At 60.5% G+C, this 57,671-nt stretch carries 47 protein-coding genes and 2 pseudogenes (1 of these 49 running past the window's edge); 10 read left to right on the top strand and 39 right to left on the bottom strand.

The genetic code is table 11. The features are described from left to right. Both EAH74_RS19165 and EAH74_RS19160 read left to right on the top strand, forming a co-directional pair. Nucleotides 1-500: the 3' end of an S-type pyocin domain-containing protein gene (locus tag EAH74_RS19165; RefSeq protein WP_240050533.1), read on the top strand. The gene continues 781 nt to the left of window position 1, outside the view; the window shows 500 of its 1,281 coding nt (coding positions 782-1,281); the start codon falls outside the window, past its left edge; its stop codon occupies nucleotides 498-500. Between the two features lie 15 nt (nucleotides 501-515). Next, nucleotides 516-755, top strand: a complete 240-nt coding sequence (locus tag EAH74_RS19160) for a pyocin S6 family toxin immunity protein (protein WP_140680362.1) — start codon at nucleotides 516-518, stop codon at nucleotides 753-755. A gap of 247 nt (nucleotides 756-1,002) precedes the next feature. Here the strand turns inward: EAH74_RS19160 and EAH74_RS19155 are convergent, their stop codons facing one another. From EAH74_RS19155 to EAH74_RS19135, 5 genes are all read right to left on the bottom strand, one after another. Continuing rightward, nucleotides 1,003-1,272, bottom strand: a complete 270-nt coding sequence (locus EAH74_RS19155; protein ID WP_240050532.1) for a hypothetical protein — start codon at nucleotides 1,270-1,272, stop codon at nucleotides 1,003-1,005. A 20-nt stretch (nucleotides 1,273-1,292) separates the two neighbouring features. Then, nucleotides 1,293-1,916, bottom strand: a complete 624-nt coding sequence (locus EAH74_RS19150; RefSeq protein ID WP_140680360.1) for a hypothetical protein — start codon at nucleotides 1,914-1,916, stop codon at nucleotides 1,293-1,295. After that, nucleotides 1,913-2,479, bottom strand: a complete 567-nt coding sequence (locus tag EAH74_RS19145; RefSeq protein ID WP_140680358.1) for an RNA polymerase sigma factor — start codon at nucleotides 2,477-2,479, stop codon at nucleotides 1,913-1,915. The genes EAH74_RS19150 and EAH74_RS19145 overlap by 4 nt, the downstream gene beginning before the upstream one ends. A 1-nt stretch (nucleotide 2,480) precedes the next feature. After that, nucleotides 2,481-4,190: a vWA domain-containing protein gene (locus EAH74_RS19140; protein WP_140680357.1), complete on the bottom strand. Its 1,710-nt coding sequence runs from the start codon at nucleotides 4,188-4,190 to the stop codon at nucleotides 2,481-2,483. A gap of 87 nt (nucleotides 4,191-4,277) precedes the next feature. After that, complete coding sequence (locus EAH74_RS19135; RefSeq protein ID WP_140680356.1) at nucleotides 4,278-4,838, bottom strand: YbhB/YbcL family Raf kinase inhibitor-like protein; 561 nt, start codon at nucleotides 4,836-4,838, stop codon at nucleotides 4,278-4,280. Nucleotides 4,839-4,977: 139 nt separating this feature from the next. On the opposite strand from EAH74_RS19135, the gene EAH74_RS19130 reads away from it, so the two are divergent. Further along, entirely contained in the window at nucleotides 4,978-6,507 is a 1,530-nt protein-coding gene (locus EAH74_RS19130; protein WP_140680355.1) for an apoptosis inducing factor family protein, read from the top strand. A 90-nt stretch (nucleotides 6,508-6,597) separates the two neighbouring features. Here the strand turns inward: EAH74_RS19130 and EAH74_RS19125 are convergent, their stop codons facing one another. The 12 genes and pseudogenes from EAH74_RS19125 to EAH74_RS19070 form a co-directional block, all read right to left on the bottom strand. Further along, on the bottom strand, nucleotides 6,598-8,103 hold the full coding sequence (locus tag EAH74_RS19125; protein WP_140680354.1) for a YdgA family protein: 1,506 nt from the start codon (nucleotides 8,101-8,103) through the stop codon (nucleotides 6,598-6,600). 307 nt (nucleotides 8,104-8,410) lie between these two features. Next, nucleotides 8,411-9,049 carry an NADH:ubiquinone oxidoreductase subunit N gene (locus EAH74_RS19120; protein WP_140680352.1) on the bottom strand — a complete coding sequence of 213 codons (639 nt, stop codon included), beginning with the start codon at nucleotides 9,047-9,049 and terminating at the stop codon, nucleotides 8,411-8,413. 82 nt (nucleotides 9,050-9,131) lie between these two features. Then, nucleotides 9,132-10,580 (bottom strand): efflux transporter outer membrane subunit, encoded by a 1,449-nt coding sequence (locus EAH74_RS19115; RefSeq protein WP_140680351.1) that lies wholly within the window; start codon nucleotides 10,578-10,580, stop codon nucleotides 9,132-9,134. Next, nucleotides 10,577-11,464 (bottom strand): efflux RND transporter periplasmic adaptor subunit, encoded by an 888-nt coding sequence (locus EAH74_RS19110; protein WP_033058627.1) that lies wholly within the window; start codon nucleotides 11,462-11,464, stop codon nucleotides 10,577-10,579. Before EAH74_RS19110 ends, EAH74_RS19115 begins: the two co-directional genes overlap by 4 nt. Continuing rightward, on the bottom strand, nucleotides 11,461-11,670 hold the full coding sequence (locus EAH74_RS19105) for a DUF1656 domain-containing protein (protein WP_033058629.1): 210 nt from the start codon (nucleotides 11,668-11,670) through the stop codon (nucleotides 11,461-11,463). The genes EAH74_RS19110 and EAH74_RS19105 overlap by 4 nt, the downstream gene beginning before the upstream one ends. Then, complete coding sequence (locus EAH74_RS19100) at nucleotides 11,667-13,739, bottom strand: FUSC family protein (RefSeq protein WP_140680350.1); 2,073 nt, start codon at nucleotides 13,737-13,739, stop codon at nucleotides 11,667-11,669. The genes EAH74_RS19105 and EAH74_RS19100 overlap by 4 nt, the downstream gene beginning before the upstream one ends. Beyond that, nucleotides 13,736-14,164 carry a MarR family winged helix-turn-helix transcriptional regulator gene (locus EAH74_RS19095; RefSeq protein WP_140680349.1) on the bottom strand — a complete coding sequence of 143 codons (429 nt, stop codon included), beginning with the start codon at nucleotides 14,162-14,164 and terminating at the stop codon, nucleotides 13,736-13,738. The genes EAH74_RS19100 and EAH74_RS19095 overlap by 4 nt, the downstream gene beginning before the upstream one ends. Before the next feature lie 132 nt (nucleotides 14,165-14,296). After that, nucleotides 14,297-14,722: pseudogene (locus EAH74_RS19090) on the bottom strand (Fic family protein); the annotation flags it as partial. Nucleotides 14,723-14,970: 248 nt separating this feature from the next. Further along, a complete protein-coding gene (locus tag EAH74_RS19085) occupies nucleotides 14,971-15,252 on the bottom strand; it encodes a type II toxin-antitoxin system RelE family toxin (protein WP_140680348.1) in 282 nt (93 codons plus the stop codon). Then, entirely contained in the window at nucleotides 15,242-15,487 is a 246-nt protein-coding gene (locus EAH74_RS19080; protein ID WP_008148141.1) for a type II toxin-antitoxin system Phd/YefM family antitoxin, read from the bottom strand. The genes EAH74_RS19085 and EAH74_RS19080 overlap by 11 nt, the downstream gene beginning before the upstream one ends. Before the next feature lie 145 nt (nucleotides 15,488-15,632). After that, the gene (locus EAH74_RS19075; RefSeq protein ID WP_140680347.1) at nucleotides 15,633-15,878 is read right to left on the bottom strand and encodes a DUF2789 domain-containing protein; all 246 of its coding nucleotides are present in this window, start codon (nucleotides 15,876-15,878) and stop codon (nucleotides 15,633-15,635) included. Between the two features lie 138 nt (nucleotides 15,879-16,016). Further along, nucleotides 16,017-16,478: an aminoacyl-tRNA deacylase gene (locus EAH74_RS19070; RefSeq protein ID WP_140680346.1), complete on the bottom strand. Its 462-nt coding sequence runs from the start codon at nucleotides 16,476-16,478 to the stop codon at nucleotides 16,017-16,019. Between the two features lie 199 nt (nucleotides 16,479-16,677). On the opposite strand from EAH74_RS19070, the gene EAH74_RS19065 reads away from it, so the two are divergent. The 3 genes from EAH74_RS19065 (at nucleotide 16,678) to EAH74_RS19055 (ending at nucleotide 18,759) form a co-directional block, all read left to right on the top strand. Then, entirely contained in the window at nucleotides 16,678-17,211 is a 534-nt protein-coding gene (locus EAH74_RS19065) for an NfeD family protein (RefSeq protein WP_140680344.1), read from the top strand. 2 nt (nucleotides 17,212-17,213) lie between these two features. After that, on the top strand, nucleotides 17,214-17,972 hold the full coding sequence (locus EAH74_RS19060) for a slipin family protein (RefSeq protein WP_129439535.1): 759 nt from the start codon (nucleotides 17,214-17,216) through the stop codon (nucleotides 17,970-17,972). A 403-nt stretch (nucleotides 17,973-18,375) separates the two neighbouring features. Next, nucleotides 18,376-18,759, top strand: a complete 384-nt coding sequence (locus tag EAH74_RS19055) for a DUF6124 family protein (protein WP_140680343.1) — start codon at nucleotides 18,376-18,378, stop codon at nucleotides 18,757-18,759. A 129-nt stretch (nucleotides 18,760-18,888) separates the two neighbouring features. Here EAH74_RS19055 and EAH74_RS19050 read toward each other — a convergent pair whose 3' ends face one another. The 7 genes from EAH74_RS19050 to EAH74_RS19020 form a co-directional block, all read right to left on the bottom strand. Then, on the bottom strand, nucleotides 18,889-19,857 hold the full coding sequence (locus EAH74_RS19050) for a sulfotransferase (RefSeq protein WP_140680342.1): 969 nt from the start codon (nucleotides 19,855-19,857) through the stop codon (nucleotides 18,889-18,891). Then, complete coding sequence (locus tag EAH74_RS19045) at nucleotides 19,845-20,630, bottom strand: aspartyl/asparaginyl beta-hydroxylase domain-containing protein (protein WP_140680748.1); 786 nt, start codon at nucleotides 20,628-20,630, stop codon at nucleotides 19,845-19,847. Before EAH74_RS19045 ends, EAH74_RS19050 begins: the two co-directional genes overlap by 13 nt. Continuing rightward, nucleotides 20,627-21,232: an adenylyl-sulfate kinase gene (gene cysC, locus EAH74_RS19040; RefSeq protein WP_140680341.1), complete on the bottom strand. Its 606-nt coding sequence runs from the start codon at nucleotides 21,230-21,232 to the stop codon at nucleotides 20,627-20,629. Before cysC ends, EAH74_RS19045 begins: the two co-directional genes overlap by 4 nt. After that, nucleotides 21,216-22,730 carry a TolC family protein gene (locus tag EAH74_RS19035; protein ID WP_140680340.1) on the bottom strand — a complete coding sequence of 505 codons (1,515 nt, stop codon included), beginning with the start codon at nucleotides 22,728-22,730 and terminating at the stop codon, nucleotides 21,216-21,218. Before EAH74_RS19035 ends, cysC begins: the two co-directional genes overlap by 17 nt. Before the next feature lie 41 nt (nucleotides 22,731-22,771). After that, entirely contained in the window at nucleotides 22,772-30,664 is a 7,893-nt protein-coding gene (locus EAH74_RS19030; protein ID WP_240050531.1) for an Ig-like domain-containing protein, read from the bottom strand. Between the two features lie 51 nt (nucleotides 30,665-30,715). Beyond that, nucleotides 30,716-31,561 carry a sulfotransferase family protein gene (locus EAH74_RS19025; protein WP_140680744.1) on the bottom strand — a complete coding sequence of 282 codons (846 nt, stop codon included), beginning with the start codon at nucleotides 31,559-31,561 and terminating at the stop codon, nucleotides 30,716-30,718. Between the two features lie 119 nt (nucleotides 31,562-31,680). After that, the gene (locus tag EAH74_RS19020; protein WP_140680339.1) at nucleotides 31,681-33,252 is read right to left on the bottom strand and encodes a glycosyltransferase family 39 protein; all 1,572 of its coding nucleotides are present in this window, start codon (nucleotides 33,250-33,252) and stop codon (nucleotides 31,681-31,683) included. Between the two features lie 244 nt (nucleotides 33,253-33,496). Between EAH74_RS19020 and EAH74_RS19015 the strand changes: the two genes are divergently transcribed. Then, nucleotides 33,497-34,084, top strand: coding sequence for a phage tail protein (locus EAH74_RS19015; protein ID WP_140680337.1), 588 nt, complete (start codon nucleotides 33,497-33,499; stop codon nucleotides 34,082-34,084). Nucleotides 34,085-34,139: 55 nt separating this feature from the next. Continuing rightward, nucleotides 34,140-34,451: a DUF6916 family protein gene (locus EAH74_RS19010; protein ID WP_140680336.1), complete on the top strand. Its 312-nt coding sequence runs from the start codon at nucleotides 34,140-34,142 to the stop codon at nucleotides 34,449-34,451. Nucleotides 34,452-34,549: 98 nt separating this feature from the next. Here EAH74_RS19010 and EAH74_RS19005 read toward each other — a convergent pair whose 3' ends face one another. Genes EAH74_RS19005 through EAH74_RS18990 form a run of 4 tightly spaced genes read right to left on the bottom strand, consistent with a single transcriptional unit; the run spans nucleotide 34,550 to nucleotide 39,242 of the window. Beyond that, on the bottom strand, nucleotides 34,550-35,044 hold the full coding sequence (locus EAH74_RS19005; protein ID WP_140680335.1) for a GNAT family N-acetyltransferase: 495 nt from the start codon (nucleotides 35,042-35,044) through the stop codon (nucleotides 34,550-34,552). Nucleotides 35,045-35,055: 11 nt separating this feature from the next. Next, entirely contained in the window at nucleotides 35,056-37,152 is a 2,097-nt protein-coding gene (locus tag EAH74_RS19000; protein WP_140680334.1) for an efflux RND transporter periplasmic adaptor subunit, read from the bottom strand. After that, complete coding sequence (locus EAH74_RS18995; protein WP_140680333.1) at nucleotides 37,153-38,472, bottom strand: efflux RND transporter periplasmic adaptor subunit; 1,320 nt, start codon at nucleotides 38,470-38,472, stop codon at nucleotides 37,153-37,155. It abuts the gene before it with no gap. Then, nucleotides 38,469-39,242, bottom strand: coding sequence for an efflux RND transporter periplasmic adaptor subunit (locus EAH74_RS18990; RefSeq protein WP_140680332.1), 774 nt, complete (start codon nucleotides 39,240-39,242; stop codon nucleotides 38,469-38,471). Before EAH74_RS18990 ends, EAH74_RS18995 begins: the two co-directional genes overlap by 4 nt. Nucleotides 39,243-39,708: 466 nt before the next feature. On the opposite strand from EAH74_RS18990, the pseudogene EAH74_RS18985 reads away from it, so the two are divergent. Next, nucleotides 39,709-40,399, top strand: a pseudogene (locus tag EAH74_RS18985) (NYN domain-containing protein). Here the strand turns inward: EAH74_RS18985 and EAH74_RS18980 are convergent. The 11 genes from EAH74_RS18980 to EAH74_RS18925 all read right to left on the bottom strand — a co-directional run bounded on the left by EAH74_RS18980 (nucleotide 40,380) and on the right by EAH74_RS18925 (nucleotide 54,844). Then, a complete protein-coding gene (locus EAH74_RS18980; RefSeq protein ID WP_140680330.1) occupies nucleotides 40,380-41,966 on the bottom strand; it encodes an efflux transporter outer membrane subunit in 1,587 nt (528 codons plus the stop codon). The pseudogene EAH74_RS18985 and the gene EAH74_RS18980 overlap by 20 nt on opposite strands. Beyond that, nucleotides 41,963-43,033 (bottom strand): HlyD family secretion protein, encoded by a 1,071-nt coding sequence (locus EAH74_RS18975; RefSeq protein ID WP_140680329.1) that lies wholly within the window; start codon nucleotides 43,031-43,033, stop codon nucleotides 41,963-41,965. Before EAH74_RS18975 ends, EAH74_RS18980 begins: the two co-directional genes overlap by 4 nt. Before the next feature lie 26 nt (nucleotides 43,034-43,059). After that, nucleotides 43,060-44,595 carry an MFS transporter gene (locus EAH74_RS18970; RefSeq protein WP_140680328.1) on the bottom strand — a complete coding sequence of 512 codons (1,536 nt, stop codon included), beginning with the start codon at nucleotides 44,593-44,595 and terminating at the stop codon, nucleotides 43,060-43,062. A 220-nt stretch (nucleotides 44,596-44,815) separates the two neighbouring features. Further along, nucleotides 44,816-45,736, bottom strand: a complete 921-nt coding sequence (locus EAH74_RS18960; protein ID WP_123369079.1) for a LysR family transcriptional regulator — start codon at nucleotides 45,734-45,736, stop codon at nucleotides 44,816-44,818. A gap of 202 nt (nucleotides 45,737-45,938) precedes the next feature. Continuing rightward, nucleotides 45,939-46,805, bottom strand: coding sequence for an ABC transporter permease (locus EAH74_RS18955; RefSeq protein WP_140680327.1), 867 nt, complete (start codon nucleotides 46,803-46,805; stop codon nucleotides 45,939-45,941). Nucleotides 46,806-46,825: 20 nt separating this feature from the next. Further along, on the bottom strand, nucleotides 46,826-47,686 hold the full coding sequence (locus EAH74_RS18950; RefSeq protein ID WP_140680326.1) for an ABC transporter ATP-binding protein: 861 nt from the start codon (nucleotides 47,684-47,686) through the stop codon (nucleotides 46,826-46,828). Between the two features lie 5 nt (nucleotides 47,687-47,691). Beyond that, entirely contained in the window at nucleotides 47,692-48,717 is a 1,026-nt protein-coding gene (locus EAH74_RS18945; RefSeq protein ID WP_140680325.1) for an ABC transporter substrate-binding protein, read from the bottom strand. 18 nt (nucleotides 48,718-48,735) lie between these two features. Further along, complete coding sequence (locus EAH74_RS18940) at nucleotides 48,736-49,632, bottom strand: TauD/TfdA dioxygenase family protein (protein ID WP_140680323.1); 897 nt, start codon at nucleotides 49,630-49,632, stop codon at nucleotides 48,736-48,738. Nucleotides 49,633-49,935: 303 nt separating this feature from the next. Beyond that, complete coding sequence (locus tag EAH74_RS18935; RefSeq protein WP_140680322.1) at nucleotides 49,936-51,303, bottom strand: HlyD family type I secretion periplasmic adaptor subunit; 1,368 nt, start codon at nucleotides 51,301-51,303, stop codon at nucleotides 49,936-49,938. Next, complete coding sequence (locus EAH74_RS18930; RefSeq protein WP_140680321.1) at nucleotides 51,293-53,449, bottom strand: type I secretion system permease/ATPase; 2,157 nt, start codon at nucleotides 53,447-53,449, stop codon at nucleotides 51,293-51,295. The genes EAH74_RS18935 and EAH74_RS18930 overlap by 11 nt, the downstream gene beginning before the upstream one ends. A gap of 42 nt (nucleotides 53,450-53,491) precedes the next feature. Next, the gene (locus EAH74_RS18925) at nucleotides 53,492-54,844 is read right to left on the bottom strand and encodes a TolC family outer membrane protein (protein ID WP_140680320.1); all 1,353 of its coding nucleotides are present in this window, start codon (nucleotides 54,842-54,844) and stop codon (nucleotides 53,492-53,494) included. 359 nt (nucleotides 54,845-55,203) lie between these two features. Between EAH74_RS18925 and EAH74_RS18920 the strand changes: the two genes are divergently transcribed. Continuing rightward, the coding region (locus EAH74_RS18920; RefSeq protein ID WP_140680319.1) for a retention module-containing protein at nucleotides 55,204-57,671 on the top strand (2,468 nt) is incomplete at its 3' end.

Raw genomic sequence — 57,671 nt, 5'->3', positions numbered from 1 at the left:
GCATCACTATTCTGTGGACGCCCCAGCGCGGGCCACTGGGAGAAATGCCGCCGCTGATCTATCCCGACAGCAGCGGAGAACAACTTGGCACCATCCTGGTCCACCCGATTCCGGACAACACCGACAGTCAGCTCGAAGGCCTCCCCGGTGAAGACATCACCACCGACGACTGTATTCTGGTGTTTCCAGCAGACACCGGGCTGAAGTCGCTGTACGTAGTGTTTGCTCGGCCTATTGGCGGCGACTACAGCTACCATCCCGCCCCCAAAACACTGACAGCCTTCCCAGACGCCACACGCGCAAAACAAATGTCGAGCGTCCAAGGCGGAGGCAAAAAACGAAGTCGTTGGAAAGATCGCAAGGGCAGAATTTATGAATGGGATTATGAGAACGGCAGAATTGAACTCTACGACAAGCAAGGTAAGCATTTGGGAGAGTTCAACCCCGATACAGGAGAACGTACAAAGGCTGCTGAACCAGGGCGAACCACATCAAAGTGATATCGGAGAGCAATAATGTTTTTAGAGATTACGGGCTTTCTTGCAGGCGACAACGAAGACGATTCGATCAAATTTGAGCTCGACGTAAGCCCTGAATTTGAGCAAGCGGTTATGGACGTTTTGGGTTGGGACAGCTTAGCGGCGGAGGCTAATGGCGAGCTTCCATTAACCGGCGGGCAGGTCCAACAATTGGAAATTGCGATCCAACAGTCATTACCGAAAGAATTGGAGCTGTTCATCGGTGTACGGGCATAGCAGGGGTTGATAGCGGAAGTTCGACGAAGTGCGCACCTCACCAGGCCGATGACCGTCAAACCACGTTTAGATCGTCGGTCGCGGGGCGCTTATGATCAACTTCTGGGTAGTTTCTTGGGTAGTCGGCATTTTTTTGGTCAATCTCCCCGGCCCCTCGGGCGATGTTGGTAAGAATTTCAGTTGCTCGGTAATCCCGAACTACTGCCGCTGATAGACGATGCACAAAAAAACCGCCGAAGCGGTTTTTTTATTCAGTCGTCCAGTCGAACTCGTCGTACTCATCATCGTCTTCTTCATCCTCGATCAACTCATCATCAAGAACGTCTTCCTCAAACGCTTCTTCTGCCTGCTTCGCCAGCAGAAACTCCTTACGACTCTCAGTCACCGCGCGCCGTAATTCCTCGCCCTTCTCCGGGCAGTTGAGCATTTGGGCGATGCGGTCGATTTTTTTCGCCATGGCTACCTCCAACGCATCGGCTATGGGCCGATAGTGCGCGCTTTCGGGTGTCGATGCCAAATGACTGACCGCTCTGCCTCTCAGTTTTTCTGCAAATCCTTGAGTCTGGCTGTGAGATTTTCCTTGGGAAAGCGTTTATGCAATGTCGCCATCAGGTCAGCCGCCGCTTGAGCCTGACCAGCCTTTTGCAGGCGGATCACTTCCCTTAATTGATCGTCGATAAACGTTGCCGGAGCTATCGCCGGGCGTTTGCTGACCTTCGCTTCGTCAGCCATTTCGACATTGATCGATTCGCTCTGCGCGGGCGCGGCAAAATCGGCCATTGGCGCCGCAGGCGCGGGGGTGGACATGGCGCCGGCCGGGGCAGCCAGAGAACGCGCAACCGATGACGGTGCTTCTTTTTTGGCGGCCGGTGCAGACGCTTTGGGTGCAGGCGCGAAGTCGTAACTCGGCGGTTGCTCCTCCGTGCGTTGCACCAGTGCAAGCATCAGGGCCACACCGACGAGGCTGGCAAATGCGACCTGCCAACGGGGTTTCTGGCAGGCCTGAACCCAGCGTTTCCACAGACCTGGCTTCTGCACAGGGACTTCGCGCTGTGCGGCAGCCAGGAGGAACGCGTCGAGATGGGCCGGCGGTTCGCTGGTCGCGTGTTCACGATAGTGCTTCAACACTTCGTCTTCTGGCGTAGGACGGGCGTCAGTCATGTCAGTACCTCCTCGGCCAGCAGCCGACGCAGTTTTTGCTGGGCGTAGCGCAAACGACTTTTGACGGTTTCCAGCGGTGTTTCGGTGAGGGTGGCGATCTGCGGCAGGTCGAGATCGCCATGGGTGCGCAGCAGGAATACTTCGCGCTGGTCAGCGGGCAGGTTTTGCAGGGCCGCTTCGAGGCGCTGGCTGTCGCGGCTCAGGCTCAGCAGTTGTTCGGGATCGGCAGCGTCATCGCTCAGCGCGTGGATCTGTTCGTCGTAGCTATCGTGCAAGGGGTTGTGGATTCCGTGTTTGCGCCAGTGATCGATCAGTCGATTGCGGGCAATCTGGTAAAGCCAGGTACGAAAATTCGCCCGGCCTTGTGGCTGACTGGTGCTGCGGATCAGGCTCAGCCAGGTGTCCTGGTAAACCTCTTCGGCCAGCTCGGGCTTGCCGCTCAGGCCGAGCAGGAATCGGTAGAGCCCTTGGCGGTGGCGGGCGTACAGAATCTCGAACGCCGGCCCGTCGCCTGCGCGATAACGGGCCAGCAGCGATTCGTCGCTCGATTCAGGAGCTGACATTTCAGTTGTAGCCTCCTTTAAGCGGCTCACTATTCGATGCGGTCGTGGTTCGCAGACTTTGCGCCAACTCCACCAATTGCACGAACTCTGCCCGCAGACCAAATCGATCCTCGCCCCGCGCACCGCGCGCCAACGCCTCGGTGTCCTTGAGGCTGAAATCGCCGGTATAACGCCCGTCCTTGAGCTGCTGGGAAAACGCTGCCACGGCCGCCGCAAATCGCAGGTCTTCACTGGCTGGCGCAGCATTGTCAGTGATCGGCCGCTCGATCAAGCGACTGTTCCCACCTTCGGGCAACTGATATCGCACGCGCAGAATGGCCATTTCCCCAGATTTCCCGGAAGCAACTGCCCCGGAGTTGCCATAGCGCAACGGCTCCAGCCAGCCCTTCTCGCCCGTGGGCACAATTTCGTACAACGCCGTCACCGTATGTCCTGCGCCGATTTCACCGGCATCGACCTTGTCGTTACTGAAGTCTTCACGCTTCAACGCGCGATTCTCATACCCCAACAGCCGGTATTCGCTGACCTGCGCCGGGTTGAACTCCACTTGCAGCTTCACATTTTTCGCCACGACGGCGAGGGTCGAGCCGAGTTGATCCACCAGCACCTTGCGCGCCTCGCGCAGGTTGTCGATGTAGGCATAGTTGCCGTCGCCGGCATCGGCCAACTGTTCCATCAGGTGTTCATTGTAGTTATCCACACCAAAACCCAATGTGGTCAGGGAAACGCCGGTCTTGCGTTTATCCACAGCCATTTGCTTGAGGCTGTCGAAGTCGCTGATACCGACGTTGAAGTCACCGTCGGTGGCCAGCAGGATGCGGTTGATGCCCTTGGGAATAAACGCCTGCTGCGCCATTTGATAAGCCAGTTCGATACCTGACGCTCCTGCGGTCGATCCGCCGGCGGTTAATTGATCGATGGCCGTACGAATTTTCGCTTTGTCGCGTCCGGAGGTCGGCTCCAGCACCACACGCGAATCACCGGCATAGACGACCAATGAAACCCGGTCCTGCTCGCGCAATTGATCGACCAGCAATTTCAGGGTGCTTTTGACCAGCGGCAAACCCTCGCGCCGGTCCATCGAGCCGGACACGTCCACCAAAAACACCAGGTTCGCCGGGGCCAGTTCCGCGACCGCGCGGTCCGAGGCCTTGATGCCGATGCGCAGCAATCGGGTATGCGGGTTCCACGGCGACGGCGCCAGCTCCGTGGTCACGCCGAAGGGCGAGCCATCGGTGGGCAATGCGTAATCGTAGGGAAAGTAATTGACCATTTCCTCCAGTCGCACCGCACCTTCCGGTGGCAAGCGCCCCTGATTGAGCAAGCGGCGGACGTTGGCGTAAGCGCCGGTGTCGACGTCGGCGCTGAAGGTCGAGACAGGCGCTTCGGCCACGCTGTGAATCGGGTTATCCGCCAGCGCTTGATACTGCTCCCGCTGCTCATCCCGATATCCCTGCGGATACGCCTCGCTCGCGGGCATCGGCGCATAGCTCGCCGTCGGTGCGGGGCGAACGCTGCGCTTGGCCATCGAGGTGTCCGCCATGACAGCCTCGCTGCGCACCAGTACTTCAGCCGGCAGCGCACCTTGAGCCGGTGGCGGAACCGAGGCGGAATCAGGCTTGGATGAAACGCCGCAACCAGTAATCGCCAACAGCAACCCGGCGGCGAAACCCTGGGCGGCCGGGCGGAGGAAATGCAGAGGGAGGGACATGGGGGCTGACCTCAGGAGGAAATTGATCCATTCATCCTCTGAGACGAGCCCCTCTTCAGCTTCGGGTTAAACCGGCCGAAATTAATTTCAGCGGTGATAACGCCGCACCACACTGCTGTTTTTCAGCACATGGCCTTTGATTTTTTCCAGTAACTGCGCGCGCGTCAGGCCCGCAGGCAAAGCGTCCGGCGCCAGATCCAGGGCGTAGAGCTGGATGATGTAGTGATGCGCACTGTCACCGACCGGCGGGCAAGGGCCCATATAACCTGTGGTGCCTTTGCTGTTGGTGCCACTGACACCTTCCAGGGCGGATTTTGCGCCGACGCCGGCGGCAATCTGATGAGTCGTGGCTTTGATGCCGTAATGCACCCAGTGATCGACGCCTTGGCCTTTTTGGCCGTCGGGATCGTGCATGACAATGGCGTAACTGAGGGTGCCCGCCGGGCCGGCGTTCCAGTTCAAGGCCGGCGACTGGTTGTGCCCACCACAATTGGGCGCATCGCTGGCGGAAGCCGAGAGGAACAGTCGATCGTCGGTGACACCTGGGATGTTCAGGGTGAAACGCTCCTGGGCCTGCGCCGGAATTTGCACGCAAAGGGCGACTGCAACGGCCGCCAGCCAAGGATTCAGAGAGGTCAATCGGGTCATACCGGAGCACCTTGTGCGGGTGGGGCCGTCGTCGGCGTGCAAACTATAGCCGGACCGTTCACTCGGTGGCAGCGGGAATTGGCTGAACCTCCAGATAAGCGCCAAACTCTTAAGTGAAACGCTTGCCTGGAGAGTGATCATGGCACTGCACCGCGTCGCCCGTTTCGCCGATGTGTCCGAAAACCGGGGCCTTGAGGTCCAGATCGCGGACACGAAAATTGTCCTGCTGCGGGTGGGCGATCATCTGCGCGCTTTTCAGGGCGAATGCCCCCATGCCGGGGCGCCGCTGGCTGAAGGCGCTCTGTGCCACGGACGTTTGATCTGCCCCTGGCACAAGGCCGCGTATCGGATCGAGGACGGTGCGCTGTGCGAACCGCCGGCCCTGGACAGCCTCAAGCGCTATCCGCTGGAAGTGCGCGATGGCGAGGTCTGGGTCGACGATCAGCCGATGTCCGACGCTCACACCCCACCAGCGGACGACGAGCGAACGTTTGTGATCATCGGTGCCGGTGCGGCAGGCACGGCGTGCGCGGCAGCATTGCGCGAAAAGGGCTTCGGTGGGCGGGTGCTGTTGATTGACCGTGAAACCGACGCCGGTTACGACCGCACGGTCTTGAGTAAATTCGTGATTGCCGGGGAGATGCCGCCGGAAGAAGTCCCGCCGCTGCGTGATGAGCACTTTTACCGCGAACAGCGCATTGAGCGAATAAACGCAGAAGTGGCGAGCCTGGACGCCGCGAACAAGACCTTGCACCTGGCTGATGGTCAATCGCTGAGCTACGACGCTGCCCTGCTCGCCACCGGTGGCACACCCAACCCGCTGACGCTGCCTGGCGCCGACCTGCCACAGGTGTTCGTGCTGCGTTCGAAGGATCAGGCGCAGCGGATTCTGCGCTCGGCACAACCAGGCCAACGAGCGGTGATCATCGGCGACAGTTTTATTGCCATGGAATCCGCGTCCTCCCTGCGTCAATACGGTCTGGACGTCACCGTTCTGGCCCGCCATGCAGTACCTTTTGCCAAACAGTTTGGCGAGGCCGTCGGCAAGGCGATTCGTGCCCTGCACGAGGCCAACGGCGTGGTGTTTCATACGGATGGCAACGCAACGCACGTCGAAGGAACGACCAAGGTTGAAGCGGTACGCCTGGACAACGGTCAACGTTTACCGGCGGATCTGGTGTTGGTCGGCATTGGCGTCAGCCCGGCAACCGGCGCATTTACCGGCCTTCCCCTGGAAAAAGACCAGTCGCTGAAGGTCGACGGCGGGATGCGCGTGACCGATGGGCTTTGGGCCGCCGGCGATATCGCGACCTTCCCGCTCAACGGCCAGCCCCAACGAATCGAACATTGGCGCCTGGCACAACAACAGGCACGGATCGCGGCGATGAACATGCTTGGCGGCGACGAGCATTACCTCGACATCCCCTATTTCTGGACCTGGCACTTCGGTAAAAACTACGACTACCTTGGCCACGCCGCGACCTGGGATGAGGTCGAGTTCAAAGGCGACCCTGACCATCCACCCTTTATCGGCCTGTTCGGCAAGGAGGGATTGGTGGTCGCCGCAGTGGCATGCGATGAAGAACGTGCGATAGCGATGCTCGCCGAACGGATGAAACAGCCGTTGACGGTGGACGAGGCGTGGCGGCTGATTAGGGACCTGAATTGACGGCTGTTCCCCCCATTTCAAACGCCAGACAGCAAAACGCCCGGCGTCTGCGTTGTGCAGAGGCCGGGCGTCGGTGTGTAAGCCCTGGTTTTACTCGACGGTGACATTCCCGCCGAATTTGCTCATGACAAACCCGACAAACTCTTCGACGGTCATCTTCTGGCCGTTGAATTCCACCTGATTATTGGCGTAGTGCAGTTTGGAAACGATGTTGTTGCCATCCAGTTTTGCCAACTGCGTACCGATTGCCATGCTGCCAAACATGTCGGCGGTAGCCGTGGCCTGATCGGCGATGAGCTTGGCGTCGGTCTGACCGTCGATTTGCGACTGCACGCTCAGCAGGTCAACGAGCATTGGTTTGGACACTTTCACGTTGACGACCAGCAGCGCGATCAATTGTTGGGTCAGTTGATCGGGCGGCAGGTCCATGGATTGTGGTTTGGTCAGGTCGAGCACCAGGTTGGCGCGGCTTTCGCCATTGGGGGTGTTGAACGACAGATTCTCCAGGGCGACCTGCGGGCCGGCGGCCAGCAGTTTCTCCAGGCCTGTTTTGACCTGCGCCTCTTCGGCCGGGGTCAGGACCAGCTCTGGCGCCGGTTCACCCGCAGCCACGGCCTCAGCGGCGGCCCTCTCGTACGGTTGCAGTTTGGTCTGGTAAATCTGCATCAACGACAGGGTTGCCGGGATGTCGAGGTTCTTCAGGCTCATGACCATCTGCGCAGAGCCGACCGTCTTGCCGTTCAGGGTCACCTCTCCCACCTTGTAATCGGCACGCCCCGAAGCGCTGGTGCCGGATTCCTCGGTCTGGTTCTTCATTTCAAATTTCTTGAAACCCAGGACCGACTGCTTGGCGCCGAAGGTGGTCTTGCTGTCAGTCAGCTCGACGGTGTTGTCGCCGGTGTAGTAGCCATAGGTACTTTTTGTCAGGTTGCTGGCCAGGGTCAGACCGTTCAGTTCGACCTTCACCGGCGTCTGATCTTCAGCCACCGTGCTCAGTGTCAGGCTATCCATGTAACCGTCGGCCTTGAGCTTCTGCGCTTGTGCGCTGGCGGCGACATCGAGGTTCAGCCCGGAGAATGTCAGGTTGGACTTGTCGTCAAGCGCGACGTCCAGCGGCAGCAATTGCAGGGTGCCGTTGGTGGCATTGTCGTAACCGATGTTGACCACGCCCGTGAGTGGCGATTTGTCCTTGGCAGCGACGAACCATTTCTCGGTGGTCGGGGTTCTTTCCAGTTCGTAGTGACTGGTAGCCAGGACCGGCAGCCACTTCAGCGACACCAGGCGCGAAAACGGCAGCGGACCGTGTTCGATGCGATCGACGAACAGCAACTCCACCGGTGCTTCACCGAACATCTCGCCTTCGCCCTTGAGGCGGTAGTGCGCGGTGCTGCTGAACACATGGCGCTCCAGCGACACCAGCTCCAGCGACGCCGTGCCGTTGGAACCGACCAGCGCGGCTTGCAACTCTTTGTTGGCGTCGGCGATCGAGGTGTTCAGCACACCTTCGAGTTTGGTGCCGGTGTACCAGGCACCGCCGGCGCTGATTGCACCGATGGCAACGACGATTCCAAGAAGCACGCCTGCTGATTTATTCATGAATGACCCGATCAATGTCCGTTGTTTGAAGGTGTGGTCGTCTTCCCTGAACCCGACGGGTTACGGTCACGACTGCGATAAAAGTGCGATGGAGATTAGCATCAGGCGCACCAGGCGACCCAATGTTTAAAGGTTAAAGAGTGTCTATGGAGTGTCACTGCTTGTGGACAACTGGCAGGTGGTGAGAGTTTCGGCGGATATGAAATCGCCATCGCGAGCAGGCTCGCTCCCACAGGGTGTTGTGATCGACACATAACCCATGTGGGAGCGAGCCTGCTCGCGATGGCGTCAGCCCTGCAAACACAGATCAGGAATACTGAACCTCGATCTCATCAAGTTGATGATCAAAGCTCTTGAGCCGTGCGGTCCATGTATAGACCAGCACTTCGAAGTCACGATTGATCACCGCCGTGCCGCTTGGGGATTCCGAGCGTGGGTCGCAAAAATCCAGCTGATAACGTTCGCGGGCCATGGCGGTGGCGACATCGGAGAGTTCACGGGCGTTATTGAGCCAGTGCCAGCCCTCCTCCGACACTTGCTTGTCCAGCGCCTGGCATTGTTTTTTCAGGGTTTCGAGGCTTTTTTCCAGCGGTGTGCCGGTGAGTTCGCCCATGACTTCCTGGAACGTACGCCCCGGTTGCCAGTAACTGCCCCAGAAATACCGATCGAACACCGTTTCGACACGGCGCAGTGCGACCTTGGTGTCCCAGATCAGCACCAGGGTCTTGCCTTGTTCGAGCTGTCTTTTTTTGATCCGCTGACCCTGGACCGACGCCCAGGCCACCACCACGATTGCCATCACGGCAATCAATGCCGCGGCGCTGTCGAGGAATACCAGCGCCTTGTCGATCTGGTTGGCCAGCATGATGCCGTAGAAATAGGTGGCCGACAGCAACACCAATGCCGCTATAGCGCACCAGAAGCCGGGAGCATAAGGGTTTTTCATTATTGGAATCCCCATGACCAACGCGAGCCTTGATTGATGAGTTCGACGCGCGACCTCATCAAATCAAAGCATAGCAACGGCCTCAGGGTTTGCCGGAGTTCGTGCCTTGCGTTCGTCCGCTTTCCCAGCCGCCGCCCAATGCCAGGAACAAATCGATCTGGCTCATGGCAACCTGCGTGCTGGCGGAAGCCAGTTGCGCCCGCACGTCGGTGTAGGTGCGGGTCGCTTGCAAGTCCGCCAGGAACGATGCGCGGCCGGCCTGGAAGAAGCGGTGAGTCTGGTCTGCGGCCAATTGCGCTGATTGCTCGGCGTCGGCCAACGCATCGCGGCGCTGCAGCAACGCGGAGTACTGCGCCAGGCCGGTTTGGGTTTCGCGGATGGCGTTGAGCACCACGCCATCGAAATGTGCCAGCGCGCCTTGGGTGGAGGCTTCGGCCTCGCGGATTCGCGCCCGGGAGCCGTTGGACGGCACGGTCCAGGTCAGCAACGGCCCGAAGCCCCAGCGATTGGTCGCCGGTTTGCCGAGGTTTTCCAGGATGCCGACGGTACCGACGGTCGCGCCGATGCTGATGTCCGGGTACAACTCGCCGGTGGCGATGCCGATGCCGGCGGTCGCGGCAGCCAGTCGTCGCTCGGCCTGCCGCACATCGGGACGGCGCTTGAGCAACGTCGCGCCGTCACCGACCGGTAATAATTGCGCAATCTTTGGCAGCTCCGCACAGCGGTCGGTGCCGGCTGGCAGTTGCTCCAGCGGTTTGGCCAACAGCATCGACAAGCGGAACAACCCGGCCTGACGGGCCGCCTCATAACGCGGCATGTCGGCGCGCAAGGATTTGAATTGGGTTTGCGAGCGGGTCACTTGAGTTTCGTCACCGCGCCCGGCGTCACGCAGACGTTGGATTAGCGTGGTGCTCTGGGCTTGCAGGTCGAGGGAATGCTGGGCGATTTCCTGCTCTTCGTTGGCGGCGCAGACTTGGGTGTAGGCCCGAACCACATCGGCTACCAAGGTGATTCGTGCGGTATCCGCCGCGGCTTGCGTCGCATCGGCATTAGCCTTGGCCGCTTCGATGCCGCGCTGCAACGTGCCAAACAGGTCGAACTGATACGAGGTGGTAATGCCAATGTCGCCGACGTTGGCCACCGGCACTTTCTCCGGCAGCAGGAATGCTTCGCCGGACTCCTGCAAACGTTGGGCGCCCATCTTCACCCCGCCGCTCCAGCCACCGGCCGCTTGAGCTTCATCGACCTGCGCGCGCGCTCGGGAAAGGTTCGCCGCTGCCACGCGTAAATCGGTGTTGGAGGCCATGGCCTGCTCGACCAATTGATCGAGGCGCGGATCTTGATACAAGCGCCACCAATCGCTGGGCACCGGCGCCGAGACGACATTTTTGCCGTTCACCGCCAAGTCGCCCTGCAAGTCTTCACGGTGTACGGCGGCCTCGTCCGGCAAGTGATAATCCGGCCCGACCACCTGGCAGGCCGACAGCAACAGGCCTAACCCGGCGATAGCCAAACCCGAGGCCCTGCTCATTTCGCGGGCTCCTGGGTTTGATCGTCAATGATCGACACTGTGGCGGTACGCCCAGCGATCATGCGGAAATCCGCCGGCACATCGTCGAAGGCGATCCGCACCGGAATCCGCTGGGCCAGCCGTACCCAGCTGAACGCCGGGTTGACGTTGGGCAGCAAGTTGCTGCCGCTGCTGCGGTCACGGTCTTCGATCCCGGCGACGATGCTTTCCACATGCCCGCGCAGGCGAGCCCGATCGCCGATCACCCGAATATCGACGCTCTGGCCGACATGAATGCCGTCCAGTTTGGTTTCTTCAAAATAACCGTCGATGTGGAACGAATTGCTGTCCACCACCGACAACACCGGACGCCCGGCGGTGACGAATTCCTGGTTGCGCGGTGCACGGTCGTTGACGTAGCCATCCACCGGGCTGCGGATGGTCGAGCGGTCAAGGTTGAGCTGGGCGCTGTCCACCGCCACCTGAGCTTCCATCAACGCCACTTCGGCGCGGGCCACCCGGGACTGGCTCTCTTCCAGTTGCTCACCGGGCACCAGATTGCCGAGGCCACGGTTACGCTTGGCTTCGCGTTGCGCCTGCGCCAGGGTTTCCTGCCGGTCGGCGACTGCCGCCTTGGCCTGACGCAGGGCCAGTTTGAAACGGTCCTGGTCAATGCTGAACAGCACTTGACCACGTTTGACTAATTGGTTGTCACGCACGTCGACTCGCTGGATCAGCCCGGACACGTCCGGCGCGATCTGCACGATGTCGGCGCGAATGTGGCCGTCGCGGGTCCAGGGCGCGAACATGTAATACATCACCATGCGCCAGACCACGACAACGGCGAAGGTCACGATCAGCAGAGTCAGCACCACGCGACCGATGGTCAAAAAAGGTTTTTTCATGTCATCAGGTATCGACTGAGTGAGTCCACGGCGCCGAGCAGCACAGCGTAGAGAGCCACGTTAAACAATGCCCGGTGCCAGACCAGACGGTAAAAGTGCAGACGCGTCAGCAACCCGTGCACCAGCAGGAACAACACATACGTAATGCCCATCAGCACGAGCAGCGTGGGCAGAAACACCCCGCTGATATCCAGGTCACCGATCATAAAGGCGCTCCATCGATGCCATGGGGAAGCGGTTCTTCGAGCTCGCCGGCGCCGACGAATTCCACCCCTGGCAGCAGCGACAAACGCAGGCCGCTCAAGGCGTGCAGCAGATGCAGACGCGCACCTTCATCGCACTCCGTGTTGAGAGCACGGCGGGTGCGATCCAGGGTCATCAGCAACGGGCTCGGCGCCGGCAAACGCTCGCCGGCCTTGAGGCAGGCCTTGAAATACTCGCCGACCTCGGCCACCACCTGGTGCAACAGCACTTGCGGTACGCCGAGTACTCGCGGCGTATAGGCGAGCAAATCCAGCAGGTTCAGCGCCACGCGCACTTCCCGCAGGGCGATGCCCGTGTCCTGGCCGGTCATGGCCAGGCGCGGCAAATGCTGCATCAGGCGATCGAGCATCTGCACGCCCAGGTGCCGGTGATCGGCCAGCGAGGCCGGTTCAGTGAGGCTGACAATGTCGCGCCAGCTGAAACGGGTCAGGCGCTTGGCCGCCAGTTCGGCGCCGAACGGCCGGGCGATCAGGGTCCAGACGAAGGCGAACAACAAGCCCACGGGACCGGCCAGGTTGGAGTTTACGAAGCTGAGGAAATCCGCGTCGTAGGCGCCCTGAATACTGATGAACGATGACGTGTTGACGAGGGTCAGCAGCATGCCCAGATAGAACTGCGGTTTTACCGTCAGAGTGCCGATGCAAATGAACGGCACGGCAAACGCCAGCACCAGCATCGGGAAGTCATGCAGGTTGGGCAGGACCAGAAACAGGTAAAGACTGGCGAACAACACCGACATTGCCGTCCAGAAAAAGAATCTGAAAATCTGCGGTGCCGGGTCGTCCATCGAAGCGAAAAAGCTGCACGCCACCGCCGCCAGAATCACCGCGGCGCCACCGTCGGTCCAGCCGAGCAGAATCCACAGCACCGAAGCGACGATGATGGCGGTGACCGTGGACGCCGCCGAATAGAGCATCAGCCCACGGTCGAGAAACGGCGACAGCCGACCGAGCCGCCAGTGCCGATACACCGCGCGCCAGCTGTCCTGGCTTTCGCACTCGATGGCGTACTGCAGGCTGCGGCAGTCCTGCCACACATCGATCCACTCGCCGAGGCGATACAGGGCGTTGGAGAACAGCAGCTGTTTGCGATCATCCAACGCTTCGGCGGACGGTTGCAGCGCTTCGAGTTGATCTTTCAGCGCTTGCCAGCGGGCGAGGTCGGCGTCTTTGTGGTCGAGCCATTCGGTGGTCGCCGCCAGCAGCGGCGCGAACTTATCCACAAGCTCCGGCGTGCGCCGTTCAAGGGCATACAGCGCGTCATCAAGAGCATCAATCACCGGCAGCAAATGAATCATTCGCCCGCGCAGTTCCTTGGTGTTGCGCACCGTTTGCGGCCGCGCGCCTTCGTGGGGCAACTGGCCGATCATCAATTCCAGCGTGTTGAAGGTCGCGACCATCGACGAACGCAGCGCACTCACTTCGTCCGGCTGCACGTTGCGGCAGAGGAAACGCAGGCTGTAAGTCGAGGCATCGGCAAACCATTTGTTCACCGAATCGTTGAACACCGGCGCCAGCCGCCGAGGCCAGAACATGGCGCCGACCACCGCGGCCACGGCGATGCCGAGGAAGATTTCTTCCGTCCGCGCTTCGGCCACGTCCCACACCCCCAACGGGTTATCCACCACCGGCAGGGCGATCAGCGGCAAGGTGTAACCGGCGAGCATCAGCGCGTAACTGTTGGCCGTGCGCAGATGCAGCGACAGAAACAGCAGAATCCCGGTCCACAGCGCGATGACCACCACCAGTACATAGGGGCTCTGGACAAACATCGGCACGAAAAAAACCGCGGCGGCGGCACCGAGAAGGGTGCCGACCGCGCGGTACAGCGCCTTGGAACTGGTAGGGCCGAGAAACGGACTGGAAACGATGTAGACCGTGGCCATCGCCCAGTAAGGCCGGGGCATTTGCATGAGCATGGCGATGTACAACGCGATCATCGATGCCGCGAACGTTCGCACACCGTAGAACCAGTCCCGCGCCGGGGGCATGCCGGTAAAAAATCCGCTCAAGGGTAGATCACCGGCAGGTGATTGGCCGATTCAAAAGCCTTCAGCACCCGCAATGCCGCTTCCAGATCACTCTGATCGATCCCTTCGAGCACTTCATGGCGCAAACGCACCAGCTCGACTTCGACGGCTTGCACCAACTCACGACCGGTCTCGGTCAGGCTCAGGCATTTGGCGCGCCGGTCATGGGCGTCTTCGGTACGGCAGACGTAGCCGGCATGACACAGCTGATCCAGCAAGCGCACCAGGGACGGGCTCTCCATCCCGGCCGCCTGCGCCACCGTCACCTGCCGCACACCCTCGCCCAAACGCCCGATCATCAACAACGGAACGGCGCAGGCTTCGGAGATTCCATAGTTCACCAGCGTGGTCTGGCAGATCTTCCGCCAATGCCTGGCGGCCACCACCATGGAGCTGCTGATGTTCATCTGGAGAGCGTCGAGGTTTTTCGGCACGAGGGGAAACACACACTGTTAGTTTGCTAACTATCAATATGGCATTGGAGGGGAAAGTTGGTCAAGTTTTGAAACAATTCAATTATCAGACGAATGCTTGCCCCCTTAGACATCACTCAACAATCTTCCCGCTTCTCCCTCAATAAAATCTAAAACCTCCTCCGGCACGCTGTACTGAAACTGCTTGCGTCGGTGCTTCGAGACCTTGCCGTCGTTGTCCAGGCACATCATCACCAGCTTCGACAGGTCACTGCCCCGCACATCGAAACGCTGATTTACCGCTTTGACTACACGGTCGTAACGGTCCAGAAACTCAGTTTCCTCACGCAGTTCGATTTCCAGCGCACGTCGCGCCATCTGCAATGTGAATTCGACGCAGGGGGTGGCGTCCCAGAAGCGATAAATGGACGGGTGGCCGATGAACTCGAAAACCATCTGATCAGCGTCCAGCCAAGTGACATTCCAAAAATCACGAGCAGGTTTTGAGAAGTCCTTCAGCGCTTCCAGGTAATTCGCCTCTTCGTGACGTATCCAACCAATGGCATTGGTGCGCGTCCACACAAAAAGTTCACAAACGCGATTAAAGGCCAGATTTCTTCAACACTTCTAAGTTTTTTGCATATTTCAGCCATTTCACCCAGATTTTTACACCCCACCCTTTCCTCATCAGCACATCCAACTGACCCCGTTATTTGAACGGGGAAGGCAGACGGTGGGAGATCGAACTGAATATGCCGCAAGGCAGACGCTGGCGGCAGAATAAGAAAGGTCGAGGGCTATCAGCGTTTCTTGGCTCGATCATAAACAGCGCTTCGCTCACGCTTACCCACTGCCACCACGGAAACGACTACACGCTCATCAATAACCTCGTACACCAACCTGTACCCCGATGACCGCAGCTTGATTTTGTAGCAGTCAGGCATTCCATGTAGTGAATCTGAGGGCACTCGCGGGAGCTCAAGTCGCTCTGCCAGTTTCTTTTTGAATTGCTCGCACAATGTATGACCCAGTTTGTCCCACTCCTTGCGTGCAGACGGCAGGAATTCGAGCTTATAGGTCATCCAGATTTACCGGGATCGGCGTTTCATGCCTGCGTGAGCGAACAATTTCCGCCAACTCAAGGTCATCGAGCCGCTCCATCATGGCCTCGAAAACATCGGCCGGGACCATGTAGCCCATCACTCGATTGTGATTCAGCACCGCGACAGGCCCACCATGGGCGCCACTCAAGACCGCTGATGGGTTTTTCTTCAACTCAGACACACTGACAGCCATGTCGGCCAGAACATTTTGCATAATTAAGACCTCAATTCAGGTCGTAATTCTGGTCTATTTAGACTTTATGAGCAACCTAGAAAAAATCCTGAAATTGGACTTCCATCCAGATTTTTTTACCACTCACCAGTTTTTTTTACATTTCGCCATTTTCACTCAGATTTTTTTACACCCCCCGCCCCTTCCGCAGCAGCACATCCAACTGATCCACCACCTCCGCCCAATCGGCGTCATCCAGAATTTCGTCACGCAGAAGCTCCGCTTGGCTCTCGCTCCAGAAAAACGCATCAGCCAAATGCAATTCAGGCTTGAGCGGTGAATGGGTGGCGATGAATTTGTCGATGCTTTCGGCGTCGTCAGGCAGGCCGAGTTGTTTGAACAGGGAGGGGAGGCTGTGGGTTGGGGATTCCATGTCGGGCTCCTTTTTCATGGCAAATGATTGGGTGACTGCTGCGCAGTCAATCGCGAGCAGGCTCGCTCCCACATGGAATCGCGCTCAACTGTGGGAGCGAGCTTGCTCGCGATGGCGGTGTTACTGGCGCCGCAAATACTACTGACTCAACTCGCACACTTCAGCATGCGGCACCATTTTCAGATATTCCGGCACGCTCATGTGCACCAGGTTGTTGTGGTTACCAGCCTCCAGGTAGATGTCTTTTTGCCGGGTCAGCAGCGGGTCGATGACCATGTCCAGACCATAGGATTCGCCCAACGCAGGCACCGCTCCGCGTTCGCAATCCTGGAACAGATGCGCCAGGGTGCTTTCCCGGGTGATCTGCCATTCGCTACTGCCGCGTACTTTGCTCAGGTCCAGGTGACGGCTCGCTGGCAGCACAGCCATCAGGTAATGGCCGTGGTGGTCGTCGAGGATCACCGATTTGGCCACCCGTTCGGCAGGAATGCCTGCGACCCGTGCCGTTTCAAGGCTGCTGGCCGAGTGCGGATGGGTGACGACGTCAAATTCGCAGTGAGCCTTATTCAGGCTGTCCTGCACTGTTCTTGCCATACGCATGATGCACCTCGGTGTCCGCAACAACTGTTCGCGGACGATGGTTAAACTTTTTCTCTCCACTAAAAAGTCTAGGCCCGCTGGCGCAATCGCGCGGGAAATCTGCCCGCCGGAACACGGTCAACAACTGATCAAAATTCGTACAATCAAGAGCTCAGCTAGACTGTATAAAGAACCATCAATGACTCTCCCGGAGGGTCACGTGAACATTCGTTGTTGTGCGGTTGCGCTGCTGTTGGCCTTGAGCGGATCTGTATTCGCGGCGGACACCGTCGTCCTGCTGGTGCCCAACCCCGTCGGGATCTGGCTGATCACGTTCGGCATCGCGTTTCTGATCGCCGAGGCGGCCCTGCCCAATTACGGCGTGATTGGCCTGGGCGGCATTGTGATGTTCGTGATCGGTGCGGTGATTCTGACCAACACCGAGGTGCCGGTTCCATTGATGATCGGCCTGGGACTTGTCAGTGCCCTGCTGCTGATCTTCCTGCTGATCCGTGCCCTGAAAACCCGACCGCGCCACAACGTCAGTGGTGATGCCGAACTCATTGGCAGCGTGACCCCGGTGATGTCGTTACAAGCCGGCAACGCCTGTAACGGCTGGGTGCACCTGCAAGGAGAACAGTGGCAAGTACTCAGCGCCACGCCACTGCGACCCGGGCAACAGGTCCGGGTGGTGGCACGCAAGGGATTATTGCTGCAAGTGGCCGCGGCTGACGCGGCGCCGGGTGGAGAATAACCATGGGCCTGCAACTGGGTTTTGCCGCGCTGCTGTTACTGGTGATTGCACTGGCGGGGTCGACCTTCCGCATCCTGCGCGAATACGAGCGCGGGGTGGTCTTTCAGCTCGGGCGCTTCTGGCAGGTCAAAGGCCCTGGCCTGATCCTGCTGATTCCGGTGGTGCAGCAAATGGTTCGCGTCGACTTGCGTACCGTGGTCCTCGACGTGCCGCCACAAGACGTGATCACCCGCGACAACGTCTCGGTCAAGGTCAACGCTGTGCTGTATTTCCGCGTCCTCGATCCGCAGAAAGCGATTATTCAGGTCGAAGACTTTCTCATGGCCACCAGCCAATTGGCTCAGACCACGTTGCGGGCAGTGCTCGGTAAACACGAACTCGATGAACTGCTGGCCGAACGGGAGCGGTTGAACATCGACATCCAGCAAGTGCTCGACGCCCAGACCGACGCCTGGGGCATCAAGGTCGCCAACGTCGAGATCAAGCACGTGGACCTCAACGAATCGATGATCCGCGCCATCGCCAAACAGGCCGAAGCCGAACGGGAACGCCGGGCGAAGGTAATTCACGCCGAAGGCGAATTGCAGGCCTCGGAAAAGCTCATGCAGGCCGCCGAAATGCTCGGGCGTCAGCCTGGGGCCATGCAGCTGCGGTATATGCAGACATTGAGTTCGATTGCCGGGGACAAGAGTTCGACCATTGTCTTTCCGTTGCCGATCGAGTTGCTCAAAGGGATGGCGGATTTGTCGTCAAAACCTTGAAAAGATCGCAGCCTTCGGCAGCTCCTACAGGGGCGCGGCGTACACCTGTAGGAGCTGCCGAAGGCTGCGATCTTTTGACCTTCCCCACAGACACCAACGTCCGGTAACCGCGTCGGAGATTTCCTTCAAGTTGTAGCGGTGTTGGTGAACTTGTTCCGGTCCGAACCCAGGTCTAGTCTGGCCTTGTCACTGAAAAAACGGTGACACGGACGTGCAAGTCCGACGAAACTGTTTAGGTCGCAATTGCCATGGCTCACTGCTTTATGGCGGCTGCGCGCAGGAGATCCTCGGATCTGCTGGGTGTCCTAAACAGTCCCGGTCTTGCACACCTGCGCACGGCCGCCACCCAATTCGCGTGCAAACGAACGGTGGCGGTTCCTACTTACTGTTTAGGGAATTTTATATGTTCAAAGTAACGCCCAATCCTCCAGAGAACTCTGGAATCGACTCCGAAGATCCACTCGAAACCGAAAAACTCAAAGAAGCCGCCGAACGCGCCTTCGCCCACTACTTCCCCCCGACCACCGAAAAGCCGCCCAGGCACCGCAAAGGCAACCTCTTCACCGTCGCCCCCGAGGTCAACACCGAAACCCTTCTGGCCAACGCCTCCGAGGACCTGCTGTCCATCAGCGCCATCGCTGCCAATCTGGCAGACGATGTGGACGGGACACGGCGCTCGGTCGCCCTGGCGCTCAGCCGCATGGCCGATGGCGTGCAGTTGCTCGTAGAGCGAGCGCTGGATCATTGGGAGGAGTCAGAGATCATGCAGGCTCGAGTCAAGGTTTAGCCGGGTAGATTTGTGGTGAATTGACCACCGCCTTCGCGAGCAAGCCCGCTCCCACAGTTGATCTTCAGTGAACACAACCTCTATGTACCACTGAGATCCAATGTGGGAGCGAGCCTGCTCGCGAAGGCGTCAGACCCGTCGATACATGACCTGGCAACTGCCACGCTCTCTTTCAAGCGCTTCATAAGGCGCTCGCGCCCAACGCTCTACCTGCTCACGCAACAGCACCGAGGCTTCGCGGCGCTTGCTGTCACTGTCCCCGACAAACACGTCTGAAGGCCGTTTGGCATGCTGCCCCACCGCCGCAAACACTTGCTTACGTTGCACGTCATCCAACCCGAAAAACTCAGCCAATCGCCCCGCCATGACATCTGGCAATTCGCTGTAATTCACCGCCAACCCGCCAAACGCCCGGCATTGCGCCAACCCTGCTTGCAGCAACCGCCCCAACCGCCGTGCGATGAAGTCCTCTCGGCCAGCAAACGGCAACTCATCATCGAGCACACTCGCTCCGATCATCCACGGCACCATGTGCATGCCCGGACGGCGTAGATGTGAAACGGCAATTTCCAGCGGATCGCGATAAAGAAACAGCCACGGCGTATCGGGAAAACACTCACGCAGCAACGGCAGTTCACCGATGTTCCAGGCATCGAGTTTGATCACCAAACGTTGCTCGACACCGAGCCGACGCTGTCCGTAGGCGGACAGCAATCCTTCGATGGCAGCGCGACGCTCGACGGCGGGCAAGTCGCTGCGCAATAGCGCATCCAGCGGCGGTGCTTCGCTGATCACGATGTGGTTATCGAGCTGCGCGAGCATTTGGCTGATGAGGGTCGAGCCGCAGCGGGACGCGTGAAAGATGAACGCACTCGGGGCCAAACCGGGACTGCACATTTGCCAGTCAACGAGGGTCGATAAAGGCGTTTCCCGGCGAAACGCCTGATTGAACGGCAATCGCAGCGCCGCTTCCACGGCATCGCGAAAAAACGGCTGATGCAGCGGGGTGTCACCGAACCAGCACCAGTCGACGCGCCATTGCCCGGCCTCTTGCCAGGCCCGGATCGGCAACCAGCCTTCGAGGCTCATGCCTTCCATTGTTTGTTCCATTGTCGGCGGCCGTCGCGCATGGCTGCGCGCAGTTCTTCGCGGGAGAGCGGCAGGCCTCGCGCAGCCGCCAATTCCAGGGCTCGGGTGATAAAAGCTTCGCTGTCCTGCAACGCCTGCAAGGTTTTGCACAGCGGCGGATCGCTCTCTACCAGTGCCCTGAACTGCGCAAGGCATCCGTGAAAAACATCGGGATTTGGCGTGGTCAATTCGCCGTCGATAATCGCCTGCTCCAGCCAGGCGTCGGGCCGACAATCAAGCACCAGATGAATGCGCGCCCGAGTATCACGATTGTCCACACGATGCGGCCGCGACAGGTCGAGAAACCAGCATTCACCGACAGCCATCGGCATGCGCTGGCCGTCCAGCAGAAAGTCCACTTGAGGCGCGCTGACCAGCGGGATGTGCAGACGCAGATCAGCGTCTGGCCCGCCAAGGTCGTAGTCGCGATGTTCGTGAATCTGCCCACCCGGACCCAGCCGCAACAAGCGCGCGCTGACGATGTCCAGCGGCAGATCGCGCAAGCCTTGCTGCCATCGGACATCCCGCAACCAGGGTGCGCGCAAGAGCGGTTGACCGCGACCCGGCGCCAGTTCAGTCAACGCATCCGCCGCCGAAATCAGCGCGACACCGCTCCAGTCGCCAGCGTAATAAGCGTTGTTGAAATGCCCCTGCCACCTGTCCTCGTCAACGGCGGCCAACGCCTGCAACAGCAGCGGCAAATCCACGGCCACCGGCAAGCGGGAAAACGCCGGTCGGTTCATCGCTTCGGCAACACCGCGCACTCGCCGAGCCAGGTCAGCAAGTGATCTAGACTGGCCTCAACCGACTGCACGCCGGTATCGAGCACCAAGGAGGCGGACGGCGGCGGTTCATACGGCGCAGACACGCCGGTAAAACCTGGTAAATCACCCCGTCGTGCACGGGCGTAATGACCTTTCGGGTCGCGCTGTTCGCAGACGGCGAGGGAAGCGCTGCACCAGACTTCGCGGTAATCCTCACCCAGTCGCCGGGCGAACACCTCACGCAACTCCATCAGCGGCGCGATCATCGCGAGGATGACGATTTGCCCGTTCTCCACCAACAGTGCCGCGACTTCGCTGGCGCGACGGATGTTCTCCAGACGATCACTGTCGGTAAAACCGAGATCACGATTGAGCCCGACCCGCAGCCCGTCACCATCGAGCACGATGCTCTGCACGCCGTGCTCGAAAAGCTCGGCGTGCAGCGCCTGGGCCAGGGTCGATTTGCCCGCCGCCGGCAAACCGGTCAGCAAAATCGCCGTGCCGCGATGGCCGTTGCGCACCTCCCGTTGTGCGCGGCTGATGCTCGACGTCGGTGCCAGCAGATTATTGGGCCTGGACATGGGCCACCGGCGTCGTGATGTTCCCGGCCGCCCACGCCGATTCGCGGTTGGCCAACGCGGTGGCAATGGATTGCACTTCGGTGGACTGCACCTGATCCGGCAGCGGATCGAGCCCCGCACTGGCGAAGATCTGGCCGTAAGCGTTACGCAGATCGGCGTATGACAGATCGCGACGCAAATCGGCCTGCAAGGTGTTCAGTTCGCCCTGGATGAGGTCCAGTTCACCCAGCCCGGCCGCCTGATAACGGTTGCGCAGCTGGCCAACGATCTGACCGTCGATGTCCGACAGTTGCTGATTGGTCTTGAACTGCCGCAACGCCTCGCGGTAGTTGGCGTTGGCCACATAAAGCTGCGCCAACACCGCGATCGACATGGCCTGGCGGCGCGCCGTGGCGACTTCTTCGCCAGCCTTGGCAACGTTGATCGCCGCCGGTGCGGAGATCACGTTGAACAGGTTCCACGTCACTTTCACGCCGTAGTCGGCCCAGCCCTGCTCCACCAGGAACGAGTTGCTGTCGTAATGCCCGCCGGCCGAGAACTCCAGCCCCGGCAGCAGCCGCAACATGGCTTTGCGGGTTTCGGCCGCGCTGATGCGGCTTTGGTAATCCTGTTCGCGCAGTTCTGGACGGCTGGTCAGGGCTTCCTGTTCCAGGCTGGCGAGGTCAACTTTCAATTCCGGAATGACATAGTCGTCCGGGGTCGCCAGGGTCAGGTCGGTGCCCAGCGGCAGGTTGATCAAAGTCGCCAGTTCGGTTTTCGCCAACGACAGCGCACGTCGCTGCTCTTCCAGTTGACGCGTGGCTTCGATCAGCGAGCGTTGATAACCCAGCGCCTGAATCGGGTCGCCGATTCGCTGCTGGCTCATGCTCTGGCTGTTGCCGCGTGCGGTGTCGACCCGGGCCATGAGGCTGTCGATCTGCTTGAGCAAACGCTCGGCGGCCATGGCCCGCCAATAGGCCGAGCGCACGTCCTGAACGATGGTGTTGATCACCTTGCGCCGACGCTCCTGAACGATCAGTCGCTGGTCGCCCTGTTGCTTGGCGCTGATGTAGCTGACGCCAAAATCGAGCACGTTCCAGACCATGGTCAGGTCGGCGACTTCACGGTCGCGGTCTTGTGAGGTCGATGGCTCCAGTGACTGGGTTCCGGTCCGTACACTCTGGCTGCTGGAGGCGTTGACGTTGTTGCGGCCGACATACCCGGCGTCCAGCGCCATGCGCGGCAACATGTCGAAACTGGCGAGGTCGAGTTGGCGCTTGGCCAGGGCCTCTTCCATGATCTTGAGCCGGCCTTCGAGGTTGTACTTCACCGCGCGGGCCATGGCCTGATGCAGGGTCAGCGGACCGCTGAGGGGTTCCTGATCCTTGTACATGCTTTGCAGGTCGCTCCTGGCGCGCTGTTGGCTGACGCTGCGTTCGATCGGTTCACTGGTGACTGCACATCCGCTGACTGCAAGCACCAGCAGGCTGGCGCCGAACAACTTAGAACTTCTATTCATCCTTGACTGCCCCTGGACACAGCATTGTTTTAGGTGTTTTTTCAGGCCTGCATTTCGCTGATGCCGACCTGTCGCAAAGCGGCGGCCAGGCTGTCGACCTGCCGTTGCTCGGTGTCTTTGAGCTGTTGCAATTGCTGGACGAGACTCGGCGCGCCAAACACGCCGCGCAGCCCCTGTGAAACATCCCCGGCCTTGATCGAATGACTGCCGAATGAACTCAGCGAGTCTCGTTCGTTGCCGGTGTCCTGATTGAACAGGCTCGACAACGTGCTGGTGCTGAACACCCCGCCATCGCCACCGCCAAAGCCGAGGAAGCCGTTGCCCGAGCCATCGCCACCGCTGTCACTGCTGCTGAACACCTGGGCGATGAAGCTGGGCGCCAGCGCACCGTGGTTCATGAAGATGTCGCCCAGCGGCCGGATGCCATTGCCGATCACGCGGCTTTCGAACAACGGAGTAAAGGTCAGCGGTGAGCCGAGATCGCCGGTCGGAGGAGTGAAAATGATCGGTTGCAGTGGCACGTTGGGCTGATCGGAAACGGTTACCGGTGGTGGGATCCGGGCCAGCGGGTCAGGCGTCACGACCACGGCAGGCGTCTGCACCGGCACGGTGTCGATGGTGTAGTTATTGGACACCGCCACACCAGTGCCGGTATTGCCCGAACCGTCGCTGACGTTGCTGGTGTCCAGCGCGATGAAATTGCTCGGGTCGGCGATGCTCGCGGTCGGGGTGAAGGTCGCGGTCCAGGTCTTGCCGCCGTCGCTGCTGGCCAGGTGGGTCAGCTCGCCGTTGGTAACGCTGAGGTCCGACAGATCGAAATCGCTTACCACTTCGCTGAAGGTGATCGTCACCAGCGTGGTTTGACCCATGCCCAGGTTCGGATTGGCGACCACGATGGTTGCCGTCGGCCGGGTGGCATCGAGCGCGTAGTTGTTGGAGATCGCGATCCCGACACCGGCGTTGCCCGCGGCGTCCGCCACATTGCTGCTGTCGAGCAGGACCAGGTTGGTGGTGTCGTTGATGTTGGCGGTCGGGGTCAGCGTGGCGGTCCAGGTCTTGCCACCATCGCTGCTGAGCAGGTTGGACAAAGTGCCATTGGCGACGCTGAGGTCCGACAGGTCGAAACCTGAAACCGTCTCGGTGAAGGTGATGGTGACCGTGGTCGTCTCGCCGATGCCCAAGCGGTTATCCGCCACCACGATGGTCGCCGTCGGCCGCGTCGTGTCGATGGCGTAGTTGTTGGAATCGGTCACGCCCACGCCACTGTTGCCCGACGCGTTGGTCACACCGCTGTTGTCGAGGCTGATCAGGTTGGTGGTGTCCGTCACGTTGACGGTTGGCGTGAACGTCGCGGTCCAGGTGATGCCGCCGTCACTGCTACTGACGTTGCTCAAGGTGCCGTTGGCAATGGTCAGGTCGGCGTTGGTGAAACCGCTGACCGCTTCGCTGAAGGTGATGGTCACCCCTGAGGTTTCACCGGCCTTGAGGGCGTTGTCGGCCACCACGATGGTTGCGGTCGGCACCTGGGTCTCCACCACATAGTTGGCGGAGTTGGTCGTGCCCGAGCCCGTGTTACCGGCCAGGTCCGAGACGCCAGTGTTGTTCAGGGTGATGAGATTGGTGGCGTCGGTCACGCCGAGGGTCGGCGTGAACGTCCCGGTCCAGGTAATGCCGCCGTCGCTGCTGCTGACATTGCTCAACGTACCGTTGGCGACGCTCAAATCACTGTTGTCGAACCCGCTCACCGCCTCGCTGAAGGTGATGGTCACCAGCGCGGTTTCGCCCGGTTTCAGGGTTGTATCGCTCAACACAATGGTCGCGGTCGGGCGTTGACTGTCGATGGCGTAATTGTTGGAGTCGGTGGTGCCGCTGCCGGTGTTGCCGGACAGATCCTGGATGCCGGTGTTGTCCAGCCGGACGATGTTGCTGGTGTCGGTGATGCCGGCCAAAGGCGTCAGGGTCGCGGTCCAGGTGATCCCGCCGTCGCTGCTGGTGACATTGCTCAGGGTGGCGTTATCGATGGTCAGGTCGCTGTTATCGAAACCGCTCACGGCTTCGCTGAAGGTGATGGTGACCAACGAGGTTTGGCCAACGCCCAACGCCGAGTCGGCCACCACGATGGTTGCGGTTGGACGCACGGTGTCGATGGCAAAGTTGTTGGAATCGGTAGTGCCGCTGCCGGCGTTGCCCGAGGCGTTTTGCATACCCGCATTGTCCAGGGTGATCAGGTTGCTGCTGTCAGTGATGGCGTTGGTCGGGGTGAAGGTTGCCGTCCAGGTAATGCCGCCATCACCGCTGGTTACCGCCGTCAACGTACCGTTGGCGATGGTCAGGTCGGCGTTGCTGAAACCGGTCACTGCTTCGGAGAAGGTGATGGTCACCAGCGACGTTTCACCGACGCTCAGCGTATTGTCGGCGACGACGATGGTGGCGGTCGGCAGCACGGTGTCGATGGTGAAGTTGGCCGAATTGGTGATGCCGCTGCCTGCGTTGCCGGCAATGTCGGCCACGCCGCTGTTGTTCAGGCTGATCAGGTTAGTGGTGTCCCTGACGCCGACCGTCGGGGTGAAGGTCGCCGTCCAGGTGATGCCGCCGTCGCTGCTGCTCACCGCGCTCAAGGTGCCGTTAGGGATACTCAGGTCACTGTTGTCGAAACCGCTGACCGCCTCGCTGAAGGTGATGGTCACCAGCGAGGTTTCGCCGGCACTCAGGGTGGGGTCGGCGACAACAATGGTGGCGGTCGGACGCAGGCTGTCGATCGCGTAGTTGTTGGAATCGGTGGTGCCCGAGCCAGTGTTGCCGGCCGCGTCCACAATGCCGGTGTTGTTCAGCGTGATGATATTGGTCGCATCGTTGATGCTCGCCGTCGGCGTGAAGGTCGCGGTGTAGGTGATGTTGTCGCTGGTGCTCAGGCCGCTCAGGGCGCCGTTGGCGACCGTGAAGTCGGCAAGGGTCAGACCGGTCACCGCTTCGCTGAACGTAATGGTCACCAACGAGGTTTGGCCCAAGGCCAGTGTTGGGTCCGCCACGACGATGGTCGCGGTTGGGCGCACGGTGTCGATGGCGTAGTTGTTCGAATCGGTAGTGCCGCTGCCGGCGTTGCCCGAGACGTTTTGCACACCGCTGTTGTCCAGGGTGATCAGGTTGCTGCTGTCAGTGATGGCGTTGGTCGGGGTGAAGGTTGCCGTCCAGGTAATGCCGCCATCGCTGCTGCTCACCGCCGTCAACGTGCCATTGGCAATCGTCAGGTCGGCGTTGCTGAAACCGCTTACCGCCTCGGAGAACGTAATGGTCACCAGCGATGTTTCGCCGACTGCCAGCGCGTTATCGGCGACCACGATGGTGGCCGTCGGCAGCACGGTATCGACGGTATAGTTGCCGGAGTTGGTCGTGCCGCTGCCCGTGTTGCCAGCCAAGTCAGCCACGCCGGTATTGGCCAGGGTGATGACGTTGGTCACGTCTTTCACGCCAACGGTTGGGGTGAAGGTCGCCGTCCAGGTGATGCCGCCGTCGCTGCTGCTCACCGCCGTCAAGGTGCCGTTGGCGATGGACAGGTCGGCATTGGTGAAACCGCTCACCGCTTCGCTGAAGGTAATGGTGACCAGCGACGTTTCGCCGGCACTCAGGGTCGGGTCGGCCAGAACAATGGTCGCCGTAGGGCGCACCGTGTCGATGGCGTAGTTGTTGGAGTCGGTAGTGCCGCTACCGGCATTACCCGCCAGGTCGGCGACCCCAGTGTTGTCCAGCGTGATCAGGTTGGTCGTGTCGTTGGTGCTGGCGCTCGGGGTAAAGGTCGCCGTCCAGGTAATCCCGCCGTCGCTGCTGCTCACCGCCGTCAATGTGCCGTTGGCGATGGTCAGGTCGGCGTTGGTGAAACCGCTGACCGCTTCACTGAAGGTGATAGTCACCAATGAGGTTTCGCCGATTTTCAGCGCGGTGTCCGCCACCACGACCGTGGCCGTCGGGCGCACGGTGTCGATGGCGTAGTTGTTGGAATCGGTGGTGCCGCTGCCCACGTTGCCGGTGGCGGCAGCCTGCACGCCGCTATTGTCCAATGTGATCAGGTTGGTCGCATCGGTGGTGCTGGCAGTCGGGGTGAAGGTGGCGGTCCAGGTGATGCCGCCGTCACTGCTGCTCACCGCGCTCAACGTGCCGTTGGCGATGGTCAGGTCGGCGTTGGTGAAACCGGTCACGGCCTGGTTGAAGGTGATGGTCACCAGTGACGTTTCACCGATTTTCAGGGCGTTGTCGGCCACTACGATAGTCGCGGTCGGCGGGGCGGTGTCGATCGTGTAGTTGCCGGAGTTGGTGGTGCCACTGCCCGCGTTGCCGGCGATGTCGGCCACGCCGGTATTGGCCAGAGTAATAACGTTGGTGGCGTCGTTAATGCCTGCGGTCGGCGTGAAGGTCGCTGTCCAGGTAATGCCGCCGTCGCTGCTGCTCACGGCACTCAGGGTGCCGTTGGCGATGGTCAGATCCGCGTTGGTGAAACCGCTCACTGCTTCGGAGAACGTAATGGTCACCAGCGAGGTTTCGCCCTGAGTCAGTGTCGTATCGGCCAGCACAATCGTGGCGGTCGGGCGCACGGTGTCGATCGCGTAGTTGTTCGAGTCGGTGGTGCCGCTACCGGCGTTACCGGCCAGATCCGCGACGCCAGTGTTGTCCAGGGTGATCAGGTTGGTGGTGTCGTTGATGCTTGCGGAAGGCGTGAACGTGGCGGTCCAGGTGATGCCGCCATCGCTGCTGCTCACCGCCGTCAAGGTGCCGTTGGCGATGGTCAGGTCGGCGTTGGTAAAACCACTTACCGCCTCGGAGAAGGTAATGGTCACCAGTGAGGTTTCGCCGATTTTCAGCGCCGTGTCCGCGACCACGATGGTGGCCGTCGGGCGCACGGTATCGATGGCGTAGTTGTTGGAGTCGGTGGTGCCGCTGCCGGCATTGCCTGCCAGATCGCTGACCCCGGTATTGTCCAGGGTGATCAGGTTGGTCGTGTCGTTGGTGCTCGCGGTCGGGGTGAAGGTTGCCGTCCAGGTGATGCCGCCGTCGCTGCTGCTCACCGCGGTCAACGTGCCGTTGGCGATGGTCAGGTCTGCGTTGGTGAAACCGGTCACCGCCTCGGCGAAGGTGATGGTCACCAGCGAGGTTTCGCCGATTTTCAGCGCATTGTCCGCCACCACGATGGTCGCGGTTGGGCGGAGTGTATCGATCGCATAGTTGTTCGAATCGGTGGTGCCGGTGCCGGTATTGCCGGCCAGATCGCTGATCCCGGTGTTGTTCAGGGTGATCAGGTTGGTGGTGTCGTTGATGCTCGCGTTCGGAGTGAACGTGGCGGTCCAGGTGAGGCCGCCGTCGCTGCTGCTCACGGCCGTCAACGTGCCATTGGCAATGGTCAGGTCGGCGTTGGTGAAACCGCTGATGGCTTCACTGAAAGTGATGGTGACCAGAGAGGTTTCGCCAATTTTCAGCGCCGTGTCCGTCACCACGAGGGTCGCCGTTGGCCGCACGGTATCGATGGCGTAGTTGCCCGAATCGGTGGTGCCGCTCCCGGCGTTACCCGCCAGGTCGCTGACCCCGGTGTTGTCCAGGGTGATCAGGTTGGTCGCGTCCGTGATGCTGGCGGTTGGTGTGAAGGTCCCCGTCCAGGTGACGCCGCCGTCGCCGCTGCTCACCGACGTCAAGGTGCCGTTGGCAATCGTCAGATCCGCGTTGGTGAGTCCGGTGACTGCTTCGTTGAAGGTGATGGTCACCAGCGAAGTTTCGCCGGCCTTGAGGGCCGTGTCGGTAAACACGATGCTGGCGGTCGGGCGTACGGTGTCGACGATGTAGTTATTGGAGTTGGTGGTACCGACGCCGGCAGTGCCCAGACCGTTGATCACCCCGGTGTTGTCCAGGGTGATGACGTTGGTCGTATCGGAAAGACTGGCGGTCGGCGTGAACGTTGCCGTCCAGGTGATGCCGCCATCGCCGCTGCTCACCGAGGTCAACGTGCCGTTGGCGATGGTCAGGTCTGCATTGGTGAGACCGGTCACGGCCTCGGAGAAGGTGATGGTCACCAAGGACGTTTCGCCGATGCTCAGTGTGGTGTCAGCGACCACAATGGTCGCGGTCGGCGGCGGCGAATACGCGGTGTTGAGTACACCACCGTCGTTGTAGATTGTCGCGACGGAGGTTGGCGAAGTGCCGGTCGTACCCCCGCCCAGTGCGGCACCACCGGCACCACTGCCCGCGGCATTGCCGGCCAGGGCCGCGAAGTTGGCTGCCGTGATCAACAGCGTGCCTTTGTTCCAGATCGCACCGACGCCCCTGCCGCCCGCGCCGCCATTGCTGGCATTGCTGCCATAGCCACCCCCGCCGCCGCCACCGCCGCCGGAACCGATGTTGTTGGTGATGGTCGAGGTGCCGACGATGGTCATGGTGCCGGTGCTGGCGTTGTAGATCCCGCCCACCGCGTTGCCGCCAGCGCCACCCACCTTGTCCCAACCGGCCCCGCCGCCACCGCCACCAATGGAAATCGTGCCATTGGTGGCCGTCGCACCGTTACCGCCGTTGCTGTAATAGGAAACGCCTATGCCGCCAGCCCCGCCAGTGGTGGTACCGCCGCGACCGCCCATGTGGGTCGCGTCATAACCGCCGCCGTAACCACCAACGCCACCGCCGCCTGCACCGCCGCCCAACGTGCCGGTGCCCGGTCCTGCCGAACCGCCATGCCCGCCACCCTGGCCGCCCAAACCACCGCCACCGCCACCACCACCGCCGTAGAAAGCGCCCGTGACACCGCCGCCGCCACCGCCACCGGAAGCGGCGTTGGACGTCACGCTGACGTTTTTCAGGGTCAGAATCCCTGCGTTGAAAATCCCCCCGGCCATCGCGCCAGTGGCACCGTAGCCACCGTTACCGCCCGTGCCCGACACCAGGCCTCGGGTGATCACCAGACCATCGAGGGTCACGATGCTGCCAGACGTCACTTCAATTACTCGGGTCTTGTACTGACCATCGAGAATCACATCAGCCGCGCCGTCGTTGTTCAAGTCGCCATCTACGTAGATGTTCTTGTTGATCAGCAGATCGGACGTCAGCTGCACCGTCATGCTGCTGCTGAAGGTGACGAGATCGCCGTTCTGCGCCGAGGCGATGGCGGCACGCAGTGAGCCGACGCCCGTGTTGGCATTGGTGGTGGCCGTCCAAGTGGCCAGGCCCCACTGATACTCGCTCATGGCCTGAGTCGACAGCACGTTCGCGCTTTCGATATTGCCGGTGGCAATTTCCAGATTCCAGTCGCCACCGATCCCGGTGCGGTTGCTGGAAGCGGCCACATCACGGCCGGTCAGTTGTGCCAGCGAGTCGACAAAACTCAAGCCCCGCTGGCCTTCGGCGGTATAGCAGCCGTAGATCAGGATGTCCCCGCCGACGTTCATGTCCTTGCCGATTTCCGCCAGCACGGCGCTGCGGGCCGCGACGTTGTCGGCCGACAGGTAACTGTTGCCCAGCCACAGATCGCCCGCGTTGCCGTGGGCAATGATCTGTACCGAACTGACGCCCTGATGGTGATCCAGGTAGTCGGCAATCTGTTGCAAGCCGTCCCTGCTCGCATCCAACTGAACCACTTGGGTGCCAGGCGCCACGCCCTTGAGCAGGCTGTCGGCGTCCTTGACGCGGGAATCGACGAACACCACGCTTTGGCCCGGCACTGCAACGGGGGCTGTTGCAGGCGTGGCATCGGCCTGGCCGTGGGTGTCCTTGCTGGCGACCGGTTGGTCGGTCGTCGGCGTCTTGGCGGCATCAGCCGTGCTGTGGCTGTCCGCCTGAGCGGTATCGGCCACCGTGGCCGCCACCGCGCCGTCGAACAGCATTCGCGGCTCCAGGGACATGATCATGGGTGAGGCCAGCGCCCGTGCGCCTTCGGTAACTCGCGACTTGCCTTTGCTCAACCACATGCTGCTCACCCGGACTCGAACTTTCTTGAGGCATCAATGAAAACGCCGCGATCAACTGATCGCGGCGTCGGCCTTCATACGAATGACATTGGCCGCGCTGGCTGAGCCATCGAGCCAAAAGGACAATTCTGCGTATTGCTTGAACAAATCCGGTGGCAGGATCGTACGCCGCGATTGCCGCTCGACCTTGGGTTTGACTTTGTGCAGACCGGAGACGCCGAGGGCTTGATCGAACTCCGGCGCGTCGTAGGCCAGGTTGTCGAAATTGTGTTCGAACCAGGGTTCGCCGATGAAGTCATAGACCAGCCGCATGACCCGATCAGGGGCCTGGGTCAGCAAGTCGTAATCGACAATCAGCAACGAATCGGCGTGTTCGCCGTAATAGGCTTCCTTGAGCGCTGCCCAGGCAAACCCCACCAGACGATTGCGCTGCGCCAGGGTTTCGCAACGGCTGTAGACCGTGTTGCGCTCGACCGCGTCGCCGAACAGCTTGGTGTTTTCAAAGGGGTTGGCGCGATACAAACGCTCGATGCTGTCCATGACCCAGGCGACATTGCGCACGCAGGCAATCACCTTGGCTTGAGGGAACAGATCGCTGATGGCCGGCAGGCGCGAACTCCATAACCGATTGGTGTCGAACACCACCGGTTTGTCGGCCTTGTCGGCGTAGAAGGAGTCGAACAGACCGCGAAGCAAACGACGGCGCAGATCGGTATCGATCACCGCACCGAACTCGCTGCCAGCGCTGCACTGCTCCAGAACACCGGAAAACAGGGCGCCAACGGGGCTGGTCATGCCGGCATGAAAGCGCGGGTTCTGCAAAAGGATCGCAGAAAGCAGGGTCGAGCCTGAGCGCGGCAAGCCGGAAATAAAATGGAACTGTGACAATCCCTTCACCCTAGTCATAAGTCCTTTATGTATGACGGAGCCTAGACCATGAACAGCCTTACGGGTAATGGTGTTTTGATATCAAATCGAAGCTAAATCGTCTGAAAAACGCGTTTTTTGTTACAAACTCAATGCAACACGAACAAGCGCGCGTTGGCGCCTCCCGCCTGCGTTACGCCAACGTTCTGCCAGCCTGCGGGCAACGGCACGAATTCGTTCGGCATATCGACGGTGCCGATCAACCACACCCGGCCGGTGCCTTTGGGCAAATCGCCGAGGCTGTCGAGGTAAATATCCTGGGTCACCAGCGTGCCGAAACCATAGGCATTCGGCCGGCTCGAAACACCCTTGGCCGACGGCGGGGTGTACAGCAGCGGTTTGGCGTCGGTGCGGTTGTAGTAGACGTAACTGAGGTACCAGAGCATGTCGCTGGTGACGATCCGGTCACCGGCAACGAAGTGCTGGTTCACGTAGTCGACCATGACGCTGATTTGATCGTTGGCATCGACCGTGGCGTTGTTGTTCAGGCCCGCCAGCTCGACGCTGACAAACAACACCAGCACCGTCACGGCCAGCACCCGGAAGACCGCGTACAGGCGATCAATGGCCAGCGCGGCAATCATCGGCAGGCCGAGGGCGTACGCGGTGAGGTAACGCTCGATGAACACCGGCGAGATAAACGACACCGAAAACACCAGCAACAATGGCAAAACTGTGTAGATCACCACTAATGCACTGCCACGAATGACACTGCGATCCCGCGCCAGCGCCACCCACACCAAGGCCAGCGACGCCAAAGGCAACGTGATGAAAATCCATGTGGGCAGGTTCTCGCCATCGTCCTGGATCAGGAACGACAAGATCATCGAAGGCAAGGAGCCGAACGTGACCGGTGTCTCCCATCCCACATCACCATTGGCTTTGAGCTGGTCCATGTGCTGCATCAGATCGATCAGGCTGGGCACCCACGGCAAGTAAACCAACACAATCGCCACGTTCGCCCACCACCAGCCGGGCTGCTGGATATGCCGCAAGCGATAGCCAGGCTGTACGCGGATCAGCCCCAGATACAGCCAGTGACACAGCACGCACAGGGCGGTGAAGTAATGGGTGTAGAACGCCAAGCTCATCAGCAGTGCGTAAATCACCAGATAGCGCATACGCTCGGGGTGTTTGATCCAGTAAACCAGGGCAATCGTGGCACCGATCAGCCACAACCCCAGCAACGAATACATGCGTACTTCCTGGCTGTAACGCACAGCGGTAGGCAGCAGCGCCAACAGGACGCCGGCCAACAACGCGGCGCGGCGAGTGGCGAGCAAGTCCACCAGCCAGACGCCCAGCGCAACAGTGGCAATCCCCGGTAGCGCGCTCAGGCTTCGAATCGAAAAAATGCCATTGCCGAACAGCTCGATCCAACCATGCAGCAGCATGAAATACAGCGGCGGATGCACATCATGGGCGGCATGCGTCCAGATCTCGGCCAGCGAATACTGGCTCAGCAGCAGACTGGAACCTTCATCGCCCCAGATCGCCGCCGCGGTCAGGTCATAAAAACGCACCAGCGTGGCCAATGCCAGGATCGGCAGCAGCCAATGCTCGCGCACCCATCGAAGCAAGCGTTGAACACTCGCCCAGGTGCCGGGTGACGCGTGGGGGCCTTGGGTGCCGTCAAGCGGTGTTTCTCTACGTGCCTCCATTGCCTCCCCTCAGACTGCCGGTAAAAAACCTTGATGCTTGCAACCACTGTAGGACAGCGACAGCGCCGTCGTCGATGCTGGCTTTGCGACCAACGACATTCGGCGGCCATGCGGATCAACTACGCTCTGGCGTGGCGTGACCCAGCCACGGAGATGAACGGAATCGGCAACTCGCAACGATCTGCCCGGATGCCCGGGCCACCCGCGTGGCGCGCCAGACAACTAACCTGAGGGATGAGGACTTATGGAAGTTTTTATGGGCACTATCCAGCCTTTCGCCTTTAACTATGCGCCCAGCGGCTGGGCCTTGTGCAATGGCCAGACGCTGGGCATCTCGCAATACAACGCGCTGTTCGCCCTGCTTGGCGTCAACTTCGGAGGCAATGGCACCGTCAATTTCATGCTGCCCAACCTGCAAGGCCGCATGCCGGTGTGCATGGGCAACGGGCTGAATCTGACCCCGCGCGTCATCGGCGAGTTCTCCGGGACCGAGAACGTCACCGCCACCATCACCAACCTGCCCAACCACACCCACGCCCTGTCCGGGCTCACGGCCACCACCACCCTGCAACTGGCCAGCCCGGCGAGCAGCCCGGTGACCAACCCGACCGCGACCAACTCGTACATCGGTGCCTCGGGCGGCGGCCCGGGTTCGGCGAGCATCTACTCCGATGCGCAAGGCGCTTCAGCCGTGCCACTCAAAGGCGTGGCCACCACGGTCACGGGAGAAATCTCGTCCGCGGGTAACGGCCTGCCGATGGAGACGATGAACCCGTTCCTGGTGCTCAACTTCAGCATCGCCCTGAACGGGTTGTTCCCTTCGCGCAACTGAGAAGCCGCCGGGGGGTTCAAATCCCCCGGCCACTTTCGATTCTTGGAGTGACGCCATGCTGCAACAGGTTCAAAGCCAACACTTTCAGGCGCTGCTGGGCAAGACGGGGACCCTGCGACTGCCGGATGGAAGTGAATTGCCGATCCATATCGACAGCCTTGAAGAAACACCCCGCTCGCGGATGCCCAAGAGCGAGCGCATGCCGTTCAGTGTCGAGTTCAACAGTTTGAAACCCACAGAGTTTGTCGATGGGTTGTGTGCGCTGGCGTTGCCGGAACTGGGTCAGGTGGAAAACATCTTTGTCTCCCGGGTGCCGGCCATGGGACGTGACCCCGGCGTGGGGTACTTTTACATCGCATTTAATTGATAGCCCTTAGAAGATCGCAGCCTTCGGCAGCTCCTACAGGTGTCCACAAAACCCCGTAGGAGCTGCCGAAGGCTGCGATCTTTTAGGTTCGACAAGGCCTAAGCGGGATACCACACCAACCGCTCCGCCGCCGGGTTGCGCTCTTCGACATGAAACCCCAGCGCCAGGTAATGCTGGCGCGCATGGGGATTATTAGCCCAGACCACCGTCGCTACCGGGCAACGAACCTGTTGCGCGGCTTTCTGCACACCTTGCAGCACCTTGCGGCCATAACCCTGGCCGCGAGCCTTTGGAATGAACGCCAGGTACAGCACACGAATTTCATTAGGGCCAAAATCAGTCGTTAGCGCACCGATGGCCGTGTCGAGCTTCTCGATCACGTAATGCATCGCGTTGGGGAAGCGTTCCCCCAGACCTTGCTCCTGCACTCGAAATTGCTGGGCCACTACCTGCTCAATCACCTCTTGCTCACCGTCAATCCATTGCAGATCCGGCCGCGCCGATTGATAGAGGCTATGCAGAAAAGCCCCATCGCTGGCCCGTGAAGGCCGAACCACCAAGCCGTCGGCCGCCACTGAATCGGTATTCGCCATCGTTGCTCTCCCTAAAAACCGCTTTCCCTTACGCCCAACGCCGCCAGCCGCCGCCAGGCGACACCCAGCAACGACTCGCCGCGCCCCTGCAACACCACAATGCCGCGCAAGGGTTGCACCGGCGTCGGCACTTCCTCGAGGACGCTCAACCGAGCCCCATATTGAGCCTGCACCGGCTCCGCTCTTTGATGCTGATCCCGGCGCACGGCAATCGGTCCATGGTGATCGGAGGTCAACGCTTCCTGATCGACAAAGGCTGCTCCGTTGGTGTCGATTTCGCTCAGTTGCACGGCGATCGCCGGGTGCATCGGATCGTCAGCGATGAAGCGCCCGTTGGCACCCGTGGCGACACGCCAGAGCTCGACCTCAGCCAGATAACCGCGCAACCGCGCGCCGTCTTCGACCACCCGCGCCAGCGGATCTTTGGTCGACAACCAGCGACCGACCGCCAACTGCGGCAACAGATCGCGCACCTTGCCGGCGTGGGGTGCCCGCAGCAACAGGCGCTCACGCTGGGCGGCCAGGCCTCGGTATTCCGCTACCGCTTCGGCCAGGCGCTGCTCGACGATACCGGCGTCGGCGGCGGTTTCACTGCGGCTGGCCTGGCGGCGCATCTGCAACTGCTGGATCTGGATTTCGCGGCGGACGATGGCCTGACGCGAATCCAGATCCGGGGATTCCAGTTCGATCAACACCTGGCCTTGGGCTACCGCTTCACCATCGTGAACATTCACCGTTTTGACCCGCGCCGCGACTGGCGCGTGCAAGGCACTGGCGCGGCCAGCCTCCAGCATCGTCGGCAACTCCACGGCGCTGCGCCACGGCACGACCAGCATCAGCAACAACCCAAGCAATACCAGGCCACTGAGCAGCACCCGAGGCGCATGCGCCTGTTCGCGGCGAGTCCACCATTGCCGCCACTCACTCATGATCGGCAGGAAGATGAACCACACCAGCTCCACCAGCATCAGGAAAATCCCCAACACCTTGAAGAACAGGTGGTAGACCGCCAGTGCAATCCCGAAAAACAACGCCGCACGCCACAGCCACGAGCCGTAACCCCAGATCAGCAAACGCCGTTGCATCTTCGTCGACCACGGCTCCGGCGCCGGCGCGCCGTAACCGAATAAAAACTCACGCAAGCGCCAGCGACAAAGGGCAAACGCACGCCCTTGAAGGTTGTCGACTTGCCAAAAATCGCTGAGCAAAAAATAGCCATCAAACCGCATGAACGGGTTGAGGTTGATCACCAGCGTGGTCATCCAGGTGGCGCTGGCGAGCATGAAGGCCGCCGTGCGTCCGGGACCGTCTGGCAGCAGCGACCAGGCGAGCAGCGCGATGCTCGCCAACAGCAATTCCGCCAACACGCCACCGGCGCCGATCAGCAGCCGCGCGCGACGATCATTGACCCGCCAGGCGTCGCTGACATCGGTGTAAAACATTGGCAGCAACACCATGAACGCCACGCCCATGCTCTGCACTCGACAACCGGCGCGCTTGGCCATGAAGGCGTGACCGAACTCGTGGCAGAGCTTGGCGAAGAACAGCGCCACGCCGAACGCCAGCGCGCCGCCAAGACTGAACAAATGCGGGAAGGTCGCGATAAAGCGCTGCCAGTCCCGTGACACCAGAAACACGCCGAGCCCCAGCGTCGCAGGCAGGCCATAGCGCAACGCGCGCGGACCGAAGCGCTCCAGCCATGGCCAGGCGCGATTGAGAAAAGCGTCCGGGCGCCACAGCGGAATACGGAAAAACAGGTATTGGTGCAGCAAGATCTGCCACAGCGACTGGCGTTGCGCGGCCGCTTTGAGGCTGTAACTGGCGCGCTGTTGCGGATCGAGGGCGGCGATCAGGTCGTGGCTGCGCAAAAAGCCCAGCAATTGCTCAAGCTCCGCGCCATCGAGCGGTAAACCCGGCTCGCGGTTGGCTGCACGTAACACCTGTTCAGGATCACCCAAGGACCAGTGGCGCAGCAGGCGCATCGCCGCCACGCCGAGTTTGAAATAGCGACCACGCACCGGATCGGCCAGGGTCCAGCGCGGCGAGCCATCGAGCGCCGGTGATGCAGGCGTCAGTTGCAAGTCTGCGCGCAGGTTCGGCAGGCTCATCTAAAACCCCACGCTCTGGCGCAAACCCGCCAGGGGTTTACGTAACAGGTACAGCGCCAGCGGCGCACGGTCACCGAAGACTTTCGCCGTCCCTCGCAGCCCGATACGCGGTGGCGTCTGCTGGAAACTGGCGTCGAGCCGATACGCCAACTGTCCGCCGGCCGTGGGTTGTGCTTCGTAAGCTGCGCGTTCAAGTCGAGCCAGATGCCGTTGCAACGGATCACTGTCGAGGAACAGCGCGACTTGCGCGCCCGGCTCCAGCGCAATCGCATCGCCCACCGCCAGTTCGATGCGTAACTCAGCCTGGGTCGGGTCGGCGATTTCCATCAGCCGCTCGCCGGTCTGCACCGGTTTACCGGTCCAGCGTTCCGCGTCGGCGAACACCGCAATACCGCCCCGCTCGGCGCGCACTTCACTGCGTTTGAGCAGTTCGCGGGCGTAATCCCGTTCAGCGCGTTTTTGCTCGACTCGTGCGGCCAGCAGATCGATTCTCGAACTCGATTCAGCGTCGGCGAACGAGCGCTGGGAATTGGCCTTCAGCTCAGCTTCAGCAACGCCCAAGGCGCGCTCGGCCACGTCGGCCTGAGCCCTGAGCGTGGTGCTTTCAAAGCGCAACAACAGGTCGCCGGCTTTCACCGTCTGATTGGGTTTGACCAGAAACTCGGCAATCACTCCGTCCAGCGGCGCCGCAACGACTCGGCCGCCCAGCGGAACAACTTCGGCCGGTGCCAACACCGATTGGCGCACCGGAATCAGCAACCCGAGCAACAACATCGCGAGCAGCGCCACCTGCCGTTTTCGTGTCCAGCGCAGTCGCCACGGTTTGCGTGGTTGCAGCGCCAGCCAGGCATGGCTGTAGGTGTCACCCAATTGCGACAGCAACACTTGCTCGGAAGGATTCCACGGCAGATCCCGCGCCAGCCACAGACCGCCAAACACCTCGCCTTGGTGATCGATCAGTGGCAGCCAGAACACCTGAGCCGCGGAAAGACTTTGCCAGTCCGCCTGAATCGATTCGCTGAGAACATTCGCCGGAATCACCCGCGCCTGTTTCAGCACCTCGAGCTTGAACAACTGCGCCACGGCTTGCTCGACAAACGCCACGAACGGCGCATTTGGCTCCACCGCACTGACACCCGTCACGGCCTGCACCTTGCCGGCAATCACCAGCGCCGCATGGCGAAAGCCGAACAGTGCCTGACCCTCATTGACCAGGCTGTAGGCCAATTGCGAAGGCGTACGCGCTGCACGGGTAAGGCGTTCGAGATCCAGAAACCTTGCGAAGACCTGTTCGGCGCCGCCCGCAACGGGCGCGTTCATTTAAGCTCCGCGAAACGTGCGGTGCCACTCATGCCGGCCAGCAAACCGTTGGCGCTGGGAAGCGTCGCGACCAACAGCAAGGTCTGACTGCCTTCGTCAATCCGCGCGCCGAGGCGTTTGATCGTGGCATCCAGTGGCTGACCGGTTTCATCGGGAACAAAACTGAAGGTCTGACCAGGCTTGAGCCGGGCCATCCAGCGTGACGGCACCAGCAGATGGATTTCCAGGGTGCGGTTGTCGACCACGTCCAGTAACGGCGCACCGGCGGCAACGCTTTCATAGCGCTTGACCTTGCGCTCGACGACCTGGCCATCGAACGGCGCCAGCACGCTGCAACGTTTGACCTGAACCTGATAAACCTGGGATTGCGCCTGAGTCTCGCTGACCTTGGCCTCGGCCCGCGCCACTTCAAAACGCCCGACCGAATTCAACGCCGCCAGTTGCTTGTTGTGGGACAGCTCTTCACCGGCGCCACGGCTTGCAGCCTGGGCCGCATTGAGCTGAGCCTGATAAGCCGAGCAATCAAAACGCGCCAGGGTGTCGCCCTTCTTGAACGACTCACCTTCACTGAACGGCAACTCGACAATACGCCCGGACAACTCACTGGCCAGCACCGCCTGATCCCGGGCACGCAACACACCACGGGCCTCACTGCTGGCATTTGCACTGCCGCTGCTGTCCAGCAGCGGATCATCTGGCGCAGGCGTTTGCGCCTGTACTACGCACGTTACAAAGGTCAATCCAATAACCCACACACGAACACGCCGCATAACCGTAACTCCCTGACGGATGAGCGGAGTCTATGACAGCGTGGGTGGGCGTCAAGCGGATGGCCTTCATTGGATAGAAATGTAATGTTTCAAAATAGCCAAATTTCTCAGCACAGATACTTAGGCTTTCCTTCAGTACCCCTCGGTAATAAATCCCACATCAAATTGGGAACATACACTTCAAACTTTTATCGAAATGCAGCACCTCAACACTCTTCCTGTAGCAATCACTAATAACTCAGGTCAACAACGCCTTGACCATAACCTAGGTCGGTGATCAAAACTGACTCGTCGGCGCTGGAGTGCATGCCGTCGTGTAGCTCCTGGTCAATCGGTGGTTGACGTGCGTGGCGAGCACGACTTAGGATTGCTCCAACTCAACCCCGTACGCAGAGATTCAGTTCTCTGGCAGTTGGGGTGAAGAAACCGGCCTAGGCCGGTTTTTTCGTTTTTGAGGATTAAGTTCGTGCGCACCGCTTTTTTTGTTGATGGCTACAATCTGTTTTACGGGTTGCTCGCGGGCACTCCCTATTAAGTGGCTCAACCTCAAAGGCCTGCTGGCCCATGTCACATATATCGAAAACCCGCAAAGCTCAATCATCTCCGTTGATTACTTCACTTCTTCCGTAAAACCGATACTCGCCACTCGGGGAAAAATCTCGAAAGAGGCTCAAGACTCCTATGTGCGAGCACTGAAAGCTACCAAAGTAGCAGTGCACTATGGCCGGCACTCGCTCGAACCGGCGAAAGCTCCGCGCTTCATCGACAGGAAAACAGGTGCTTCCCGTCAAGACAAGGTCGACATTTGGAAGCTTGAAGAGAAAGAAACGGATGTTCACATCGCGATCAGCATGTACCGCACTGCTACCAAGCAAGCCGCTCTTGAAGTGCATGACCGTATTGAACAACTCGTACTGGTTTCCAGCGACACAGACATGACTCCAGCCCTTAAAGCTATTCGCGAAGATTTTCCTGACATAACTATCGGGGTCATTCTTCCTCATCGAGCTGAATTGAACTGTCCTTCACCAGGTTCGCTGAAGGAACATTCCCATTGGATGCGTCGAGTCATCTCTGCAGAAGAGTTGCAGTCACACCAGTTCCCGGAACGCGCGCCTACCCGTAAAACGCCTGCCATCAAACCGGATTACTGGTAACTACGTTTGCCACTGGATACACCGACTCCCACCCCCCACCCAACGCCTTGTACAACCCGACCATTGCCAGCGACACCCCGGTAGAGCTCTCCACAAACTGCTCCTGAGTCGCCAACAACGCGCCTTGCACCGTCAGCACGTTAACGAAATCCACTACCCCTTCCACATATTGCTGTTGCGCGGTTCGCAGGGCGATCTGGTTTTGGCGGACGGCTTCGGCAAGGCTGTCGCGACGCAGTTGGCTGGCGTTGTAGGCCGTCAGTTGATCGTCGATTTCATGCCAGGCGCGCAGCACGGTTTGCTGGTAGGCGATGGCGGCTTCCTGTTGTTGGGCTTCGCGCAAGTGCAGTACGCCGCGCAGGCGACCGCCGTCAAACAGCGGCAGGCTGAATTGCGGGCCGATACCGAAGGAACGCGAGCCCCAGGAGCCGAAATCGCTGAGCTGCATGGCTTGCGATCCGATGTTGCCCGACAGGGTGATCCGCGGATAGAAATCACCCTTGGCCACACCGATGCTCGCGGTCGCGGCATGCAGGCGGGCTTCGGCCTGGCGGATGTCCGGGCGGCGTTCGGCCAGTTGCGACGGCAGGCCGATAGCAACCTGACGCGGGGTTTGCGGCACCGGGGCGTCTGTGGATAACTCGGCAGACAGCGATTGCGGCGGCTCGCCCATCAACAGGCTCAAGGCGTTGATCAGTTGCGACTGACGCTGCTCCAGAGCGGGCAGACGCGATTCGATAGCCGCTACCTGAGCGGCCGCTTCGGCGACATCCAGGTCGGTGGCGACACCGTCGGCCAGGCGCAGCTGCGAGAGTTTCAGGCTGTGGCGGGCGACGTCGAGGTTCTCCTCGGTGACGGCTCGCGTACTTTGCACACCGCGCAGCTGAATGTAGTCCTGAGCGGTCTCGGCGAGCACCGACAGCAGCACACCGCGCCGGTCGTTTTCCGCGACTTCCAGGGTGGCGTCGGCGGCTTCGGTTTCGCGACGCACACGACCCCAGAAATCCAGTTCCCAGGACGCGGAGAAGCCTGCGTCCCACAGGTTGTACGCCGAGTCGCCGTTGTGTCCCGACGGATCGTTCAAGCCTTCGCCGCTGTTGCGTTTACGCCCGTAGCTGCCAGTGGCGGCGGTATTCGGGTAACGGTCGGCGGTGATCACCTGACGCACAGCGCGGCTTTGCTGCAAGCGGCTGCTGGCGAGTTTCAGGTCGAGGTTGTCGGTGAGGGCTCGCTGAGTCAGGGCTGAAAGTTTCGGGTCGTGGAACGCTTCCCACCAGCGTTCGTCCATGGTCTCGGCGACGGCTTGGCTGGCGGCAGACCTGGACGGTGTCGACCACTCGGCGATTGGCTGTGCCTGAGGCTTTTGAAAGTCCGGGCCGACGGTGCAGGCTGAAAGGCTCATGACTAACAAGGCGCAAAAAGTTAGTTGAGGCCACCGGCCTCTTCGCGAGCAGGCTCGCTCCCACAGGGGATCTTTTTCTGCGCCATGAATCTGTGCATTACCTAAATCTAATGTGGGAGCGAGCCTGCTCGCGAAGACGTCAGCCCTATCAACGAAAACCTTCATCGTTGAGCGACCTCATGCTCATCGGTGGTGGCACTTGCCGTATCAATACTCGCCTCAACTGACATCCCCACGCGCAACCGTTCGGCCAATGCCAGACCCGGATCAAGGACGATTTTCACCGGAATCCGCTGCACCACCTTGGTGAAGTTGCCGGTGGCGTTGTCCGGCTTGACCGAGGCGAACGTCACACCCGTGGCCGGTGCGATGCTCTCGACTCGACCGCTCAGGGCCTCACCGCCGAGGCTGTCGACACGCACTTGCACGTCCTGCCCCGGCTGCACGTCGGTCAGTTGAGTCTCCTGAAAATTGGCGACCACATAGGCCTGCGCAAGCGGCACCACCGCGAGGATTTTGCTCCCCGGCGTGACATAGGCGCCGACCCGAACGGCGCGCTCGCCGACCATACCGTCCTGAGGTGCAACGATGCGTGTGTAGGACAGCTCGTAGCTGGCCATTTCCAGCGCCGCTTGCGCCCGTTTCAGCCCACCTTCCGCCGCGTCACGCTGGGCGGTGAGGATCTCCACCTGTTTGCGTTCCGCCGCCAGCACCGCCGTCACGTTAGCCAGCCGCGCGGTGGCCTGATCGATGCGAGTACGCGCTTGTTGGGCGTTCTGCACCGTGCCCGCGCCCACTCCGGCGAGATGGTTGTAGCGGTTCAATTCATGCTCGGCGAAGGCCATTTCAGCCTTGGCCGACACGGCCGTGGCCTGGGCTTGAGCGATCACCGAAGCCTGGCGTTCAAGGGTCGCACGGGCATTTTGCAGTTGCGCCCTGGCCACCAGGGTTTCAGCGTCTGCCGCTTGGGCGGCGGCACGCAAATCCCGGTCATCAATCAACGCCAGCAGCTGCCCGGCCTTGACCTGCTGGTTGTCCTCCACCAGCACTTCCTTGATGAACCCGGCCACGCGCGGCACCACCAGCGTGAAGTCCGCCGAGACAAAGGCGTCATTGGTGTTCTGTTGCGTGCGCTTGCCGAACAGGCCGGGCGCCAGCCAATACACCAGCACACCGAGCGCCACCACCGCGGCGACGCCAACAGCCACTTTTTGCTTTGATTGAGTCGTCATAAAAACCTTCTGTTTCAGCGAAGCATTCAAGTCGGCGCGCGCGGCGGATAGATCCGCGTCGGCAGCCAGAAAATCAGCAGGATCAGCGCCAGTGCGACGCCAGCCATGCACAGATAAAGATCCGATGCCGTCAGCACCACGGCCTGCTCATGCAGCCGGTGGGCAAGGCCCGCGCTGTCGGTGTCGACCAGGGGTGAGTTGCCGAGGTTGTCCACCAGCATCACCGAGTGGAAATGCAGCCTTGAGGTGGTCAACGCCTCCAGCACACCGGTGGCGATCACCGCCGCCAGGCCTTTTACGGTGTTGAACCAGGCTGAAGCGAAGGGCCCTTCCATCGGGCTGATGCTGCCGGTGGAGAGCATCAACAGCGGCAGCACCGCCATCGGCTGACCGAAGATTTGCAGCAGTTGCAGCACATAGAAGTCGTCGCGATTCCACACCGACGTCAGCTGCGACCCACCGATGCAGGACAGCGTCAGCATGCTCAGGCCAATCCCCAGCACCCAGCGGCAATCGACCCAACGCAGGTTGCACAACGCCGCCACCAACGGCAGCGCGATCAACTGCGGCAGCGCCGCCAGCAACATGATCGGCGCGGTCTGAACCGGGCGATAACCCTGGACCTGCGCCAGGTAACTGGACGGAATAATGATCACCGCCAGCAGCACCACCAACACCCCGGCCAGGGTCAGCAAGGCGAACGACAGATTGCGGATGCCGAGCATCTGCAGCTTGAAAAACGGCATCGGCTGCGACCATTCGTTGATCAGGAACAACACCAGCAACAGCAACCCACCACCGAGCAATCCGCAGATCAGGCTCGACTCGAACCAGTCCAGCCGATTGCCTTGCAAAATGCCGATCACCAGCATGCAGATCGCCGGAAACCCCAGCAGCAAGCCGCGCCAGTTGAATTGCTTGAAGCGCTCCAGGCGCAACGGGTCCTGGGGCAAGCCATACGCCACCGCGAGCATGGCGATCAGGCACGGCGCGATGATTTGCCAGAAGGTCCATTGCCATCCGACGTGTTCGGTCCACAACCCGGCCAGCGGAGTGCCGAGCCCCGGACCGAACGTCGCGGTCAGGGCATAACCGGCCAGCCCATAAAGCTTCACGTTGGCCGGCAAAAAGCGCAGCGCGACGGTCATCAGCATCGGCGGCAACGCACCGCCCGCCAGGCCTTGCAAGGTGCGCATGACCAGCAGGCTTTCGTAGTTTGGAGCGAACGGGCACAACACGCCCAACAGGGTGAATGCGCTGATGGCGCAGAGGGTGAACCGGCGCAGTGAGAACGTCACTGAGCACCACGGCGCGAAAGCCATGGCCGCCACCGAAGTCGCGGTGTAACTGGCAACCAGCCAAGTGCCTTCGTCGTAGCCGATGGCCAACGCGCCGCGGATGTCGGCCAGGGCAACCTTGGTCACCATTTCGTTCAGGCCCGACACCAGCACCGCCAATAACACGCCCACCAGGCCGATGATGATCCGTGGACCAAAGACCGGTGGCGTAACGGCAGCCGGGCTGGCCGCGGCGAGAGGCGCCGTGACCGTGAGGGAAGTCATGTACTGCAAGCTCCGGGGTTTGAATACCGAAGCATTTTAAGAAGCGCGGGACCTTACGAAAATTGACTTATTGGCAGCTTATAAATGCGCTGGACGCAGCAATACAAAACCCCTGTGGGAGCGGGCTTGCTCGCGAAAACGGTGTATCAGTCGCCATAGATGTTGAATGTGATGGCCCCTTCGCGAGCAAGCCCGCTCCCACAGGGGTAAGTGATCAGCTTCAGGTAGGTTGTGCGGCCAGCCACGTCTCGTCGCAACAGGCCTTGAGTGTTTCGCGCAGCCAGCGATGCGCCGGATCCTTGTCGAAACGCGGGTGCCAGGCCTGGGTCAGCATCAGGGTGGGCAAGGGAATTGGCAGCGTGAAGGAACGTAGCTTCAGACCCAGGCGCTGGACGCTCAGCAATGCCTCCTTGGGTACCGGCAGAATCAAATCGGAATCAGGCAAGGCAAACATCGCCGCATGGAAACTCGGCGCAATCACCGCCACCCGCCGTTCCAGCCCCAAGGCGTTGAGCGCGGTATCGATCGGGCCACGGGCGATGCCGCGACGGGACATGCTGATATGGGAAAACCCGGCGAAACGTTCGGCCGTGATCTCCTCGTCGAACAGCGGATGGTCTTCGCGAACCAGGCCGACGAAATGAGTAGAGAACAGATTCTGAATCTTCACTTCCGGGGTCAACGGCCGGGTATTGCTGATGCTCAGGTCGATCCGCCCTTCGCGCAGCGCTTCGTCATCGCCATCGCCTTCCGGCACAAAACGCAGTTCGCAGTGCGGCGCCTGACGATCCAGAGTGTCGAACAGCTTTCCGCCGTAAACGCCGACGAAAAAGTCATTGGCGCGAATACTGAACCGACGGCGCAATGTGCCCAGCTCCACCGCATCGGCCGAGCGAAACAACAGCGCAGCCTGTTCCACCACGTCACGCACCTGCTCGCGCAACGCCAGCGCCTTGGGCGTCGGCACCAGGCCACGACCGGCGCGCACCAGGATCGGATCGCCGATGGCCTCGCGAATACGCGTCAGCGTCCGGCTCATCGCCGCCGGGCTGAGGTTCATCCGCCGTGCGGCGCCCACCACACTGCCCTCGTCGAGCAAGGCGTCGAGGGCGACCAACAAGTTCATGTCCGGGAGTTGCATGCTGAGCACTCGTGTCTGATCTGGATTAATGCAGACGCAATGCTAGCAAACATCCCCCGGCTGATGTGTTGGCTGATCTGGCCCCTTCGCGAGCAGGCTCGCTCCCACAGTGGATCTTGAGCGGATACAGATTTTGTTTTCGACACAAAACCTGTGGGAGCGAGCCTGCTCGCGAAGGGGCCAGACCAGACACCATAGAACTTTACCGCTGCATCCCCCACCGCTTCACGGTGACCCGCTCCAACGTATCAAACACCAGGTTTTCCACCAGCAAGCCGATCAGGATCACCACCGCCAACCCGGCAAACACCTTGTCGGTGTACAACTCGTTGCGGTTCTGGAAGATGTACCAGCCCAAGCCGCCCTTGCCGCTGGTGGCACCGAACACCAGTTCGGCGGCGATCAGCGTGCGCCAGGCGAAGGCCCAGCCGATTTTCAGTCCGGCGAGAATCGATGGCAGCGCTGCCGGGATCAGGATGAACAGCACGAAACGCATGCCTTTGAGGCCGTAATTGCGCCCGGCCATGCGCAGGGTTTCCGAAACGCCAAGAAACCCGGCATAGGTATTCAGCGCCAAGGCCCAGAGCACCGAATGCACCAACACAAAAATAAGGCTGTTCTGCCCCAGGCCAAACCACAGCAGCGCCAACGGCAACAACGCAATCGCCGGCAGCGGGTTGAACATCGAGGTCAACGTACTCAATAGGTCGCGACCGAACTGCGTCGACACCGCCAGCGTGGTCAGGGCAAACGCCAGGACGATGCCGATCAGGTAACCCTTGAGCAACACCACCAGCGAAATCCAGACTTTGCCCAGCAACTCGCCACTGAGCAAGCCGCCATACAGCGCGCTCCCGGTTTGCAGAAAACTAGGCAGCAGCAGATCGTTGTCCTGAACACGGGCAACCACCTCCCACAGGACCGCGAGCAAAATCAGGATCAGGCTTTTGCGTAACCAGCCTTGTTGCCACAGGCGCTGACCGAGCGGCAATTCACGCTCCAGCGGCACACTCGTCAGTGGCTGCAACACTGTTTCAAATTCTTCACGCGGGGATGGTAAAAGGCTCATCGGGCACTCCTCTCAATGGCTCAATAAGCGATGCGGATGTCGGAGAAATCCAGCTCACGCTCGGTTTGCGGGGACTGACCTTCATCGAACAACAACCGATGAATGCGCCGCGCCGACTCCTGAAAGGCCACGCCGCCAAGGCTGTGCAAGTCGTATTGATGCCTGTGGACTTCCGCCCGCACCCGCCCCGGATGCGGCGACAGCAGCAGGATTCGATTGCCCACCACCAGCGCTTCTTCGATGGAGTGCGTGACGAACAGCAGCGTGAAGCGCACTTCTTCCCAGAGCAGCAGCAATTCTTCCTGCATCTTGCGGCGGGTCAGCGCATCGAGGGCGGCGAAGGGTTCGTCCATCAAGAGGATTTTCGGCTGCATGGCCAACGCCCGAGCAATCGCCACCCGCGCTTTCATGCCGCCGGACAAGGTGTGCGGATAAACATCGGCAAACGCCGCCAGACCGACCTTTTCCAGGTAGTGCAGCGCCCGCTCCTCGGCCTCTTTACGCTTGAGGGTTTTCGAGGCAAGCAGCGGAAACATCACGTTCTGTTTGACGGTTTTCCACGGCGGCAGTTGGTCGAACTCCTGGAACACCACGATCCGGTCCGGCCCCGGGGCATGAACGGTTTGCCCCTGAAGACGGATTTCCCCTTCACACGGCTGGATGAACCCGGCGACCGCCTTGAGCAACGTTGATTTGCCGCAACCGGACGGCCCGAGCAGTACAAAGCGGTCTGCCGGATCGATTTCAAAACTGACCTGATGGGTCGCACGAACCACACGCTGTGGCGTGCGGTATTCGAGGCTGACGTTGTCGACCGACAGCAGCGCTTGGGCTGCCGCGATCGGTTTGCTGACCGTGTGGCCTTGCAAAGGGGCGTTCATGTCGGTCAGCTCCCTTGCAACGGTTTGGCGTCCTGGAAGAAGTAGTCCTTCCACGAATCCGGTTTGTTTTTGATCGCGCCGACGCGGTAGAGGAACTCGGCCAGCGGGTAAGTGTTTTTCGGCGTGACGCTGAATTCGAACTGCGGGTTATCAATGATTTTCAGCAGCGCGGCACGGTCGATTTTGGCCTTGGTGACACGGATGTACGTGTCCGCCGCCGCGCCTTTATCGTTCTGGGCAAACTCGGCCGCCTCAGTCAGCGCCTGGACGAACGCCTTATAAGTTTTCGGGTTCTCGTCGCGGAATTTCTCGGTAGCGAACAGTACTGTCGGCGAGTTCGGGCCGAGCACGTCATTGGAATTCAGCACAACGTGGACGTTAGGGTTGGCCAGCTCTTGATCCTGAAATGGCGGGTTGGAAAAGTGCCCGGTCAACTCGGTGCCGCCGGCAATCAGCGCCGCCGTGGCGTCGGGGTGCGGAACGGCGATGGTGTACTTGTCCAGGCGATTGAATTCCTTGTCGCCCCACTGCTTGGCGGCCGCGTATTGCAAGAGGCGCGACTGCACCGACACGCCGACCGCCGGTACCGCGATGCGGTCCTTCTCGGTGAAGTCAGCGATGGTTTTGACCTTGGGATTGTTGCTCACCAGGTAGTACGGGAAGTTGCCGAGGGAGGCGACGGCTTTGACGTTCTGCTTGCCGCGGGTGCGGTCCCAGATGGTCAGCAGCGGACCGACGCCGGCGCCTGCAATGTCGATGGAACCGGAGAGCAACGCATCGTTGACCGCCGCACCACCGGAGAGCTGGGTCCAGTCGACCTTGATGTCGATGCCTTCCTGCTTGCCGTACTTCTCGATCAGGTTTTGATCGCGCACCACATTGAGCAACAGGTAAACAATGCCGAACTGCTCGGCGATGCGGATTTCACCTTCAGCGTGGGCCACGGTCGGCGCCACCAGGCTGCCGGCGATCAGGCTGAAACCCAGGCCGATGGCCGCGGCCAGCGGTGCAAAGGGAAGACGTTTGGACATGAGAGTTTCTCCGACAAATCAGAAAGGCGCGTCGCCCTGGATGGTGGTGCGATACAACTTGCGGCGCAGGTAGCTCGGGCATCCGGCGGCGAGATGAATCAGCGAACGGTTGTCCCAGAACACCAGGTCGTGGGCCTGCCATTGATGGCGGTAGATGTTTTGCGGCAGCACGCTGTGGGCGTAGAGCTCGTCGAGCAGTTGCTTGCTTTCGTCTTCCGGCAAACCAACGATGCGGGTGGTGAAACCCTCGCTGACGAACAACGCCTTGCGGCCGTTTTCCGGGTGAGTGCGAACAATCGGGTGGACCACTTCAGCCACCTGAGCAAGCTGCTCAGGCGTCAGCGTCGGGCGCCAGTTGCCTTCGAATTTGGTCTCGCTGTAACGCGCCGTGTAGGAGTGCGCGGCCGAGCGACCTTCGACGGCTTTACGTAGCGCTTCGGGCAGGTTGTCCCAGGCTTTGTGCATGTCGGCGAACAGCGTGTCGCCGCCCTCGGATGGCAGCTCCTGGGCGTGCAGCATCGAGCCCAGGCTTGGCAGTTCTTTATAGGAAAGGTCGGAATGCCAGAACTTGCCGGCGTCGCCGAGGCCGATGGAATGGCCGTTTTCGATGATGTTGGAAACGATGAGGATTTCCGGATGCCCGGCCAGCAGGAATTGCTTGAGCACGTGGATCTGCAACACACCGAAACGGCGGCTGAAGGCAATGTGTTGCTCGGGGGTAATGCGCTGGTCGCGGAACACCACGACGTGATGATCCAGGTGCGCGCGGTGGATGCGGGCGAAGTCCTGATCATTGATCGGGCGGGACAGGTCGAGGCCGATGATTTCGGCACCGACAGCGCCGCTGAACGGGCGGATGTCGAAGGTTTGCGGCGCGATGTTCGCGGCGCTTGGGGAAACCGTTGCTGCAGACATAAATCACTCCCACGCACGGCACGCTCAAGGGCGCGCGCGTCGATCAAGAAACTCACGGAGGTCCCGTGTTGGTTCGTGTCGTGCGGCGCGCCGATTGGTCGGCAGGTACGCAGGAGAGTGACTTTATAGATATAAGAACTTAAATTTAAATACCGTTAGCGAATAACGATATGGCTTTTGAGTTGCAGTGCATTTGATGCCGCCATCGCGAGCAAGCTCGCTCCCACATTGGTTCTGTGTTGTTCACAAATCCCCTGTGGGAGCGAGCTTGCTCGCGATGAGGCCATCAGCCCCGGCAGAGATCTACCGCTCGTGCAAAGCTTCAGCCCGAGCCCGGATAATCGGCTTGAGCAGGTAGCTGAGAATGGTCTTCTTGCCCGTGATGATATCCACCGAAGCCACCATCCCCGGGATGATCAACAACGGCTTTTCATCCGTCCCCAGGTGACTGCGATCAGTGCGCAGTTTGATGATGTAGTAAGTGGTTTTCTTGTCTTCATCGGTAATGGTGTCAGCACCGATCTGCTCAAGCTTGGCCTTCAGCCCACCATAAATGGTGTAATCGTACGCCGTGAACTTCACCGTCGCTTCCTGCCCCGGATGCAGGAAGGCGATGTCTTGCGGGCGAACTTTCGCTTCCACCAGCAAGGTGTCGTCCAGCGGCACGATTTCCACCAGGTCGCTGCCCGGCTGGATTACGCCGCCAATGGTATTGACCAGTAATTTGTTGACGATGCCGCGCACCGGTGAGGTGACCAGCGTCCGGCTGACGCGGTCTTCCAGGGCTTTGCCGGTGGCTTGGGCCTTGTTCAGATCAGTGCGTGCTTCATTGAGTTGAGTCAGTGCTTCACTGCGGAATTTGCCACGCGTCTCGTCGATCTTGCGCTGCACTTCCTTGATCGCCGATTGGGCGCGAGGAATGGCCAGGGTGGTCGCGTCCAGTTGCCCGCGGGTTTCAACCTCGGCGCGCTTGAGTCGCAGAACTTCAACCGGTGATACCGCGCCCTGGGCCACCAACGGCTCGGACATGTTGATTTCCTGACGCTGCAACGCGAGACCGCTGCGGTACTGCGACTGTTTGGAGGTGAACTCGCGCAGCTCTTGCTGACGCTGGATCAACTGCTCCTCCAAACCGCCAATTTCATCGTGCATCTGCTGACGGCGACTGATGTACAGCGACTCTTCGCTGGCGGCCTGGCCAGGCACGGCTTTCAGAACGTCAGGGGGGAAGTTCAACGGACGATCGTCGACTTCCGCGCTCAAGCGTTCTACTCGCAACAGCATCGAGCGTCGATCGGCTTCGGTTTCGCCGACGTTGGAGGCGAATCGCGTGTCGTCCAGGCGAATCAGTGGCGCGCCGGCTTCGACGATCTGCCCTTCGGTCACGAACAACTCGGAGACGATGCCGCCCTCAAGGTTCTGGATTTTCTGGATCTTGGACGAGGGAATCGCCTTGCCGTCGCCCTTGGTGACTTCGTCGATCACGGCGAAGTTGGCCCAGAGCATCAGGAACACGAAGAAGCCGATGATCGCCCAGATGGTCAGCCGCACCACACGTGGGGCGTCTTCGATCAGCGCTTTGTTGACCTCGGGCAGTGGCTGGCCATGCAGCGAATCGGATCCTTTGAAATAACGGCCGATCGAATTCTTGAAACCCGACTTAAGCAACACTGATCTGCCCCTTCTTCAACGCTTCCATTACCGCGGCTTTCGGGCCGTCGGCGAGAACCTGCCCGCGGTCGATGACGATCAGACGATCCACCAGCGACAACAGCGAAGCCCGGTGCGTCACCAGCACCACGGTTTTGTTTTCAACCACCGCCGCGAGGCGTTGCTTGAGGCGTTCTTCGCCGGTGTTGTCCATGGCGCTGGTCGGTTCATCGAGCAGCAGGATCGGCGGGTTGAGCAACAACGCACGGGCCAGGGCGACGTTCTGACGCTGACCGCCAGACAGGTTCTGCCCACGCTCGCCGACTTGCAGCTCATAACCCTGCGGGTGCAGGCGGGCGAATTCATGCACACCGGCCAGTTCGGCAGCTTGCAGCACCATTTCGTCTTCGACATAACGCGCGCCCGACACGAGGTTGTCGCGCAGGGTCCCGGCCAGCAGCTGGATGTCCTGGGCCACGTAGCCAATGTTGTGGCGCAATTCGCTGACGTCGATCTGACGGATATCGACGCCATCCACCAACAGGGCGCCATCGTCCGGCTGGTAGAGGCCGACGAGCAGTTTGGCCAGGGAGCTTTTCCCCGAGCCGCTGCGCCCGATGATGCCGATCTTCTCGCCAGGCTTGATGATCAGGTTGATGTTCTTCAGCGCCGCGTTCTGTTGGTTCGGGTAGGTGAAGTTCATCTGCCGGCATTCGATGGCGCCTTGCAGCACTTTGCGGCTCAGTGGACGCTCTTCGAAATTGCGCTCTTGCGGCAGCTCCATCATCTGATCGACCGAGGTCATGGTCACCCGCGCTTGCTGGTAACGCGTCAGCAGGCCGGACAGCGAGGCCAGCGGGCTGAGCGCGCGGCCGCTGAGCATGTAGCAGGCGATCAAACCGCCCATGCTCAGGTGACCGTCGATGATCTGGTACACGCCGAAGACGATCATGATCACCCCGGCCAGTTGCTGGATCAGCAAGGTGATGTTCATCGCCAGACCGGAGAGCATTTTCACCCGCAACTCGAGGCGGCTGAGGGTGCCGATGGTCTGCTCCCACTGATATTGGCGCTCGCTTTCGGCGTTGTTGACCTTCACTGCATCGAGGCCGGCGAGGGTTTCGATCAGGCTCGACTGACGCTCGGCGCCCAGCGCCATGGTCCGCTCCATGGTCGCCACCAGTGGCTTCTGCAAGGCATAGCCGATGAGCAGGGCAATCGGGAACGCCAGCACCGGAATCCACACCAGATGCCCGCCGAGAATCGCGATGACCATGAAGATCAGCAGCGTAAACGGCAGGTCGATCAGGCTGGTGAGGGTCAGCGAAGCCAGGAAATCCCGCAGGCTCTGAAACTCATGGATGTTCTGGGCAAAGCTGCCGACCCGTGCGGGACGGTACTTCATGGCCATGCCGACGATGCGCTCGAACAACGTGGCCGAGATGATCAGGTCGGTTTTCTTCCCGGCCAGATCCAGGCAGAGGCTGCGCAGGCTCTTGAGGATCAGGTCGAACAGGTACGCCCCGGTGATGCCGATGGCCAATACCCACAAGGTCGATTCGGCCTGGTTCGGTACGACGCGGTCGTAGACGTTCATCACGAACAGCGGCGCGGCCATGGCAATGATGTTGATCAGGAAACTGGCGGCGATGGCGTCGGCGTACAGCCAGCGCGAACGCTTGAGGGTGTCGCGGAACCACGAACGCGCACGCGGGATCAGCGTGCCGTGATTGACGTCGAATTTGTGCTGGGGTTGAGCGAAGAACACTTTGCCGATGTAGTCATCGGCCAGCAGTTCACGGCTGACAACACTTTCGCCGCCATCGCTTTCGCTGAGCAGCAGGCGCGCCTGGTCGTCATCTTGCCAACCGAGCAGGACGGCACTGCGACCATCCTTGAGCAACAACAGCGCCGGCATGGCAATCGCCGGGATCTGTTCCAGTTTGCGTACCAGCACCCGCCCTTGCAGGCCGGCGCGAGCGGCCGCGCGGGGCAGCAATTCAACGCTCAGGCGCTGCTTGGGCAACGGCAGGCCGGTGGTCAACATCGCGGCGCTGGCCGGTTTTTGATGCAGGGTGCAAAGAGCCAGCAAGCCGTCCAGTAATGGATCGTCGTGCAGCGCGCGTGGATCATGAATGAGTTGAACTCGACTGACTTCTGATTCCACGCTCGGCACTCTTGGCTAACAATTGAACAACGAAGGTTCTGCTCAGTTCATACCGGGCAGTTGAACCTTGGGCTTCACGTCGTTTTGCACGACGGATGCCAACGGTGCGACCACTCCCTGGCTCTTGAGCAACTCGCCCATGGTCGCCTTGATTCGGTACTGAGTAAATAACTGAATGTTCTTGATCTCCGCCAGGCGACGAGAAGCCGAGAACAGCTCGTTTTCACTGTCGAGCAGGTCGAGCAAGGTGCGTTCGCCCAGACTGAACTGCTTCTGGTACGCGGTGCGCACGCTGGTGCTGTGATCGACATATTGCTGGGCGATCGGCACTTGGGCATTGGCGTTGTTCAAGGCATTCCAGGCCAGGCCCAGTTCTTCGTTCAACACGCGCAAGGCATTGTTGCGAATATCCAGTGCCTGGGTGGACAGGTAGGACTTGGATTCCAGTTCCGCCTTGTTGCTTCCGCCGGCATACAGATTGAAGCGCATGCGCAACATGGCCTGCCATTCGTTGCTGTGACCGTTCTGGCCGTCGATGTCGTTGTCGGCGGTGCGACCCAATTCGGCATCGAAGCGCGGGTAGAAGGTCGACTTGGCCGCCGCGTACTGTTCCTCGGCAGCGGCGATGTCCGACTCGGCGGAACGCAGGATCGGGCTGTTTTCCAGCATCTGCGCCCGGGCTTCATTCAGGTTGGCCGGCAACAGCGCCATGAAATCGGCAGGACGCTCCAGCTGATCGGGCATCTGGCCGACGGCGCTGAGGAAGGTGGTCTCGGCGTCAGCCAGGTTGGTTTGCTCGGTGATCAGATTGTTGCGGGCCTGGGCCATACGCGCTTCGGCCTGATCGAGGTCGGCGCCGCTGCCCACGCCGCGCTGGGTGCGCAGTTTGATCTGGTCGAAAATCCGTTCGTGGCTCTTCAGGTTGTCAGTCGCCAGGCGCACGAATTCGCGGCGGGTCAGTACGTCGAGATACACCTGAGCGACGGTGAGCGCGGTGCGTTCGGACGTGCCCAGCAAAGAGTAGGCGCGGGAATTAACAGTGGCTTGTTGACGCCCCACTTCACTCGACGTCGCAAAACCGTCAAACACCATTTGCGACAACCGCACGCTCGATTCGCTGCGATTCAAGTTTTCCCAGTGATTGTTGTTGCCACCGGCACGCGTGGTGACATTGTCAGTGCCTTCGCGACCGTAACCACCCAGCAGATCGACCCGTGGGAGGTATCCACCTTTTGCTGCCTTTAACTGATAATCCGCGGCCAATCGACTGTTAACGCCTGCCTGGATCTCCGGATGGACATCCAGTGCCTGTTGCATGGCCTCCGGGAGGGACTGCGCCTGAACAAAACTGGCGGCAAGGGCGAAGGGTAAAGCCTTGAGCAGGTGCAAACGCATGGTTGGAGTTTCCAGGATTTACTTGTCTTGAATCACTGCAGAACGTGCCGCTGCATCGGATGATGACAACCGGAATGACCGTGTGTCGGAAAGTTGCATTTTGGAACTGCGTCACACTCTCTGGCACGGGCCAGCGCTTAAATATCAATGTGACATTACGGGGGGGAGTGTTTAGGATGGCGTGCACAAGGTCAATAGTTTGGCATAAAGTTTATATCGAAAAAATATAGCCAATTTATTGACGATTAACCGCGTCAAAGTTGTGCCTCTAAAATCTTGAAAGTACGTCCAGACTGATTTGGCGAACACGCCATCAGGTCCATGGAAGTCAACTGAACGTGACACCCGGAGAGTCTTCAATGAGCAGTGTTGTGGCCATCGTCAAAAGCATTGTCGGTCAGGTTTTCGCTGTGTCCCCAGAGGGCGTGCGACGCGTACTCGTTGAAGGCGATCGGTTGTTTGTCGGCGATCAGGTAGATACTGGCGCGGCAGGTGCTGTCACGCTCGAACTGGCTGATGGCCGAACCCTGGACCTTGGCCGTGACACTCAGTGGAGCGGCAGCGACCCGGATTCTAGCGCTGACCTTGCACAAGCCACTGCACAAGCCGCGCCATCGGTTGAAGAGCTGCAGCAAGCCATCGTTGCCGGTGCCGACCCGACCAAAGACCTTGAAGCCACCGCAGCCGGCCCGACAGCTGCCGGCACAGGCGGCGCGGCAGGTGGCGGCCACAGTTTCGTGATGCTGGATGCAACCGCTGGCCGGGTCGACCCGACTATTGGTTTCCCAACCGGCGGTCCTGATTCCACTGCCACAGCCACCACGCTCGATATCGGCAATCAGAACACCACAGCCACCAACGCTCCGGGCGTACTGACCGCTGATACGGGCACACAGGCCGAAGACAGTGTCGCGACCGGCAACGTGCTGACTAATGACAGCGATGCCGACACGCCACTCAGCGTCGCCAGCTTCACCGTCGCCGGCATGGCCGGCAGTTTCACCGCAGGCCAGACGGCGACCATCGTCGGTGTCGGTACGTTGACCATCGGCAGCAATGGCGACTACAGCTTTACTCCGGACGCCAACTACAACGGCGCCGTACCGCAAGTCACGTACACCACCAACACTGGCTTGACCAGCACGCTGGATCTCACCGTGACGGCGGTCGATGATCCGAGTGTCTTGACTGCAGACACACAAACCATTGCAGAAGACGCTACAGCGACCGGCAACGTGCTGGGCAATGACAGCGATGTGGATAACACCCTGAGCGTGACCGGCTTCACCGTCGCCGGTGTCACCGGTTCCTTTACTGCGGGTCAAGTCGCAACGATCGCCGGCGTTGGCACGGTGACTATTGCCGCCAATGGCGACTACAGCTTCACCCCGGTCGAGAACTACAACGGCGCGGTGCCGCAAGTCAGCTACACCACCAACACCGGCGCCACCAGCACCCTGGACCTCAGCGTCACCCCGGTCGATGACGCGAGCGTACTGACCGCTGATGCCCAAACCATCGCCGAAGACACCGTTGCCACCGGCAACGTGCTGGGCAATGACAGCGATGTCGATAACACCCTGAGTGTTGCGACTTTCACCGTCGCTGGTGTGACCGGCAGCTTCACCGCCGGTCAAGTCGCAACGATCGCCGGCGTCGGCACAGTGACTATCGCCGCCAATGGCGACTACAGCTTCACCCCRGTCGAGAACTACAACGGCGCCGTGCCGCAAGTCTCTTACACCACCAACACCGGTTCCACCAGCACCCTGGACCTGAGCGTCACCCCGGTCGATGACGCGAGCGTGCTGACGGCTGATAGCAACACCGTCGCCGAAGACACCACGGCCACCGGCAATGTGCTGACTAATGACAGCGATGTGGACAACACCCTGAGCGTGACCGGCTTCACCGTCGCCGGTGTGACCGGTTCCTTTACTGCGGGTCAAGTCGCAACGATCGCCGGCGTTGGCACGGTAACTATTGCCGCCAACGGCGACTACAGCTTCACCCCGGACACCAACTACAACGGTGCCGTGCCGCAAGTCAGCTACACCACCAACACCGGCGCCACCAGCACCCTGGACCTGAGCGTCACCCCGGTCGACGACGCGAGCGTGCTGACCGCCGACGCCCAAACCATCGCCGAAGACACCGTCGCCACCGGCAACGTGCTGAGCAATGACAGCGATGTCGATAACGCCCTGAGTGTTGCGACCTTCACCGTCGCCGGTGTGACCGGTTCCTTTACTGCGGGTCAAGTCGCAACGATCGCCGGCGTTGGCACGGTGACTATTGCCGCCAATGGCGACTACAGCTTCACCCCGGTCGAGAACTACAACGGCGCGGTACCGCAAGTCAGTTACACCACCAACACCGGTTCGACCAGCACCCTCGGCCTCAATGTCACCCCGGTCGACGACGCGAGCGTGCTGACCGCCGACGCCCAAGCCATTGCCGAAGACGCCGTTGCCACCGGCAACGTGCTGACTAATGACAGCGATGTGGACAACACCCTGAGCGTGACCGGCTTCACCGTCGCCGGTGTCACCGGTTCCTTTACTGCGGGTCAAGTCGCAACGATCGCCGGCGTTGGCACGGTAACTATTGCCGCCAACGGCGACTACAGCTTCACCCCGGACACCAACTACAACGGTGCCGTGCCGCAAGTCAGCTACACCACCAACACCGGCGCCACCAGCACCCTGGACCTGAGCGTCACCCCGGTCGACGACGCGAGCGTGCTGACGGCTGATAGCAACACCGTCGCCGAAGACACCACGGCCACCGGCAACGTGCTGACTAATGACAGCGATGTGGATAACAC

The sequence above is a fragment of the Pseudomonas mandelii genome (assembly GCF_006438925.1).
Lineage (GTDB): Bacteria > Pseudomonadota > Gammaproteobacteria > Pseudomonadales > Pseudomonadaceae > Aquipseudomonas > Aquipseudomonas mandelii_C.
This window is presented reverse-complemented; position numbering and strand designations above follow the sequence as displayed.

What these genes read in the sequence shown, in the direction of transcription:
- EAH74_RS19030 (WP_240050531.1), bottom strand. Translation starts at nt 30,664, where the DNA reads ATGTGGTTGAGCAAAGGCAAGTCGCGAGTTACCGAAGGCGCACGGGCG.
- EAH74_RS19010 (WP_140680336.1), top strand. Translation starts at nt 34,140, where the DNA reads ATGCTGCAACAGGTTCAAAGCCAACACTTTCAGGCGCTGCTGGGCAAG.
- EAH74_RS19035 (WP_140680340.1), bottom strand. Translation starts at nt 22,730, where the DNA reads ATGAATAGAAGTTCTAAGTTGTTCGGCGCCAGCCTGCTGGTGCTTGCA.
- EAH74_RS18990 (WP_140680332.1), bottom strand. Translation starts at nt 39,242, where the DNA reads ATGCGGCGTGTTCGTGTGTGGGTTATTGGATTGACCTTTGTAACGTGC.
- EAH74_RS19060 (WP_129439535.1), top strand. Translation starts at nt 17,214, where the DNA reads ATGGGCCTGCAACTGGGTTTTGCCGCGCTGCTGTTACTGGTGATTGCA.
- EAH74_RS19150 (WP_140680360.1), bottom strand. Translation starts at nt 1,916, where the DNA reads ATGACTGACGCCCGTCCTACGCCAGAAGACGAAGTGTTGAAGCACTAT.
- EAH74_RS19000 (WP_140680334.1), bottom strand. Translation starts at nt 37,152, where the DNA reads ATGAGCCTGCCGAACCTGCGCGCAGACTTGCAACTGACGCCTGCATCA.
- EAH74_RS19110 (WP_033058627.1), bottom strand. Translation starts at nt 11,464, where the DNA reads ATGAAAAAACCTTTTTTGACCATCGGTCGCGTGGTGCTGACTCTGCTG.
- EAH74_RS18975 (WP_140680329.1), bottom strand. Translation starts at nt 43,033, where the DNA reads ATGACGACTCAATCAAAGCAAAAAGTGGCTGTTGGCGTCGCCGCGGTG.
- EAH74_RS19160 (WP_140680362.1), top strand. Translation starts at nt 516, where the DNA reads ATGTTTTTAGAGATTACGGGCTTTCTTGCAGGCGACAACGAAGACGAT.
- EAH74_RS19045 (WP_140680748.1), bottom strand. Translation starts at nt 20,630, where the DNA reads ATGAACCGACCGGCGTTTTCCCGCTTGCCGGTGGCCGTGGATTTGCCG.
- EAH74_RS19130 (WP_140680355.1), top strand. Translation starts at nt 4,978, where the DNA reads ATGGCACTGCACCGCGTCGCCCGTTTCGCCGATGTGTCCGAAAACCGG.
- cysC (WP_140680341.1), bottom strand. Translation starts at nt 21,232, where the DNA reads ATGTCCAGGCCCAATAATCTGCTGGCACCGACGTCGAGCATCAGCCGC.
- EAH74_RS18960 (WP_123369079.1), bottom strand. Translation starts at nt 45,736, where the DNA reads ATGCAACTCCCGGACATGAACTTGTTGGTCGCCCTCGACGCCTTGCTC.
- EAH74_RS19145 (WP_140680358.1), bottom strand. Translation starts at nt 2,479, where the DNA reads ATGTCAGCTCCTGAATCGAGCGACGAATCGCTGCTGGCCCGTTATCGC.
- EAH74_RS19135 (WP_140680356.1), bottom strand. Translation starts at nt 4,838, where the DNA reads ATGACCCGATTGACCTCTCTGAATCCTTGGCTGGCGGCCGTTGCAGTC.
- EAH74_RS19115 (WP_140680351.1), bottom strand. Translation starts at nt 10,580, where the DNA reads ATGAGCAGGGCCTCGGGTTTGGCTATCGCCGGGTTAGGCCTGTTGCTG.
- EAH74_RS18925 (WP_140680320.1), bottom strand. Translation starts at nt 54,844, where the DNA reads ATGCGTTTGCACCTGCTCAAGGCTTTACCCTTCGCCCTTGCCGCCAGT.
- EAH74_RS19055 (WP_140680343.1), top strand. Translation starts at nt 18,376, where the DNA reads ATGTTCAAAGTAACGCCCAATCCTCCAGAGAACTCTGGAATCGACTCC.
- EAH74_RS19075 (WP_140680347.1), bottom strand. Translation starts at nt 15,878, where the DNA reads ATGGAATCCCCAACCCACAGCCTCCCCTCCCTGTTCAAACAACTCGGC.
- EAH74_RS18995 (WP_140680333.1), bottom strand. Translation starts at nt 38,472, where the DNA reads ATGAACGCGCCCGTTGCGGGCGGCGCCGAACAGGTCTTCGCAAGGTTT.
- EAH74_RS18940 (WP_140680323.1), bottom strand. Translation starts at nt 49,632, where the DNA reads ATGTCTGCAGCAACGGTTTCCCCAAGCGCCGCGAACATCGCGCCGCAA.
- EAH74_RS19050 (WP_140680342.1), bottom strand. Translation starts at nt 19,857, where the DNA reads ATGGAAGGCATGAGCCTCGAAGGCTGGTTGCCGATCCGGGCCTGGCAA.
- EAH74_RS19125 (WP_140680354.1), bottom strand. Translation starts at nt 8,103, where the DNA reads ATGAATAAATCAGCAGGCGTGCTTCTTGGAATCGTCGTTGCCATCGGT.
- EAH74_RS19020 (WP_140680339.1), bottom strand. Translation starts at nt 33,252, where the DNA reads ATGGAGGCACGTAGAGAAACACCGCTTGACGGCACCCAAGGCCCCCAC.
- EAH74_RS19070 (WP_140680346.1), bottom strand. Translation starts at nt 16,478, where the DNA reads ATGCGTATGGCAAGAACAGTGCAGGACAGCCTGAATAAGGCTCACTGC.
- EAH74_RS18945 (WP_140680325.1), bottom strand. Translation starts at nt 48,717, where the DNA reads ATGTCCAAACGTCTTCCCTTTGCACCGCTGGCCGCGGCCATCGGCCTG.
- EAH74_RS19085 (WP_140680348.1), bottom strand. Translation starts at nt 15,252, where the DNA reads ATGACCTATAAGCTCGAATTCCTGCCGTCTGCACGCAAGGAGTGGGAC.
- EAH74_RS19005 (WP_140680335.1), bottom strand. Translation starts at nt 35,044, where the DNA reads ATGGCGAATACCGATTCAGTGGCGGCCGACGGCTTGGTGGTTCGGCCT.
- EAH74_RS18980 (WP_140680330.1), bottom strand. Translation starts at nt 41,966, where the DNA reads ATGAAGGTTTTCGTTGATAGGGCTGACGTCTTCGCGAGCAGGCTCGCT.
- EAH74_RS19095 (WP_140680349.1), bottom strand. Translation starts at nt 14,164, where the DNA reads ATGAACATCAGCAGCTCCATGGTGGTGGCCGCCAGGCATTGGCGGAAG.
- EAH74_RS19120 (WP_140680352.1), bottom strand. Translation starts at nt 9,049, where the DNA reads ATGAAAAACCCTTATGCTCCCGGCTTCTGGTGCGCTATAGCGGCATTG.
- EAH74_RS19080 (WP_008148141.1), bottom strand. Translation starts at nt 15,487, where the DNA reads ATGCAAAATGTTCTGGCCGACATGGCTGTCAGTGTGTCTGAGTTGAAG.
- EAH74_RS18955 (WP_140680327.1), bottom strand. Translation starts at nt 46,805, where the DNA reads ATGAGCCTTTTACCATCCCCGCGTGAAGAATTTGAAACAGTGTTGCAG.
- EAH74_RS19015 (WP_140680337.1), top strand. Translation starts at nt 33,497, where the DNA reads ATGGAAGTTTTTATGGGCACTATCCAGCCTTTCGCCTTTAACTATGCG.
- EAH74_RS19105 (WP_033058629.1), bottom strand. Translation starts at nt 11,670, where the DNA reads ATGATCGGTGACCTGGATATCAGCGGGGTGTTTCTGCCCACGCTGCTC.
- EAH74_RS18970 (WP_140680328.1), bottom strand. Translation starts at nt 44,595, where the DNA reads ATGACTTCCCTCACGGTCACGGCGCCTCTCGCCGCGGCCAGCCCGGCT.
- EAH74_RS18950 (WP_140680326.1), bottom strand. Translation starts at nt 47,686, where the DNA reads ATGAACGCCCCTTTGCAAGGCCACACGGTCAGCAAACCGATCGCGGCA.
- EAH74_RS19140 (WP_140680357.1), bottom strand. Translation starts at nt 4,190, where the DNA reads ATGTCCCTCCCTCTGCATTTCCTCCGCCCGGCCGCCCAGGGTTTCGCC.